Origin of the sequence: Clostridium beijerinckii (assembly GCF_036699995.1) — a bacterium.
In the GTDB taxonomy this organism is placed as follows: domain Bacteria; phylum Bacillota; class Clostridia; order Clostridiales; family Clostridiaceae; genus Clostridium; species Clostridium helianthi.
The window spans coordinates 1103015-1160685 of record NZ_CP144906.1 but is presented as its reverse complement, the minus strand read 5'-3'; the positions used below and the strand labels follow the sequence as shown (position 1 = coordinate 1160685).

General features: G+C 28.9%; 46 protein-coding genes (2 of these 46 running past the window's edge). 8 read left to right on the top strand and 38 right to left on the bottom strand.

Annotated features, from left to right (window positions below; translation table 11 throughout):
- Positions 1-1403: the 5' portion of a formate C-acetyltransferase gene (pflB, locus tag PZA12_RS05400; protein WP_173711171.1), read on the bottom strand. 829 nt of this gene lie to the left of the window's left edge; only the first 1403 of its 2232 coding nucleotides appear in the window; it begins with the start codon at positions 1401-1403; its stop codon lies beyond the left edge, outside the window.
- Between the two features lie 651 nt (positions 1404-2054).
- On the opposite strand from pflB, the gene PZA12_RS05395 reads away from it, so the two are divergent.
- Positions 2055-3437, top strand: a complete 1383-nt coding sequence (locus tag PZA12_RS05395) for a DUF2334 domain-containing protein (RefSeq protein ID WP_103698180.1) — start codon at positions 2055-2057, stop codon at positions 3435-3437.
- A gap of 32 nt (positions 3438-3469) precedes the next feature.
- On the opposite strand, the gene surE is transcribed toward PZA12_RS05395, so the two are convergent.
- The 14 genes from surE to ychF all read right to left on the bottom strand — a co-directional run bounded on the left by surE (position 3470) and on the right by ychF (position 19690).
- Positions 3470-4231, bottom strand: coding sequence for a 5'/3'-nucleotidase SurE (surE, locus tag PZA12_RS05390; RefSeq protein WP_103698179.1), 762 nt, complete (start codon positions 4229-4231; stop codon positions 3470-3472).
- Between the two features lie 581 nt (positions 4232-4812).
- Positions 4813-5487, bottom strand: coding sequence for an orotate phosphoribosyltransferase (gene pyrE / locus PZA12_RS05385; protein WP_103698178.1), 675 nt, complete (start codon positions 5485-5487; stop codon positions 4813-4815).
- 92 nt (positions 5488-5579) lie between these two features.
- Complete coding sequence (locus tag PZA12_RS05380; RefSeq protein WP_103698177.1) at positions 5580-6476, bottom strand: dihydroorotate dehydrogenase; 897 nt, start codon at positions 6474-6476, stop codon at positions 5580-5582.
- A 21-nt stretch (positions 6477-6497) separates the two neighbouring features.
- Positions 6498-7241, bottom strand: coding sequence for a dihydroorotate dehydrogenase electron transfer subunit (locus PZA12_RS05375; protein WP_103698176.1), 744 nt, complete (start codon positions 7239-7241; stop codon positions 6498-6500).
- A 35-nt stretch (positions 7242-7276) separates the two neighbouring features.
- The gene (gene pyrF, locus PZA12_RS05370) at positions 7277-8149 is read right to left on the bottom strand and encodes an orotidine-5'-phosphate decarboxylase (RefSeq protein ID WP_078116441.1); all 873 of its coding nucleotides are present in this window, start codon (positions 8147-8149) and stop codon (positions 7277-7279) included.
- A 397-nt stretch (positions 8150-8546) separates the two neighbouring features.
- Positions 8547-9743 (bottom strand): dihydroorotase, encoded by a 1197-nt coding sequence (locus tag PZA12_RS05365; RefSeq protein WP_078116442.1) that lies wholly within the window; start codon positions 9741-9743, stop codon positions 8547-8549.
- A gap of 19 nt (positions 9744-9762) precedes the next feature.
- On the bottom strand, positions 9763-10194 hold the full coding sequence (locus tag PZA12_RS05360) for an aspartate carbamoyltransferase regulatory subunit (protein ID WP_078116443.1): 432 nt from the start codon (positions 10192-10194) through the stop codon (positions 9763-9765).
- A 1-nt stretch (position 10195) separates the two neighbouring features.
- A complete protein-coding gene (pyrB, locus tag PZA12_RS05355) occupies positions 10196-11122 on the bottom strand; it encodes an aspartate carbamoyltransferase (protein WP_078116444.1) in 927 nt (308 codons plus the stop codon).
- A 539-nt stretch (positions 11123-11661) separates the two neighbouring features.
- Complete coding sequence (locus PZA12_RS05350; RefSeq protein WP_077839575.1) at positions 11662-12438, bottom strand: serine hydrolase; 777 nt, start codon at positions 12436-12438, stop codon at positions 11662-11664.
- Positions 12439-12532: 94 nt separating this feature from the next.
- Positions 12533-13630, bottom strand: a complete 1098-nt coding sequence (locus PZA12_RS05345; RefSeq protein WP_078116445.1) for a 6-phosphofructokinase — start codon at positions 13628-13630, stop codon at positions 12533-12535.
- A 599-nt stretch (positions 13631-14229) separates the two neighbouring features.
- Positions 14230-15090, bottom strand: coding sequence for an undecaprenyl-diphosphate phosphatase (locus tag PZA12_RS05340; protein WP_077839577.1), 861 nt, complete (start codon positions 15088-15090; stop codon positions 14230-14232).
- A 334-nt stretch (positions 15091-15424) separates the two neighbouring features.
- On the bottom strand, positions 15425-16402 hold the full coding sequence (locus PZA12_RS05335) for a type I phosphomannose isomerase catalytic subunit (RefSeq protein ID WP_077843662.1): 978 nt from the start codon (positions 16400-16402) through the stop codon (positions 15425-15427).
- Positions 16403-16470: 68 nt separating this feature from the next.
- Positions 16471-18285 (bottom strand): tetratricopeptide repeat protein, encoded by a 1815-nt coding sequence (locus PZA12_RS05330; RefSeq protein ID WP_103698175.1) that lies wholly within the window; start codon positions 18283-18285, stop codon positions 16471-16473.
- A 307-nt stretch (positions 18286-18592) separates the two neighbouring features.
- Positions 18593-19690: a redox-regulated ATPase YchF gene (ychF, locus tag PZA12_RS05325; RefSeq protein ID WP_103698174.1), complete on the bottom strand. Its 1098-nt coding sequence runs from the start codon at positions 19688-19690 to the stop codon at positions 18593-18595.
- 565 nt (positions 19691-20255) lie between these two features.
- On the opposite strand from ychF, the gene pdaA reads away from it, so the two are divergent.
- Positions 20256-21143, top strand: coding sequence for a delta-lactam-biosynthetic de-N-acetylase (gene pdaA, locus PZA12_RS05320; RefSeq protein ID WP_078116447.1), 888 nt, complete (start codon positions 20256-20258; stop codon positions 21141-21143).
- A gap of 246 nt (positions 21144-21389) precedes the next feature.
- Here pdaA and PZA12_RS05315 read toward each other — a convergent pair whose 3' ends face one another.
- Positions 21390-21887, bottom strand: coding sequence for a hypothetical protein (locus PZA12_RS05315; RefSeq protein ID WP_078116448.1), 498 nt, complete (start codon positions 21885-21887; stop codon positions 21390-21392).
- A gap of 316 nt (positions 21888-22203) precedes the next feature.
- Here PZA12_RS05315 and PZA12_RS05310 point away from each other — a divergent pair, with 316 nt between their 5' ends.
- Entirely contained in the window at positions 22204-22356 is a 153-nt protein-coding gene (locus PZA12_RS05310) for a clostri-philic family protein (RefSeq protein ID WP_168980941.1), read from the top strand.
- 75 nt (positions 22357-22431) lie between these two features.
- On the opposite strand, the gene PZA12_RS05305 is transcribed toward PZA12_RS05310, so the two are convergent.
- The 11 genes from PZA12_RS05305 to PZA12_RS05255 all read right to left on the bottom strand — a co-directional run bounded on the left by PZA12_RS05305 (position 22432) and on the right by PZA12_RS05255 (position 39007).
- Positions 22432-23082: a cyclodeaminase/cyclohydrolase family protein gene (locus tag PZA12_RS05305; RefSeq protein ID WP_077843666.1), complete on the bottom strand. Its 651-nt coding sequence runs from the start codon at positions 23080-23082 to the stop codon at positions 22432-22434.
- 55 nt (positions 23083-23137) lie between these two features.
- Positions 23138-24361: an O-antigen ligase family protein gene (locus tag PZA12_RS05300; protein ID WP_078116449.1), complete on the bottom strand. Its 1224-nt coding sequence runs from the start codon at positions 24359-24361 to the stop codon at positions 23138-23140.
- A complete protein-coding gene (locus PZA12_RS05295; protein ID WP_077843668.1) occupies positions 24345-25508 on the bottom strand; it encodes a glycosyltransferase in 1164 nt (387 codons plus the stop codon). Before PZA12_RS05295 ends, PZA12_RS05300 begins: the two co-directional genes overlap by 17 nt.
- Positions 25509-26798 carry a glycosyl transferase group 1 gene (locus PZA12_RS05290; protein ID WP_077843669.1) on the bottom strand — a complete coding sequence of 430 codons (1290 nt, stop codon included), beginning with the start codon at positions 26796-26798 and terminating at the stop codon, positions 25509-25511. It abuts the gene before it with no gap.
- 11 nt (positions 26799-26809) lie between these two features.
- The gene (murJ, locus tag PZA12_RS05285) at positions 26810-28336 is read right to left on the bottom strand and encodes a murein biosynthesis integral membrane protein MurJ (protein ID WP_077843670.1); all 1527 of its coding nucleotides are present in this window, start codon (positions 28334-28336) and stop codon (positions 26810-26812) included.
- A complete protein-coding gene (locus PZA12_RS05280) occupies positions 28336-29088 on the bottom strand; it encodes a WecB/TagA/CpsF family glycosyltransferase (RefSeq protein ID WP_077839588.1) in 753 nt (250 codons plus the stop codon). Before PZA12_RS05280 ends, murJ begins: the two co-directional genes overlap by 1 nt.
- 125 nt (positions 29089-29213) lie before the next feature.
- Positions 29214-30314 carry a tetratricopeptide repeat protein gene (locus tag PZA12_RS05275; RefSeq protein ID WP_077839589.1) on the bottom strand — a complete coding sequence of 367 codons (1101 nt, stop codon included), beginning with the start codon at positions 30312-30314 and terminating at the stop codon, positions 29214-29216.
- Between the two features lie 810 nt (positions 30315-31124).
- The gene (locus tag PZA12_RS05270) at positions 31125-32852 is read right to left on the bottom strand and encodes a phospho-sugar mutase (protein WP_103698173.1); all 1728 of its coding nucleotides are present in this window, start codon (positions 32850-32852) and stop codon (positions 31125-31127) included.
- A 560-nt stretch (positions 32853-33412) separates the two neighbouring features.
- Complete coding sequence (locus PZA12_RS05265) at positions 33413-33982, bottom strand: 50S ribosomal protein L25 (RefSeq protein ID WP_077843674.1); 570 nt, start codon at positions 33980-33982, stop codon at positions 33413-33415.
- A 329-nt stretch (positions 33983-34311) separates the two neighbouring features.
- The gene (locus PZA12_RS05260) at positions 34312-37803 is read right to left on the bottom strand and encodes an AAA family ATPase (protein WP_103698172.1); all 3492 of its coding nucleotides are present in this window, start codon (positions 37801-37803) and stop codon (positions 34312-34314) included.
- Entirely contained in the window at positions 37778-39007 is a 1230-nt protein-coding gene (locus PZA12_RS05255; protein ID WP_103698171.1) for an exonuclease SbcCD subunit D, read from the bottom strand. The genes PZA12_RS05260 and PZA12_RS05255 overlap by 26 nt, the downstream gene beginning before the upstream one ends.
- A gap of 280 nt (positions 39008-39287) precedes the next feature.
- On the opposite strand from PZA12_RS05255, the gene PZA12_RS05250 reads away from it, so the two are divergent.
- Entirely contained in the window at positions 39288-39836 is a 549-nt protein-coding gene (locus PZA12_RS05250; RefSeq protein WP_077838175.1) for an ECF transporter S component, read from the top strand.
- A 337-nt stretch (positions 39837-40173) separates the two neighbouring features.
- Here PZA12_RS05250 and PZA12_RS05245 read toward each other — a convergent pair whose 3' ends face one another.
- Entirely contained in the window at positions 40174-41628 is a 1455-nt protein-coding gene (locus tag PZA12_RS05245; protein WP_078116456.1) for an MDR family MFS transporter, read from the bottom strand.
- A gap of 170 nt (positions 41629-41798) precedes the next feature.
- Here PZA12_RS05245 and PZA12_RS05240 point away from each other — a divergent pair, with 170 nt between their 5' ends.
- The gene (locus tag PZA12_RS05240) at positions 41799-43034 is read left to right on the top strand and encodes an MFS transporter (protein WP_078116457.1); all 1236 of its coding nucleotides are present in this window, start codon (positions 41799-41801) and stop codon (positions 43032-43034) included.
- 418 nt (positions 43035-43452) lie between these two features.
- Here the strand turns inward: PZA12_RS05240 and PZA12_RS05235 are convergent, their stop codons facing one another.
- The 4 genes from PZA12_RS05235 to PZA12_RS05220 all read right to left on the bottom strand — a co-directional run bounded on the left by PZA12_RS05235 (position 43453) and on the right by PZA12_RS05220 (position 45485).
- Complete coding sequence (locus tag PZA12_RS05235) at positions 43453-43965, bottom strand: GNAT family N-acetyltransferase (protein WP_077841905.1); 513 nt, start codon at positions 43963-43965, stop codon at positions 43453-43455.
- Positions 43966-44205: 240 nt separating this feature from the next.
- Positions 44206-44448, bottom strand: a complete 243-nt coding sequence (locus tag PZA12_RS05230) for a hypothetical protein (RefSeq protein ID WP_338481377.1) — start codon at positions 44446-44448, stop codon at positions 44206-44208.
- Complete coding sequence (locus tag PZA12_RS05225; RefSeq protein ID WP_338481376.1) at positions 44420-44617, bottom strand: PHP domain-containing protein; 198 nt, start codon at positions 44615-44617, stop codon at positions 44420-44422. The genes PZA12_RS05230 and PZA12_RS05225 overlap by 29 nt, the downstream gene beginning before the upstream one ends.
- A 40-nt stretch (positions 44618-44657) precedes the next feature.
- Entirely contained in the window at positions 44658-45485 is an 828-nt protein-coding gene (locus tag PZA12_RS05220) for a Cof-type HAD-IIB family hydrolase (RefSeq protein WP_103698170.1), read from the bottom strand.
- A 571-nt stretch (positions 45486-46056) separates the two neighbouring features.
- Between PZA12_RS05220 and PZA12_RS05215 the strand changes: the two genes are divergently transcribed.
- A complete protein-coding gene (locus PZA12_RS05215; RefSeq protein ID WP_242984830.1) occupies positions 46057-46926 on the top strand; it encodes a MurR/RpiR family transcriptional regulator in 870 nt (289 codons plus the stop codon).
- 286 nt (positions 46927-47212) lie between these two features.
- On the opposite strand, the gene PZA12_RS05210 is transcribed toward PZA12_RS05215, so the two are convergent.
- Positions 47213-50152, bottom strand: a complete 2940-nt coding sequence (locus tag PZA12_RS05210; protein WP_103698168.1) for a DEAD/DEAH box helicase — start codon at positions 50150-50152, stop codon at positions 47213-47215.
- 403 nt (positions 50153-50555) lie between these two features.
- Positions 50556-51431: a helix-turn-helix domain-containing protein gene (locus PZA12_RS05205; protein WP_103698167.1), complete on the bottom strand. Its 876-nt coding sequence runs from the start codon at positions 51429-51431 to the stop codon at positions 50556-50558.
- Positions 51432-51612: 181 nt separating this feature from the next.
- Between PZA12_RS05205 and PZA12_RS05200 the strand changes: the two genes are divergently transcribed.
- Positions 51613-53091, top strand: a complete 1479-nt coding sequence (locus PZA12_RS05200) for an oligosaccharide flippase family protein (protein ID WP_103698166.1) — start codon at positions 51613-51615, stop codon at positions 53089-53091.
- A gap of 256 nt (positions 53092-53347) precedes the next feature.
- On the opposite strand, the gene PZA12_RS05195 is transcribed toward PZA12_RS05200, so the two are convergent.
- Complete coding sequence (locus PZA12_RS05195) at positions 53348-53725, bottom strand: hypothetical protein (protein WP_242984829.1); 378 nt, start codon at positions 53723-53725, stop codon at positions 53348-53350.
- Positions 53726-53855: 130 nt separating this feature from the next.
- Entirely contained in the window at positions 53856-54182 is a 327-nt protein-coding gene (locus tag PZA12_RS05190) for an SIS domain-containing protein (protein ID WP_242984828.1), read from the bottom strand.
- Positions 54183-54530: 348 nt separating this feature from the next.
- On the opposite strand from PZA12_RS05190, the gene PZA12_RS05185 reads away from it, so the two are divergent.
- The gene (locus PZA12_RS05185) at positions 54531-55400 is read left to right on the top strand and encodes a PHP domain-containing protein (RefSeq protein ID WP_103698165.1); all 870 of its coding nucleotides are present in this window, start codon (positions 54531-54533) and stop codon (positions 55398-55400) included.
- Between the two features lie 516 nt (positions 55401-55916).
- Here PZA12_RS05185 and PZA12_RS05180 read toward each other — a convergent pair.
- A complete protein-coding gene (locus PZA12_RS05180) occupies positions 55917-56645 on the bottom strand; it encodes a DUF523 domain-containing protein (RefSeq protein WP_077843782.1) in 729 nt (242 codons plus the stop codon).
- A gap of 174 nt (positions 56646-56819) precedes the next feature.
- On the bottom strand, positions 56820-57671 hold the 3' end of the coding sequence (locus PZA12_RS05175; protein ID WP_103698164.1) for an endonuclease MutS2. It continues 1509 nt past the right edge of the window; only the last 852 of its 2361 coding nucleotides appear in the window; its start codon lies off the right edge, out of view; it ends in the stop codon at positions 56820-56822.

Below are 57671 nucleotides of genomic sequence, written 5' to 3'. Positions count from 1 at the left end.
AAGTAATTTGCTTTTACTTTATTAAAATCAAGAATCTCTTCGTCTGTAAGTTTTTCAATTCCTGGTACTACCTTAATACCTTTTAATTCATCTACTCCACCATTTATAGCATATAAAAGTGATTTAGCTATATTTGCTCTAGCTCCAAAGAACTGCATTTGTTTACCAACCTTCATAGCTGATACGCAACAAGCTATAGCATAATCATCTCCATAAACTGGTCTCATAACTTCATCATTTTCATATTGAATCGAATCTGTCTTTATTGAGATTTCTGCACAATATTTCTTAAAGTTTTCTGGAAGTTTATCTGACCATAAAACTGTTAAGTTTGGCTCTGCTGATGTTCCTAAATTTATTAATGTATGAAGATATCTAAATGAATTCTTAGTAACAAGAGGCTTCCCGTTTATACCTATACCGCCAATTGACTCAGTTACCCAAGTTGGGTCCCCTCCAAATAATTCATTATATTCTGGAGTTCTTAAGTGTCTAACCAATCTTAACTTTATGATTAATTGATCAACTATTTCTTGAGCTTCTTTTTCTGTAATTAATCCGGCTTCTAAATCCCTTTCAATATAAATATCTAAGAAAGTTGAAGTTCTTCCAAATGATGTTGCAGCTCCATTGTTTTCCTTAATTCCTGCTAAGTAACCAAAGTATAAATGTTGTGCTGCTTCTCTTGCATTTGATGCTGGCTTAGATATATCAATTCCATATTTTGCTGCCATTGATTTTACTTCGCCTAAAGCTCTGATCTGCATTGAAACTTCTTCTCTTTTTCTTACCAATTCATCAAGCATATCACCATTTAGATTATCAAGATCCTTTTTCTTTTCTTCTATTAAGTAATCTATACCATAAAGAGCTACTCTTCTATAATCACCTATTATTCTTCCTCTACCGTACGCATCTGGTAGGCCGGTTAATAGTCCAGCACTTCTTGCTGCCCTTATTTCTTTTGTATACGCATCAAATACACCTTCGTTGTGAGTCTTTCTATACTTAGGAAAATACTCTTCGATATTTTTATCTAACTCATATCCATATTCTTTTAAAGAGCTTTGAACCATTCTCATTCCACCAAATGGATTTACTATTCTCTTAAGTGGTGCATCTGTTTGAAGCCCAACTATAACTTCGTTATCTTTATCTATATATCCAGGTTCATAGTTATCTATTCCTGATACTCTATCAGTTGCTACATCTATAATTCCTTTTTTAACTTCTTCTACTATTAATTCATAAGCTCTCGCCCATACTTTACTTGTTTTTTCAGTTTTATCTTCTAGGAAAGTTGAATCTCCTTCATATAACTTATAATTTTTTTGTATAAAGTTTCTTACGTCAATACTCTCTTGCCATGTTCCGTTTTTAAATCCATCCCATTGTTTAAACATTAGTTTTCCTCCTTTATACTTTTGATTAAAAACTTTGTTAATTTTTAATCAATTAATTCATACCATTATTGTATACTTTAATCAAAGGCATGTCAATGATATCTTTTATCAATTAGTAATTAATTTCACTTTTTGTCAATAAAACTATTGGCAGTGAAGAAAAGCCATAGGCTTTTCATAAAATAATACTTCTAAAATCCTCCCTTTTAACTTTTCACTTATCACTAATTAAGATAGTATCTTTAATTTATGAAAAATATTATTGATAAATAACTCAAGTTATTGATTCATTTATCTCTAGATTACTATACTGTTAATTTCATAACCTTTACCATTTCTTAAATCTGTTATATTTTTTCTTTAGGTGTATAAATCAATTTCTATTAACATATTAGTATTATTAGAAAACGTTTTAAACATGCTATTATTTGCGTTTATAAATTTCAAATATTCTTTAACCTTTTAAAATCCATTTCTGAATTTCACAGTTTAAACTTATGAGGCTATAAAACTATACTAAAAAGTTTTCTTTGTCAACTTTTTTTAGAATTTCTAACATAAATTTAACATTTGTACAAAATAATTGACACAAAATAATGATATAATTTTGTTACAATATTGTTTATACATAATTCAAAGGGGAGAAAACATATGCAAAGGAATGCTAAACTATCTTTATTTTCTTTTTTATCAATAGCTCTATCTGTCTTTATATTATATCAAGTTCTTTCTTATTTTAATTTTTTTAGAAAGAATCTAACTATTATTAATAAAACATTATACTCAAGTATGTTACCAGAGGAAAAATTTAAAAGTACATATACACCCAAAATTAAATTTTCAGACAAGCCTGTAACAAAGGTAAATGATGTAACCCTAAATATTTTGAATACAGGAAATCTAACTAATGTTCCAATGCTGCTAAAAGCCCAAAGATATTATTTACCACTAACTTTTATTTGCAGTAAACTTAATTATACTTTAGATACTTCTAATAATTCCATATCAATATACAATGATAGTAATAAAATTTTATTAAATGAAACCACTTATGAAAAGAATTCTAGAAAGGGTACTCTTCGTGGTAACTTACTTAACAATAATGGAAGCTATTATATTTCAATTTCAGATATAGAAGAGATTTTTGATTTATTTGCCGTATTTGACTTTCAGAACAAAAATATAAGTTTAATACCTAACGATGTAAAGGAACCAGAAGATTCAGCTATACTATATAGCGATAAAATTGGTTTAATACGTTTTGAAGATTTTGGTTGCGGTTATACAAATGTTGTAGATAAGAATCAAACAAAAATAAAGATAATGGCTAATTTGCTATTTTCCCAAGGACTAAAATTTCATATTTCATGGATACCTAGATTTGTAGTTCCTTCAGCAAATTTTGATAATGATTTGTTGACGAATGATAACATTGTAAATGTAGGATTTATAAATGTATTAGATTATGCTCTTAATAAAGGCGGAGAAATAGGTTTACACGGATATACCCATCAATCTGGCAATGATGCGAGTGGAACTGGTGAAGAAATGTCTAAAGACGTAAATAGTACAGAGGCTGAGACTAGAGCAGTAATCGAAAAAGGTATAGATACTGCAAGTGCTCTAAACATTCCTATCTCGTATTACGAAAGCCCTCATTACAGAGATACTGAGCAACAAAAGAAAATAATTAGTGAATATTTTCAGTTCATATACGAGCCATATGATTATACAAAAAAGAACATATATAAGCCAGATGATTCTCACTTATTTGTCCCAACTCCATTAGGTCGTATAGCTGATCCATCAACAGATACAACTCGTATGGTAAATACTATTAATGAAGGAGATGCTGATACGCTTAATAGCTTTTATTATCATCCATCTATAGAAATAGATTATATAAACTTTAACCTAAATGGAAACACACTTAACGTGAATTATGATGCACGTTCACCTTTGCAACAAATAGTAAAAGCACTTAAAGATAATGATTATACTACCGTTCATATTGATAAACTTATAAATAAGTAATACAGAAGGCTTGCCATTCATATGACAAGCCTTTATTTTTCAAATATTTTCGTAACATCACTTAATATTGCAAAATTAGTAAAATCAAAATGAAGCGGTGTTAATGTAACATATCCTTGAGATAGATAATATAAATCACTTTCTTCTTCCTTGATAGCATTTCTTGTTCCTTTCGTTGTATACAAGTCACCTTCTTCATTACTTTCTAAAAGTATATATTCTGTTTTATATGTGGACCTTCCAATCTTACAGACTTTGATGCCCTTTATATCTCTTTCATTAAAATTTGGAATATTAAGATTTAATACTACATCACTTTTTAAGTATTCTTTCTTTGCAATATTTAAAACTTTTATCGCCCATTTTACAGCCTTAGAATAATCCTCATCATCTTTCCCATATTCAACATCCATTGAAACCGCAATTGATGGAATTCCATATATGGTTCCTTCTATTGCTGCCGATACCGTACCTGAATATAAAATATCAGTCCCTACATTTGGTCCCTTATTTATTCCAGATATTACAAGATCTATATTCTCTTTCAAAAAAGATAACCCAACTTGAGTACAATCAGCAGGCGTTCCCACCACACTATAAGCCTTGCAATCTAAGCCTTCAATAAATTCTTCTTTGATTTTAATCGGACTATGAATAGATATTGAATGGCTAGAAGCGCTTTTTTGATCCTTTGGTGCAACAATTATAACCTTATTCTCCTTAGAAATTTCCTTAGCTAAAGCAATTATTCCTGGTGCATTTATTCCATCGTCGTTAGTAATTAAAATATTCATCTTTCCCTCCTTGTAAATGTATTTGATCACAACTTAATGTGAAGCAATGAACACCCGAAATAGAATACATATATGTTCCTCAGGACTGTGAAAAATTTCTCTGGGAATATCTAAATAGAAAGTTGCACCACTTCTGCATGCTCCTGTGACAAGCACAGGACAAGCGAAAGTGGAACAACTTACCATTAAGATATTCCAGCAGCTTATTTTTCAATGCCTGCTCCACATATATGTATTCTATTTCTTTGTTCTGCTGTTACAATATATACTTAACAAATAGTATCTTAAAGAAATTACAATACCTCCTATATTAAATAGGAATTAAAAATGTCAATTAATTTATACTCTAAAGTTTATATGCGTTATACCAAATGTATTGCTAGCCAAAGAAATATAAAAATACTTGCTTAAATATGCATTACTTTGAATTTACGCTAAATATCAGAAATGGAATATATGTTTTTGCGAAATCTTCAAGGAACCGGAGCAAACGCATATATTCCGTTTCAGTTGCTTAGCAGTAAACTTAAAAATTCATGAAATTGCAAGTATTTTTATATTTCGAGTGCTTCGCAATAATTTTACTTTGCACCATATTGTCCGTAATATTCTTCAATTCTACCTTTAACTTCGTCTGTTATAAGTATAGTTCCGTTAATCTCTTTATTGTATAAGTATTCTATAACTTCCGCCATTGTAACTATAGCACAAGTTTTAAATCCAAATTTTTCTCTAATTTCTGCTAGAGCTGATTGCTCTCCTTGCCCTCTTTCCATTCTATCTACTGATATTATAAGACCTTTAACATTAACATCTGCTTGGCTTTTTAAGATAGGCATAGTTTCGTAAATTGATGTTCCTGCTGTTGTAACATCTTCAACTATTAATACTTTATCTCCATCATTTAATTTACTTCCCAAAAGAATTCCTGTATCTCCATGATCTTTTACTTCTTTTCTATTTGAGCAATATCTTACATCAATATCAAATGAGCTAGACAAAGCAATAGATGTTGTAACGCTTAGAGGAATTCCTTTGTATGCAGGCCCAAATAATACATCATAATCATCTCCAAAGTTTTCTTTTATTGCCTCTGCATAAAATTCTCCAAGTCTTTTTAATTGGCTTCCTGTTTGATAATTTCCTGTATTAACAAAGAACGGAGTCCTTCTTCCACTCTTAGTAACAAAATCTCCAAATGTAAGTACTCCACATTCTATCATAAAATCTATAAATTCTTTCTTGTACGCCTTCATTTAAAATTCCTCCAATATCTACTTTGTAATTATTAATATTCACTTATCAGTTGCTTATTTTTCATTATTAGTAATTAGGATCTATAATCTATTTATATTATTCCTATAATCTCGTTAATATCCTTAATTCCTTGTTCCTTCAAGAAACTTTCCATTTCCTCAACTATTTCTTTCCCTGCCATAGGATTTACAAAATTAATCGTTCCTATCTGTACTGCTCTAGCTCCTGCCATCATAAATTCTATGGCATCTTTACCACTTGATATTCCTCCAAGTCCTATTACTGGAATATCTATAGCCTTAGCCACTTCATAAACCATTCTAAGAGCAATTGGTTTTACAGCTGGCCCTGAAAGACCTGCAGTTATATTATTAAATACCGGCTTTCTTTTATATACATCTATAGCCATCCCTTTTAAGGTATTTATTAATGATATAGAGTCCGCTCCTGCTTCCTGGCACTTTACAGCCATATCTACTATATCTTCTGCATTAGGAGATAATTTAACCATCAACGGCTTCTTAGTCATGGCTTTAATTTCTCTAACCACATCATATGCTACTTTTGACTTAATCCCAAAAGCCATACCACCATGCTTTACATTTGGGCAGGAAATATTAAGTTCAATCATGTCAACATCACTGCTATCAATTTTCCTTACAGCAGCTTCATAGTCTTCCAAGCATCCTCCCCCAATATTTGCTATAACATTAGTTCCGTACTTTCTCATTTTCGGAAGCTCATTTTCTATAAATGCATCCATTCCTGGATTTTGTAATCCTACTGAATTCATCATTCCTGATGGTGTTTCATATACTCTTATCCCTTCATTTCCTTGCTTGGGGTTTATTGTAAGCCCTTTTGAAGATATTCCACCAAGAATTCCAACATCATAAAAATTATTAAATTCCTCACCAAAACCAAAGGTTCCCGATGCTGCTATTACAGGATTTTTAAATTCTACGTTATTAATAGTTACTTTCATCATATTCTTCTTCTCCTTTGGTTATTATAGTTCAACATAGTATCCATCAAATATTGGACCATCTTTACACGTTCTCTTATGTCCATCTTTTGTTTTACAAGTACATACTAAACATGCACCCACTCCACATGCCATATGCTTTTCCATAGATACATAAACCGCCACATTCTTTTCTTTGCACATATCTATAACTTTTTTCATCATAATCTCTGGTCCGCAGCATAAAACTGTATCGTAATCTTCTGGTTTTAGAATTTCAGTAACAAATCCTTTATGACCATGTTTTCCAGTGTTTGTAGATATATAAACTTCATTTACGTATTCCTTTAACTCATCTATTAAGTAAACATCATCTCTGAATCCTGCATAAAGATCTATCTTTTGATCTGGATTTTTCTTTCTTAATTTCTTTGCTAGTTCAAGCATTGGTGCTGTTCCAATTCCCCCTGAAACTAGTGCTACCTTGTTATATTCTTTCTCTAAATCAAACCCATTTCCAAGAGGCCCTGTTAAGCTTATTTGATCATCTTCTTTTAGCTTTGTAAATTCTTTAGTTCCGTTTCCTACAACAGCATATAAAAATGTTAGTTTATTCTCAAATTTTTCACATATACTTATTGGTCTTGGCAGAAATGTTGCACCATTTAGTTTTAACATATAAAATTGACCTGCCTTTATTTCTGCATCATCTTCTACTACTAATTTATATATATCTTTCGAGATTTCCTTATTTGAAACTACTTTTGCATTTCTGTAAGTTATAGCCATAACCCTGCCTCCTTAAGTTATCTTTAATATAAAATTTATACGTTCTTCACTGCTTCTCTTATTGCATCTCTCATCTTTATTGCTTCTTCTCTAGCGCATAAAGCAAACTCTTTTTCTCTATTTTCTTTTTTGTAAGCAAGGAGTATTCCTCTTGAAGAATTTACAACCCCACCATTTCCATTGTTTAAATATAGTGCAACATCTTCAGCTTTCCCGCCTTGTGCACCATATCCAGGTATTAGGAAAAACATATTGCTATAATTTGATCTTATTTTCTTTCCTTCTTCAACATAAGTACAACCTATAACTCCTCCTATCGCAGTATATCCACAATTTCCAGTATAGTTTTTCCCCATTTCAGTTATTTTATCTGCTACAACTTCGTAAACTTTCTTATCTCCAGTAGTATCTAGATACTCAATATCTTCTGCACCTGGATTTGAAGTTCTTACTAAGCTAAACACACCTTTACTTCCCTTTTCTAAATAAGGCAAGTATGGTTCAATACTATCCATTCCCATATATGGACTTAGCGTTATAAAATCTGCCTCAAAGTCCCCTTCAAAATGAGCCTTTGCGTACATAGTTGCTGTCGCTGCTATATCGCCTCTTTTAATATCAGCTATTATAATTTCATCTTTCTCTCTTAAATAATCTAAAGTCTTTTTATAGGCAATTAATCCTTCTAATCCTAATGCTTCATAGTAAGCAATCTGCACCTTAAAGCATGCTGATACATCACATGTCGCATCTATTATTTGTTTATTGAATTCAAAGATAGCTTCACTGTCAGTTCTGCCTTCTTTTATATGATCTGGAATATAGCTTAATGCAGTATCCAACCCTACACAAACTACTCCTCTTTCTTCAACTCTATTGTATAATTTATCAATTATGTAATTTGTCATTTCAAATCTCCCTCCAACCCTATTTAGTCCGCAGTCAGAATTCACAATTAATTCCTTTAGGGACTCATATCTTATAATTTTCCTAATTATGTTCTCTATTTTTTACTTATGATATTATTTAAGCCACTCTTATTTTACACGTGTCCGCTTCCTAATTTATAATCATAGTTGCGCTTAAAAGTTCTTTATCGAGCTGTACGCTTTTTTTGATATGAAATGTTCTTAATTCACCAAAAAGTTCTTTATTGCGATTCTCTCATATTTCATATGTGTGTGCTTTTTTAATACAAAATGTCCTCTTTTGTGCTGCGCACTTTTTTTAATATCAAATGTTATCTGTTACGCTTCGCGCCTTTTTCTAATGTGGACTGTTCTTTATTGCGCTTCGCGCCTTTTTCTAATGTGTATACTTAATTTCTCCACCCTTTATTGTCATAAGAATTTCACCGTAGAATTCCATACCTGTAAATGGCGTATTCCGACCCTTTGATGCAAATTCTTCTGGATTCACTTTTAGGCATTTATCAATATCAACTAAAACTAAATCCCCTTCTACTCCAATGCTAATTTTTCCTTTATTCATTCCTAGAAGCTTTGCAGGATTATATGACATAAGCTCACTTAATTTATTTAGTGAAATATTGTTCTCTTTCACTAATTTCGTATAACATATTGAAAATGCAGTCTCTATTCCAACCATTCCAGGTGAACCTTTCATCTTCTCCTCTGCTGTATGTGGAGCATGGTCCGTTCCTATTGTATCAACCATACCTAATTTTATAGCATTTATTATTGCCTCTACATCCTCTTTTTCTCTAATTGGAGGATTTACTCTATAATCATTTATATCTCTTGTTAGACCAATATGGTGGGGAGTAACCTCAAGTGTTATATTTGCGCCACTCACTTTCCCATCAATTATACATTTTATGGCTTCCTTTGTACTGACATGACACATGTGTAATCTAGCTTTACTCAGTTTAGCTAATTCTACATCTCTTATTGTCATCATATTCTCAGCTATCCTCATATCTACTTTTGAGAACTCAGGACTTTCAGCATGAGACATTATAACCCAGTTATTCTTCTTCGCAATTTCCATCGCTTCAAGCATTGTATTGGAGTTTGATATGCCAACTCCATCATCTGAAATTGCTTTAATTTCCTTATCACCTGAAAGCTCTTCTAAATGAGTTAATGTCACTCCATCAAAATCCTTTGTTACTGATAAACATTGATGAATATCTATTAAATTAATATCTTTAGATTTATTTCTTACATACTCTAGAACCTTTTTTGATGAACATATAGGATTTGTATTTGCCATAAGGCAAACTCCTGTATAACCACCTTTTAGTGCTGCTCTAGATCCTGTTTCAATATCTTCCTTCCATGTAAGACCTGGATCTCTAAAATGTGCATGTGTATCTATAAATGATGGCATTAAGATCTTTCCTTCACACTCAATAATTTCTACATCTTTCTTAAAGATCTTTTGCCCTATTTCTTCAATTATCCCGTCCTTAATATAGATGTCGCCTATAAAATCTTGGGTTACATCTACTATCCTCGCGTTTTTAATTAACAGTTTCATATAACACCTCTTAATTCTTCTAAATTTCTGAAAGCTTTGTTATCTCATCGCAATATTCACATCTATATCTTCCATTCTCTTTATCTACTAAAATAAAAGAATGAGGTACATATTCTTCCTGACTAGTTATGCAGCTTGGATTTTTACACTTAATTATATTCTCAACTTTATCAGGTAGCGTTGGCGTAACTTTATTTATTATTATTTCATCTTTTACTTCACAAATTGTTATTGTAGGTGAGAGCAGGCCTAAAACAGTATAGTCAAGTTCAAAGCAATTTTCTATCTTAATTATATCTTTCTTTCCAAGCTTCTTACTATCTGCATTAATTATCAGAGCAACACTACAATCATTAGTGTCTAGTTTTAAGTACTTAAATATTTTAACTCCAACTCCAGCTTGGATATGGTCAATTACTATTCCATTCTTAATACTTGTTATTTCAAGCATCTTACATCACCCCCAAAAGCTTAATCATTAACGCCATTCTCACATACATTCCGTATTCAGCTTGCTTAAAGTATGAAGCTCTTCTATCCTCATCTACCTCATAAGCAATTTCATTTACTCTTGGCAGCGGGTGCATTACTATCATATCGTCTTTAGCCAAACCCATCTTCGCTCTGTCTAATATATAACTATCTCTTAGTCTTAAATACTCTTCTTCATTAAAGAATCTTTCCTTTTGAACTCTTGTCATGTATAAGATATCAAGACTTTCAATTACATCTTCTAATTTTTCTACCTCTATATATTCAATATGATTTTTCGCTAAAACTTCTTCTCTTATATATTGTGGTATAGCAAGTTCTTTTGGTGATATTAATACAAACTTGTTATTTTTATATCTAGACATTGCTTTTATTAACGAATGTACGGTTCTTCCAAATTTTAAATCCCCGCAAATTCCGATTTTATGATTGTTTAAACCATTTTTTAAGCTTGTAATGGTAAGTAAATCTGCTAGAGTTTGAGTTGGATGTTGATGCCCACCATCTCCGGCATTAATTATTGGAACATTAGAATAGATACTTGCAACTTTTGCTGCACCTTCTTTTGGATGTCTCATTGTTATTATATCTGAATATATTGATACCATTTTAATTGTATCAGCTAAAGTTTCTCCTTTAGAAATTGATGTTGAATTCGGCTCTGAAAATCCGAGAATTTTACCACCAAGTCTCATCATTGCAGCTTCAAAGCTCAATCTTGTTCTCGTACTTGGTTCATAAAATAATGTAGCTAAAATTTTCCCGTCACAAATATGAGAAAATTCTTTTGGATGTGCGATTATTTGATGTGCTAAATTGAATATTTCATCTAATTCCTCTACTGTAAAATCCATAGGCTCTATTAGATGTTTAATATCTTTTATCATTTTATTATCACTCCTTCTTAACCTCTCTGTGTTAATTTAAAGGGAAAAATTATATAATACTAATCCTTTATAATAAAAAAAATCGCAGGCGACTGTGGAGCCGTAGATTTTTTTTACGCATCTGCCTTTTCGAACGCATGTGAGAAAAATCTGCACATCAGAATTGGCAGCTATGCTGCATTTAAGAACATTTTATGCAGGCGAATATATTTTCTTTTTTATTCTCCTTACAAACCGTAGCTTTCTAAATCTGTCTTTTTCATAACTTATCCACAGATTTAACTTAAATATAAATTTCTAGAGAATAAAAAAGCTTCCTTAATATAAAGGAAGGCATAATAATCCTAGATCATTGGTATTATATAACTTCCTTATTGATTTCTCTGAATCAAATTAAAGGTTATTCTTTGTGTAAGAATACCATTTCTTTGAGGTTGTGTCAATAAAAATTATTTATATAAATTTCAGCTAAATTAGTTTAAATTTTAATTAGGTTATAAAAATAACTCCTAGTTTTCTAGGAGTTATTAATTATGTCTCTAAAAGTTGTTCATTATGTTATCCCACATCATTTTTCCACATTTAGCAAGAGTAACTGTTCCATAAACGCTATTAGGAATTCCCATTGAAAGAACAGTAAATGTAAAAGATCCTTTTGGTGAGTGGATCAAAGCTGTATCGTTTTCAACGCTAGCCTTATCACCTGTCTTACTTGATATTTCATATTTTAAATCATCAGGTATATAAAGTGCTAATTTGTTTTTCATTTGTTGTCTTTGTAATATATCCATAAGCATTTTGCTATTTTTCTCATCTAAAAAGCTTGAATTATATAAGTGTTTCCATATCTTTGATAGATCTAAAGCACTTGTTATATTTTCAATTCCATTACTTACAGCTCTTTCATCTGAAGTTTTTCTATTTAATTTAGTATTTTTCAATCCTTGTGCTTCTATATCGTCATTTATCTTATCCATACCAACTATATCTATGAGCTTATTTGCTGCAGTATTATCACTTTGTATAAGCATTGCAACTAACAATTCAAATATAGTATATTCTCTATTATCAAATTCATGGAGTATTCCTGTTCCATAAACTTTATCTTCTTCTTCAATTTTTATTTTATCTAAAAATGTACTGTTCCCTTCTTGAACATGTTTTATTATAGATACTGCTATCGGCAATTTCATGCACCCTGCACTTGTCATTTGAACATTTTCATTGTATCCATAACTAAAACCACTTTCTAAATCCTCAAAGAAAAATGAATATGTTCCTATTCTGGACTCTAAATATCTTTTTATTTCTTTCATAATACCCACCGCTTTCTAAAAATACTACTAAATGTCATTAGGTATCTCATGAGTACTAAATTACTAGTATAATTTAGCACTCATATTAAGTTAACTAATCGGCAAATGATATCCCTATTCTCTTAGCTACAGCTACTAACTCTCCATCTGGATCTACTTTTTTGTTATTACCAATGACATTTTCTAGACTATCATAAGTAATTTCATTACCTTTTAAACATACCATGCTTCCGAACTTACCTTTATTAATAAGCTCTACTGCTTCAACACCATATCTTGTTGATAATATTCTATCATATGTTGATGTAGTTCCACCTCTTTGTATATGACCAAGAACTGTACATCTAACTTCTCTATCCTTAACTAACTTTTCCAAATCTTCAGCTATCTTATTTCCAATACCACCAAGTCTAATTGGATCTGGACTATCTTCAACTATCTTAGATACTATAACATCGCCGTTCTTAGGTTTTGCACCCTCTGCTACAACAATTATAGTGAATAACTTTCCATGTTTTTTTCTATCCTCAATTTTTTCTACAACTTTATTTATATCATATGGAATTTCAGGTAGTAGTATAACATCTGCTGAACCAGCTATTCCTGATTCCAATGCTATAAAACCTGCATTTCTTCCCATAACTTCTAAAATCATAATTCTATGATGAGATTCTGCAGTTGTATGCAGTCTATCTAATGCTTCTGTTGCTATACCTATAGCTGTATTAAAGCCGAACGTTACATCAGTTGACCCTAAATCATTATCTATGGTCTTTGGAACACCAATAACATTTACTCCCTTTCTCGAAAAATCTCTAGCTGATGTTAATGTTCCATCTCCACCAATTACAACTAAAACGTCTACACCCTCTTTTTTCAAATTCTCAACTGCTACATCTGATACATCTTTTTTTACTATTTGACCATTTTCTTCTACTGAGTAATCAAACAAATTATCTTTATTTGAACTATAAAGAATTGTTCCTCCTCTTGATATAAGGCCTGATACAGCTCCTAAATCTAATGAAATAAAATCATTGTTATATAATCCTCTGTAACCGAATTTATATCCAATAACTTCACATCCATAATTTAAAATTGCTGATTTCGTTACTGCACTTATTACTGCATTTAAGCCTGGGCAATCTCCTCCTCCAGTTAATAGAGCTATCTTTTTAATATCTTTGGACATCTTCTAATCCCCCTATACCATAATCTTCATTGGAAATTATTGTTCCGATTAAATTATCATTATTTTCTGACTATTTACTTAATAATATCACAAACTTTAATTTATGAAAAGTATTAATTTACAATATATTCATTCTTTAAATAAGAATTGAAATTTTTAATTTTAATATTTAGTCGTTTCTCTTAAATCTTCATTATTATTCCTAGGAATTTTGACCCAAACTTATTCTAAAGAAAGACTATTTTGAATTTTACCTACATTAATTACTATACCCAAACTTACATTAAGTATTATATTTTATAAATTAATATTTAGAAGTGTTATTTCTATTTTTATTAATAAATTCCGTAGATTATTAACTATTAGCTTATAATTAACTTCTTATAATAATTAATCTTAAGTGTTATCGTTATTTACGTTTCTTTCTAACATATATGCTTAATTGCGTTTCTACATTTTAATCCTAATTAAACTCTTAACGTATTTAAATGATAAATATAAATTTACTATTTAAATACACCTATTTGTTTTATCAGTTAAATTTAATTCTTTTTATAAAAAAAGTTGAATTAGCGTGCAGCTAATCCAACTCTTTCTTTTTATAATGTGAAATTTAAAAAACCAAAGAACATAAGTATTCCAAATACTATACCTGCACCTATTCTATACACTGCAAATACACGCATTGGTCTTTTCTTCAAATAAGAAACAAATTTATCCATAACAATGACTGACACTACAAATGCCACAATAAAACCTACTACTAATGAAATCCATGAAGTCATATTCATTCCTGAATAATCAAATTCCATAAGATCTTTTGCAGATGCTCCTATCATAGCTGGAATAGCTAAAAAGAATGAAAATTCAGCAGCTATTGGTGTTGAAAGGCCTGCAATCCATCCTCCCATAATAGTCGATGCACTCCTTGACATTCCTGGCCATACTGAAAGTACTTGTAATACTCCTACCTTTAGAGCTTGCATTGGAGTTATACTATCTAAACTCTTTGTTGCATGCTTATTACTTTTTCTAAACATGTTTTCAATTATTATTAATAGAATACCTCCAACTATAAAGCCTATAACAACAGCTTCAGGATTAAATAAACTTTTTATCTTTTTATAAAATAATAATCCTATTATCAACATTGGTATGCATCCTATTATTACATTTATACCAAAGTTAAAGCCTGTTTTACCTTCTTTTCCTTTTGTAAATATATATCTGAAAAATTCAATTACGCTGTCTTTTATCTTCTTCCAATATAAAACAACAACAGCTAATATTGCCCCTAACTGAATTACAACCTCATACATTTTAACAAAGTCACCTTTAAAATTAATTATGCTTGAAGCCAGTATCATATGTCCAGTTGATGACACTGGAATAAATTCTGTTAATCCTTCAACTATTGCTATTATTATAGCTTTGATTATAAATAAAATATCCAATCCCACTTAATTTTCACTCTCTTTCTTTTTTGTTTAGTTATTTACTTTTTTAACCATATTAATATATTTTAAACCTATTAGGCTTTATTTCATATTAAAAATTTATTAATTTTTTTTATAAATCCACTATAGTTCTCTTCATTCTCACCTAAATTTACTTTGCTCTCTATCTCTAAGATAAATAACGCCTTGTCCAATTTTAATGCTTATAAAATCCTAAACACAATTTATTATTTCAATATATAAATATAATGACTATTTTTTAATCAAATTCTTATTTTACAAGTTACTCAAACAATTAAGGAGCAACTTAATAGTTCCCCCTTAATCTTTATTATAATTATTTCTCTATTACACTCATTATGCTTTTTTCTTCATTTTTTATGTTTGGTACGTAGCTCTTTAGTACTGTAAAATTACCAACTAATTCGTAATCTCCAAGAGCTGCTGGAATGAAGATACTATCTCCCATAAGTATTTTTTCTTCTCCACCACTATATTTAATTACACCGTTTCCTTCAACACATGTAAATAAATAAAATCTTTCCTCATCGCTCTTTTCTTTTACAGATGTAGTAATTTTATATTTTTGTATTGTAAAATATTCGTCTAAACAAAGATATGATTTATCATACCCATCTCTTTCAATTAGAATTCCTTTTGAATTTTCCCCTTTAAGAGAAAAATCTATTACATCTAATGCCTTTTCTACATGAATTTCACGGCCTCTATTATAGTCGTAAACTCTATATGTAGTGTCACTATTTTGTTGAATTTCAGCAATTAATACCCCTTCACATATAGCATGAACCAATCCGCTTTGCACAAAGAAAAAGTCGCCTTTTTTAACCGGAATCTTATTTAAGTACTTATCTAATTCCCCTTCTTCTATTGCTTTCTTAAATTTTTCCTTATCGCAATCTTTTGTTCCCACTATTAATGAAGCATTTTCTTCTGCATCAACTACATACCAAGCTTCTGTCTTTCCAGAATCTTTTTCAACCTTATTTGCATACTCATCATCAGGATGGACTTGGACTGAAAGTTTATCTTCTGCTGTTATTAGTTTAATTAAAAGTGGAAATTCTTTAGTACTTATTTCAGTACCTAAAAGTTTTTCTCCATATAAATTTATTATTTCATCAAATGTTCTACCTTTTAATTCTCCATTTTCTACTTTACCAGTCCCATTTTTATGACAAGCTATATCCCAACTTTCTCCTATTACACCTTCTGGAACATTATTTCTAAATTTCTCTAGGTGCTTTCCACCCCATATTCTCTCGTAATATAGGTTTTCAAACTTAATTGGATACATACTACTCTCCCCCTATCAAATGACTATTTTATACTTGTTTCCAAGTTTGTATTATATAAATAATTATCTTAATAAAATAATTTTAAATCTGGTATTTTTAATGTTGCCCCGTTTCTTTTATTATATGCATCAGATAAATTCCTTACTCTATTATAATTTTCGCTTATTGTATCTTTATCCTCTTCACTTGTTTTATCATTTATGCCATCATATGCTGCCTTAAAATTAACTAGACCTCTACTTAAATCTCCTTCTATAGCTACATAATAACATCCAGCATTATTTAGCGTTAGTATATCATTTTTATCAATAGCATATGCCGCTCTTATTTCCTTAAGAGCATCCTCACCTTTTTCTTTATTTAAATACACAGTTCCTAGAGCCCTATGATATTTAATTTCTTTTGAGTTTATTGCTATACTCTTTTTCAATAAATCTATAGCTTCGTCTTGTCTTTGATTTGCTACTTTAATTAATGCCATATTATAATATACTTCTGCATCATTAGGATTCATTTTAGATGCTAAGGTATAATAGTATAATGCCCTAGAACTATCCTTAACTGTATTTCCATAATACTCTGCTAATTTAATTAATATATTATAATTAAAAGGTTCCTTATATAAAGCAGTTCTAAAATACGGCTCTGCATTTTCACTCTTATCTTGTTTCTCCATTATCTCTGGCATCAAGAATCCATAGTTATCTGCATAGTCTTTGTTTAGAGATATACTCTTTTCGCAATTCTTAAGTGCATCATCATAATTTTCATCATCATAATCTTCCAATGACATTGCGTGATATCCTATAAATGAGTTTGGATCACTCTTTATCATTTCATTTATAACATCTCTAGCTTTTTCTGATTCACCTAAATTCTGATATGTATTAGATTTAATAAGTGCTAAATTTATACTTCCAACATCCTTATCTTCTAATTCACTAATTAAATTATTAGCTTTTTCAGCAGAATCCTTATCTTTAGAATAAATCTCTGCTTGCCACATCTTATATGCAAGTTCACCTGAATCTTTTTTCTCAAGTGCTGAAATCTTATTTAAAATGTCATTCTTATTATATTCCGCAATTTGTGTTATTACATCAAAAACCTTAACTTCATTTTTATCTTTATGCCATGCATCTTTTAATAATAAAAGTCCTTGATCTAAATTATTCATCATCATATTCATTCTAGCTAAATCTGCCAAATCAGATGCATTTTCATCATCTCTTGGGTAGTTATCAATTATTTCTTTCATTTTATCTTTCTTATCATTTGCCATATAAATACTAAACATTGTCTTTAACAAATTCTTATCTGTTGGGTAATCCATCAAAAACAATTCGCCATATTGTAATGCCTTATCATAATCTCCGTTCATAAAAGACGTAAACACTATGTAATTGGTAAGTTCTCTATCTTTAGACTCAAAATTTTCTATATTTTTTTGCTTCTTACCATCAACTATCTTATTTCTAGCTAAATAAACTTTTGTAAGAAGCTCATTCGAATCTGCAAAATCTCCTTTTACTGAATAAATTTCTGCAATCTTTAAATTCCATATTGGCCATTCATCTTTTTCTTGATACTTATTATATTCTTCAATCGCAGCATCATACTTATCATTATAAAAATTCTCTTCAGCACTGTTAGCTGCAATAGTAAGCTTATCTTTTGATGGCTCAATTCTAGATTTAGAGATTACATTGGTTATCATAACTGCACTTAGACAAATTACTATAATTACAGGTGGAGTAAAATATCTGTCTTTCTTGAGGTCGCTTATGTATCTAAAATACTTACTTTTTTTCAAATCATTTATGTACGTAAAATATTTGCTATTTTTAAAATCGTTTATATACTCTATAACTGATTTCTTCACGAATAAATCACACCTTACTTTTATAATCAATTCATACTTGTCCTCTATTTTAACAAACTTTGATATAAAAATCTACTTTTTGACTAACATTCATTAAATTGTAACTATATATTCATAAATATATTAAAACTTTTACATTTTAAATCAATAAACTACTAGATTAAAATTTTTAATACAATATCGAATTAAATTTTCTGCCTTTAAATATTCCTATATCATTAATATTTTGTATTCTCCTTATTGCTAAAAAAGAGCAAGATTTTAATCCTGCTCTTTTTTAGTGCTTTAAATGCTATTTTTTAGATAATTATACATTAAATCTAAAGTTAACAACATCTCCGTCTTGCATTATATAGTCTTTTCCTTCTAGTCTAAACTTACCTTTTTCCTTAGCTGCAGCTTCTGAACCACATTCAACTAAATCATTATAAGAAACCACTTCTGCTCTTATAAATCCTCTTTCGATATCAGAGTGAATCTTACCTGCCGCTGCTGGTGCTTTAGTTCCTCTTTTGATTGTCCAAGCTCTTACTTCTTGTACTCCGGCTGTTAAGAAACTCATAAGCCCAAGTAATTTGTAGCTAGCTTCAATTAATTTATCTAATCCTGATTCATCTAAACCATATTCACCTAACATTTCAGCTTTTTCTTCATCATCAAGACCTGATAATTCTTCTTCAATTTTAGCACTTACAACCATAACTTCTGAATTTTCACTAGCTGCATATTCCTTAACTCTTTTAACATAATCATTATCAAAATTACCTTCCATAACATCATCCTCAGAGATGTTACAAGCATATAGAACTGGCTTTGAAGTAATTAAAAATAAACTCTTTATAAATGCCTCTTCTTCATCAGTAACTTCTAAAGTTCTAACTGGTTTGTTTGCTTCTAAATGTTCTTTAATTCTTTCCATTACTCCATATTCAAATTTAGCAGTCTTATCACCAGATCTTGCAAGCTTTATAGATTTTTCCATTCTTCTCTCTAAAACTTCTAAGTCTGAAAAAATTAATTCTAAATTTATAGTTTCTATATCTCTTATAGGATCAACAGAACCTTCAACATGAACAACATTTCCATCATCAAAACATCTTACAACATGAACAATTGCTGCAACTTCTCTGATATGAGATAAAAACTTATTTCCTAAACCTTCACCCTTTGAAGCCCCTTTAACTAATCCTGCTATATCATAAAATTCTATTGCTGTATATACCTTTTTCTTTGTATTATACATTTTTTCTAAAACGTCTAATCTTTTATCTGGAACACTTACTACACCAACATTTGGCTCAATTGTACAGAATGGATAATTAGCTGATTCAGCCCCAGCCTTTGTTATTGCATTAAACAACGTACTTTTACCTACATTTGGTAAACCTACCATACCTAATTTCATCTATGTACATTCCTTTCTCACTTTTAACTTCTAACTTTTAATATACCTTTAAAAATTATACTCTAGAACCTTTTTTATTTCAACTTTATATTATTACAAAAGGCATATTCAGGCATCTGTAATAATCAATTACCATAGAAAAATTATATGCAAAGATACTGCACTTAATAGTAATGTAAAAAAACTAATTATATCTATATTATAAATATTTAATTTTCCATAAACTTACGTTTAAATAATTATATGATTTACCTGATAAGCGACATATATGCAAGTATTCCTTTTGAACTAAAATTATATATAATTTACCACGGTTATTCCTACCCAATGTTCAAATACTATACTTGGTTAATCATTTATTCAATATCTTCAATTGAATTTTATCTTATGTCTAGCTACTGTAATATAACACTTCTTTAAGTGGGAGATAACAATGGCACGATTCTAGATAAATTCAACTAAGATTCAGTTGTGGATCAAACTCCACCTGAATCAGTTTCACTTTATATTTTTCTTGAATAAATCTGAATTAAATATATAAATTTTTAAGATTGAAGGTGAGAAAATGAATAAGTCTATAAAATCTTTAATTGCTCTTTCTTTAGCAATGAATTTAATTACTCTTGTTCCTACAAAGCCTGCAATTGCTGCAAGTGATAATGAGATCGATTCAAATGAATGTTTTCAAGAAGATGGCGTGTTTGGAGATATTTTAGATGTTGATAACATAAGAGATATTTTTTCTTCTTTTAGTGATGAAGATGAACTTAACTGGTATTACGTTGGTAAAGGAAAAGATCAAATTGCGGAAGGCCCAAAGGAATCCGTTAGCTTCTTAAAAGAAAATTCTGCTTATTACCTAGGTGATACTTCAAAAAAAGTTCTATATCTTACTTTTGATGAAGGATATGAAAATGGTAACACTGGAAAGATTTTAGATATATTAAAAGAATACAAAGTCCCTGCTGCCTTTTTTGTTGTCAAACCATACATAGACACTCAACCAGAACTAATTAAACGTATGGTTGATGAAGGACATGTAGTTGGAAATCACACAGTTCATCATCCTTCTATGGCTCAAATACGTGATAAAGAAAAATTTGAGGCAGAATTTACTGGAGTAGAAAATGCTTTTAAAGAACTTACTGGTCAGGATATGCCTAAGTTTTTTAGACCACCAATGGGTAAGTATTCAAAAAAATCATTAGCAATGACAAAGGATTTAGGCTATAAGACTATATTCTGGAGTTTTGCCTATAAAGATTGGTTAGTAAATAATCAACCTTCAGAAAGTTATGCTGTGGAGAAAATATGCAAAGGTGCCCATCCAGGTTCCATAATGCTTCTACATGCTGTTTCAAACACAAATACAAAAGTATTGTCATCAGTTATTAAAACACTTCAGCAGGAAGGTTATGAATTTAAATCACTTAATGATCTACCTACAGAATAGTAAATTCAGCTATAGAATATATTAAAAATTCCATACAATGGTTGAATTCACTTAAACACTTTTAAAACAAGAATAACTATAGATATTCTATAAAAGTTATATCATTTTAGTATGTTTTGAATAAATCTTAGTTACATGCTAAAATGTTTTAACTTTTATTTTTTAATCTATAGTCATTTATTCATTGTTATTGCAAGTCAAGAAACTTCTCTGAACAATCTCCTAACCAGCTATTTTATATAATTATTATTTCATAAATTTACTTACATCTTCGCTTACTTTAACAGAAGAATTTTTTGATACAATAATATTCTTTATTACGCTAAAATCCTCTGCGCTATACGACATAGGATTAATTAAGTATGTGTCCTCCGCAGAATTTTTATTCTTCTTCTTATCATTTTTATAAAAGCTAATTATAAAAAAATCTTTCCTTTTATTTTTAGGCTCATTTCCTTTTCCTATAAAAATAGATTTTACATTACTATACTTAATCGATTTTATCAAATCATTATTCCTATAAAACTCTATTGCATCCTCTTTAATTAATATGTCCTGACTATATTCCACAAAAACAGAAAGTGCAGTAACTATTCCTGCAAAAAAAAGCACCCACATAGGAGCACTTTTTAATCCTCCTTGTAACGCTCCAAATATTATTCCTATAATTATCTCTATTATTGCAACCCCTATCATTACACCATTTTTTTTCTTTAAAACAATAGGAAATTTTTCTTTTTCCAATGCTAATTCCTCCTTAAAATTACTATAATATATAGACACACTAAGTGAGATCTGAACTTATTCATATAGATTATAATTGGTTTATGTATCTGTATTTGAAAATAAATAACAATATATACTCACTTAAAAATTATGCATATTTTTTATGTTAAAAGTACATATCTTATGTTAATAAATATTATACAGTATATATGCAATCTTTTTCAATACTTGTTAATATTATTCCTTAGTCCTTTATTAATCCCTAAATCACCAAAAAATTAAACGTATCAAAACCTCATATGAGCACAAAATATAAAAAAAGGAGGTGTATTATATGCCACGTAAAGATGGACCACACAAACCAGGATCAAGCAATCCAATGCAAAAAGGTGTAAGAAGGAGAAGACTTCATGCTAACCAAGATAATGTTGGCGATCCAAAAAATAGACCTGAATACGAAAATTTTGATGGAGAACCAATAGAATAAAAGAACATAAGAGATACTTACTTTAATTGAACCCTTGGTAAGTATCTCTTTTTATAATTAATGATTTTTGCATTGCTACATTTTTGGATAAATTATTTTATTTACTGTTTCTGTAATCAATTCTTTTTCTTTAGCTGATTTTTCTATAATACTATCCAATTCACTATCAAGTCTCTCAAAAAATTCTTCATTTCTGAGCCCATTCAAATTTACTTTAACATTTATTATGGAACTTTCTATAGAGCAATGTAGTAAAATTGCTGAAATTGCCAAATCTGATAATAACATCTTATTTCCATACTGTGCCATGATGTTAAGATTCTTATAAAATTCTAAGCTTTCTCTAGCTAAAATTAAAGGTGCTTCCATAGACTTTATAGTATTCTCTTTTATAGCTAATTTTCTCTCTTCTTTTTCTTCTTCAGTATCTTTAGGCAACTTATAAGAATCCATTAACTTCAAAAAGTTTTCTCTATCTTCTTCCATAAGTTCTAAGCTTCTTACAGTGAACTCTTTAGATTCCTTTTGAAATTTTGTTATACTTTCTTTTTCATCATCCTGAAGACTCATAAATGCCTTTTTGTCTACTGTCAGAGAATAAACCATAGAATTCAATGCACCAGATAATGCTGCAATAAGACCCGCTACACTTCCACCACCTGGAGCTGGCAAATCTGATTCTAATTCACCTAAAAATTGTTTTATAGTTTCGTCACAAAATTTCATATAATACTATTCCCCTATCTATAATCGTATTTTTTATATTCCTTATTGCTTATACCTAATCTATATTTTTATTGTCTAGAATCGATACTAGATAACCTAAGTATATCCAAAATATCATTGAAATAAAACTTATTGTATATACTAATACACTTTCAAATAAGTTTACTGCAAGAATACCTGCTATAATCGAAGTTATTATTGTCATCTGGTTTTTCTCTCTTCTGATTAACTTATCTAGATGTTGTATTATAAACATCAAAATCATTCCTATGAACAGAAGAAATAAAAGTAATGAAATAATTCCATTTACTGCGGCTATTTGCACGTAGATATTGTGCATCCCTCCAAGTTCAATTCCAGGTAAATAACTTCCTATTCTTGCGTTTCTCACCGCTTCTATAAGATTATTATTTCCCACACCAGTCAAAGGATTTTTTTCTATTACTACAGATGCCGAATTCCAAATAATATTCCTCTCTGTTGTAAAAGCCTCCAAATGACTTTTAACCATTTCAAAAAATGCTCCACAAAAAAGTATTGGTATTAAAACAAGTGCTGATCTAATATATTTATTTTTACTGTATATAAATATTGATAGATATATTACAGCTATTATTACCAAATATGCACTTCTTCCATGTGAACCAATCATAGTTACCGCTTGTAATATTATATTTCCTATCCACAACATCTTAAGCTTGTGACCTCTCGATATATAATTAAGGTATACACACATAACTATAGCTAGTGAAGATGCTATCGAAAGAGCATTTTCATTCTCAAAGACTCCCTTTGTACCTCCAAATACCACTTGTCCGATTTCTATATTTATTCCCGAATATCTCATTGCTAGCGATATAATAGAAGCAACTAGCATAAATATTACATAAAAATAAGTAATTATGTTCATCTCTTTAATAAGTTTCTTTTTGGATTTAAATACATCAACTGTGAATATTACTACAAATATAATTAAATTAACTATCCAAACTTTAATATTATCAACACTTCTATAAATAAAAATGTTAAATATTAAAGTTAGTATCATAAATAATGCCAATGGAATATCAAATTTATAAATTTTTCTTCTTTTATATCCTTCGATAACCATGAATAGAATTAAAAGTATCCCCCAAGCTAGTGTTATATTACTTAGAATTTTTCTTCCTGGCACATCTTTGAGCATAGTTACAAATGTTAAGCTTACAAATAAGTACAATAACTTAAAATAAAATTTATTATCTAAAAAATCATATATATTTTTAATTGCTTCTCTCATATACTTTTTTATACACTCCTTTTAGCTTTTCAACTAATACTTTTTCTGAATAGCTAAAAATTGTTTGTTCCCTAATTTTATATTTATCATACATTTTATGATTTTCTTTTATTTTTCTTAATGCTTCGGCTAAATCCTCCACATCATTCTTTTTAGCTATTATTCCATTATCTTCTTTTATAATATCTTCTGCGCCACCGTTATCAGCTCCAATTACTGGCTTTCCACATGCAAGCGCTTCAATGTATACAACTCCAAATGTCTCATGTTCAGATGGTAATGCAAATGCATCACATTTCTTCATTTCCTTTGAAACTTCTTCCCTCGATAAAGCTCCTAGAAGTATTACCTGCTTTTCAATATTCAATTCTTTAATAAGTGATTCCAATGATGGTTTAATGGTCCCGTCTCCACCAATTCTTAAGCTTACATTTTCATTTTTGAAAGCTCTAGAAAAAGCTTTAATTAAACATTCAATTCCCTTTCCTTCTTCAAGAAAAGCACATGAAAAAAATTTAAAATCTTCATCTATATCGGCACTCTTTTTAATATTTTCATCCACAGAAAATAGATTCAAATCTACCATGTTGTGAATAACTTCAACAGGCTTATTTACATATTCTTGAATTTCTCTTTTTAATCCAGACCCAACTGCAATCAAATAATCCGAATTCTCATAAGCATTGTAAATATATTTTTTATAACTTTCTCTAGCATACTTTGCATACTTAAGAGATGAATGTTCTGTTAATACTAATGGAACATTATATTTCTTACTTATATATGAAGCTGCTATTCCCCCCCAAAAGGCTGAATGAGCATGGATAATATCAACCTTTCCTTCATTTTTAACAATTTCTTGGTACATCTTATCCATTCTTTTATTGAAACTCTTAAACATTAATGGACTTTTAGGTAAATAATTATAATCTTTATACCTATAAGTTCTAAGGTTATCTTCTATATTAAAACTTATGCCTCTCTTTTCATGAATTTTTCCAAACATAGTAATAGGCCAAATTTCATTGTATGCAACAGTAATCTTCTCTCCACTATTTGAAAGAGCTTTAAATTGTTCCTTAAAAAAACTTCCATGAACTTTGTTTCTTGGAGATGAATACCAAGATGGAATAACCATTATGTGCATTTATTCACTTCCTTCTAATATATTGTTTAGCCTTTCCACAATTGAATTCCATTCATAATTAACATCTGGTTCACAATATATCTCATTATTTTTATGAATTTCTATTAATTTATAGATATGATTTTTTATTTCTTTACTATTATTCTCAGTTACAACACATTTTCTATGATTTTCTACCACTCTTTTAATCGGATCATCTTTATCCCCATAAATAACAAATATCCTACCCTTTGCCCCAAAATAGTCATAAATCTTGGCTGGTATTTGCTTTGAATTCTTATTACCAAATAAAAGCAAAACCTCTCCATTTAACATATATTTAAGCGCCTCATCAAATGGTATCCTAGGCGATACATTGGCTATTTCTAAATTTTGAAGTTTCTTCCTAGCCTCTATATCATCTATATTTCCAAAAAATAATACATTTAACTGGTTATATATCTCTAAGTTCTCTGCTTTTATTTCTTCAAGTGCTTTTACAAAAGGTCTTATATCTCTAAGTTTAGAAAATATTTCTCCTGTATAGATTATATTAAGTTTGTCTTTCTTTATAAGCTTAGGTTTTTCTTCATGTAATAATTTATCGTATAATTTCGCATCAAAACCTCTATTTAATATAAATGTCTTACTATTATCTAAAATATTATAATCTTTTAAATATTCATCTCTATTTGCATCAGTCACAAATATAAATTTATCTGCCAGATTAACAATATCTCTTTCCATATTTTTTTCTAGCACCTTTTTTACAATAAAAGATTTTTCTCTTGTTGAATCTTTAAGCCAAGGATCACTCCAATAAGTAATCCATGGTACATTTGGATAATGTTTTTTTATATAATAAGCACATAAATGCGAAGATGGCGGCTCATGCATAGAAAATATAACATCAAATTTTTCTTTCCCCATTAGCTCTATTCCATATCTTCCCGCTTTCCTTGCCCATGAATAATACATATCTGGTATCGCTAATGCATTTTTTATTTTCCGCAACACTTTTCTTCTATTGGTATTTCCTATTTTTGAAGGCGAATTATTGTAGCTTTCACTATTTTTGGGCATAAACTTTTTAAAGATAAGTCCACCATCAATAATATGCGTTTTGATTTTATCATTCATCATAGAGCGTAATACTTCATCATAATATATTGAATCTTTAGGAAAATTAACAGTCAGAAGATGTACTTCATTATTATTAATCTCACTTAACTTATTTAGATATTGTAAAGTTTCAATAGCTGCTGAATTATTTATCAATGGTGAATAGCAGGCAATAAATAATATCTTCATATACCATCCTCCTATCTCTTTATCTTTTTTAAGATTAATTCTTTTATTTCTATTAGCTCTTCAACCTTGAATAAATAACATAAACTAAGATATATAGCTGCTCCAATACTCGCTCCAAGTAATAGGATTGTAATTGAATTAAATTTATTTTTGAAGTAAATTAATAACGTTAAAAGTACCGCTCCCATGATTATTGAATTCATTATTATTATACTTACTTTTTTTAATATCTCTGTTATGTTAAAGCTTTTTTCTAATTTAATTATATTTATAAATAAGAGTACCGATGTTACTATCATAGCTATAACTGAAGCTAATGCTATTCCCATAATACCTATATACTTAGATAAAGTTATGCTAAATATTATGTTAATCACAACACCAATTATACCATTTATTGCTGTTACTTTTGTCTTTCCACTTGAGAATAAAGTTGAATTTAATATATCTCTTACTCCTGTAAAAAATATTCCTGCTCCATATCCTAGTAATGCAAGTGTTGTAATATTTATTGCATAACCAGTAAACGCTCCTCTAGCATAAACAATTGTTATTATGTCTCTACTAAATATCATAACGCCGACAGTAATTGGAATTAATAATATAGACAAATATATGATTGATTTCTTTAAAATTTCTAAAAATCCAAGTACATCTCCTCTATTTCTCATATTAGCCATAAGAGGATATGCTACGCTAGTGACCGATGTTGTTATAATTGCATTTATAAAAACAATTAACTTCTGAGCATAATTTAAAGCTGAAACCGAACCTTCTGGAAGTTTCAAAGCAATATACTGATCAACGGCCATATTTAGTGAGTTGGCTCCAGCTCCAATAATTACTGGAAGAATTAATACCATAATTGTTTTCAGTCTCTCATCTTTAAGATTTATAAAAAGTTTATATTTATATTGGTGTGTAACTAACGATGGTACCTGAACTGCTACTCTGAAAAAATTACCTATTACATTTGAAATAGTCAATCCTAAAATATCATAATTCTTAAACAACAATAAATATAATATCATAGGCAAATTAAAAAACAATCCTAAAATGGACGGAATTACAAAATCTTCATTTACTTGTAATAATGCTGTGAAACATGCATTAACAGATAAAAATAAAATATTTACAAGGGTTATTCTCAATAACTTTACTGCAATTAGTCCTGTTTCCTCAGCCGGTCCTAATATATGAACTATTTCCTTTGAAAAAAGACTTGTTATTGCAAAAAGAAATAATGATATAATAAAAAGTATATTTATTATGTTGTTTGCAAAATCATTCATCTCTTTTTGTCCCTTTTCAGCTCGAACCTTGCTAAGCATTGGCAAAAATGCGGTTGAAATTGCAAGTCCAACTAAAGTGAATATTGTCTCTGGTATAGATACTGCAATATTATAAGCATCAGTATATATTCCAGCACCAAAATTTTTAGCAATAAGCATATCTCTGGCAAAACCTAAAAATCTACTAATCAATGATACTATCATTATAATAAATGTAGATTTAATTAAGCTACTTCTTTGTTTCATTATTTTTCCTCTTCCTTAAACAGTATCATCCTTACTCTTTTAGCTAAGTTTTCTGAAATAACTAACAATAAGAATCTAGGAATAACAAGTAATCTTCTTATTCTAAATGGCTCTTTAATAACTCTGTATAACCATTCTAATCCCAAAGATATCATCCATTTTGGTGCTCTTTTAAGTTCACCTGCAAATATATCAAAAACACCACCTACACCCATAAAAATATGAATATTTGAATCGCCAATAATCTTTTCAATAAATATCTCTTGCCTTGGTGATCCCATTGCAACAAAAACGGCCCATGGATTCCCACTTTTTACATCTTCAATTATATCATTACAATTATTTAAATCAAAAAAACCATTATGAAAACCAGAAATCTTTAGTTTAGGAAACTCATTCTTTATATTTTCAACACATTTCTTAATAGTTTCTTCTTTTGAACCTAATAAATATATAGATCTTTCTTCTAAATTTGCTTTAATTAATATCTCTCTAAAGACATCTATTCCTGCTATCTTTTCTTTAACGGGCTCTCTTAATATCTTTGAAGCAATAACAGTTCCAACGCCATCAGGTATAATAATTGAACTCCCGCTTTCAAAATTCTTTTTAAGTACAGGATTATTTAATCCATTAAAGAGAACTTCTGGATTTCCCGATATTATATTTACCTTTTCAAAATTTTCAATATAGTTCATTAAAGCAGTTTTATCCCTATTAAAAATATTAAAATCAAGTATTTTCGTAAACATATTCTCTCCTAAAACTTAGGCAATGCACAATTCTCAATGCACAATTCTCAATTCCAGAATTAAACTCTTATTTTATTCTTAATTGTGCACTGTTAGTTGTGCATTGTGCACTGTACATTGACATTTTATTTTATTGTTCTATTTAACATTTGATCTATCTCTATTACTATATCATCTTCTGGAGCTATTTTCTTTGCAAGTTCTAAATGAATTTTTGCTTGCTCTTTATCTCCTAAGTTTATATAACACATTACTATATTAGTACAAATTTCAACTTCCTTCGAAGCTTCAAATGCTTTTCTAAAATATTTTATTGCTTCCTCATATTCACCAATGCAAGCATAATTCATTCCAAGCTCATTAACCGTTTCAAGGCTTCCTGATTCTATAGTAAGACTTTTATTCAAGTAATGAATAGCTTTATTATAGTTTTCAATTCTTCTATAACCGACACCTAGATAATAGTAAACTAAAGGATTTTCTTTGAATTCTTCGCTTAGTGGTAGTAACAATTCTATTGCCTTCTTAGGTTCATCTTTTAAATATTCAACAGCTTTCTCAAAATGACTTATATTAGTAATATCACCTATCATCTTATCAATTTCATCTGTTTTTTTGCCGCCCTTATTTATATACTCATTTATTTCCACTTCTGCACCTTTATAATCACCATCATCTTTAAGTATTAACGCATTATAAAGATGTGGTTCTGGAGATTTTTCAAACTTTTCCTTAAATTCTTCAATATCTTCTAATAAAATTTCCGAAAATCCAGAATCTTTTTCTCTTATTGTTTCTCCTACCGCTAGAAGCTTAGTTAAAATTTCTTCTTCTCTTGTATACCTATAAAGTCCCTTTAGCAAAATATACGCGTCTTCTAATCTATCTTTTTTTATTCTATCTGCAATAAGACTCTTCACACATTCTTCTGCATCTGGTATATAAGATAGAATTGTTCCATAATCATCATTATATTTGACATTTTCATCTGCTCCAAAAGTAATAAACATACCCTCTACAAAATAATATATAGGTAGATTACTTAATTTAATTTCGTCATTAACATTTGATACAACATAATCCGAGCTTATAGGCAAATACAGATCATCATTCTTAAAGTTAACGTCTTCTGGTATATTAAGGCTTCTTTTGAACCCTTCTTTATTCATTTCTAAAAATAATAATTTACTTAATTTATCTTTATACATTGTCTTGTAATTACTCATTTTACACCTCTTGTTTAAATCTCGCTTTATAGATATCCAACTCTAGAACTAAATTTATATGGTAACTTACCAAAATCATAAATATTTTGATTCCGAAAAGCTATGAAAATATATTTATGATTTCTAGTGAAGATACAAACTTAAAGTTTTAGCAACTTAGTAAGTATGTTCATCTAATAAGTCAAGTTATATGTTAAAGATCTAGTAAATATGTTTATCTAATAAGTCAAATATTTAATTATCATTATCAATACTTAATCAATCTATAATTTCAAAATTGAGAATGCGCAATTATTGAGCAGATTTCCCAGGAAATTTGTAATAATACAATTCTATAAATTTCTCAAAGGCATTTATTTCTTAATTGTGCAGTATACATTAATTTTATCAATTGTTTAAGTATTCATTAATAATAATTTGGAGACATTCACTTTTTGATTTCATAATTAAAGAAATTGCTATCACCAAAAGATGATAGCAATTTATAAGGAAACTCGACTCACATTCGTTCGCTGAGTAAGTGATTCACACAAAATCTAAGATTTTGGTTCTCTACTTAAGGAAACTCGACTCACATTCGTTCGCTGAGTACTCGCAGAGTAAGCGACCATCATCAAATCACAGATTTGGATGTCTGCTTAACTGATTCACACAAAATCTCAGATTTTGGTTCTCTACTTAAGGAAACTCGACTCACATTCGTTCGCTGAGTTCTCACAGAGTAAGCGATCATCATCAAATCACAGATTTGGATGTCTGCTTAACTGATTCACACAAAATCATAGATTTTGGCTCTCTACTTATGGAAACTTAGCTTAATTGTGAATTAATTATTTCCATTACTTTTTCTTTAAATGTAGCAATATCTTTCTCAGCATTGTCTAGGCTGCTGCTCTTAACTGCTAAATAAACTTTCATCTTTGGCTCTGTTCCTGATGGTCTTACTACAAAATATGAACCATCTTCTAAGATGTACTTTAATACATTTGACTTAGGTAAGTCAATAGGGGCCTTAGTGTTATTTACAGTGTTTTCCTCAACACTTAATTTGTAATCTAATCTTGTAATGATTTTCACACCATTAACTTCACTTACTGGATTATTTCTTAATGCTTCAATGCAGTTTGCTATCTTTTCTTGACCTTCTTTTCCTTTTAATTCTAATGATACAAGAGTTTCTTTAAAATATCCATACTTTTCATATAAATCTATTAATGCATCGTAAAGACTCTTTCCTTGTTCTTTATAATATAGGCACATTTCACATACTAACATTGCTGCAATAACAGCATCTTTATCACGTACAAAGTTTCCAGCAAGATATCCATAGCTTTCTTCAAATCCGAAGATATAGTCTCTATCTCCTGCATCTTCAAATTCTCTTATTTTTTCTCCAATGTACTTAAATCCTGTTAATACATCCATAATTTCAATATCAAAATCTTCAGCAATACTTCTAGCACCTTCTGTTGTTACTATTGTTTTAATTACAACACCATTCTGTGGCAATTTATTAGTTTCTTTCATTGAACTTAATATATAATTAGTTAATAGTAATCCTGTTTGGTTACCAGTTAATACCTTGTATTCTCCAGTGCTATCTTTAACTACAAGACCTATTCTATCGCAATCAGGATCAGTTCCAAAAATTATATCTGGATTTTCTGCTTTAGCCATCTTTAATGCTAATTCAAATACATCAGGATTTTCTGGATTAGGATATGATGCTGTTGGGAAATTTCCATCTGGTGCTTCTTGTTCCTTAACAACTTTAACATTGCTATAGCCTAATTCTTTTAATACAGTTCTTACTGGAACATTACCAGAACCATGAATAGGAGTATATATTACATTTAAATTGCTGGCTTTTTCTTTAACTAAATCTGTTCTTATAGTCAAGCCTTTAACTTTTTCATAGTAAACCTTATCTACATCTTCTCCAATATATTTTAATAGCCCTTTCTCTAAGGCAACATTTTCATCCATACTCTTAATTTTTGAGAAATCATCTACCGCTTTAACAGAGTTAATTATCATTTTTGCTTTTTCGTCTGTTACTTGGCCGCCGAATTCATCATAAACTTTATACCCATTGTAAATCTTTGGATTGTGAGATGCAGTAATTACTATACCACCACAACATTTTAATTCTCTAACTGTAAAAGACAATACAGGAGTTGGTCTTAAACTTTCATATAAATATACTTTTATATTATTTGCACATAAGTTAAGTGCAGCTGCTTTTGCAAATTCCTTAGACATATTTCTTGAATCATATGCAATTGCAACTGAAGGATCTTTAAAATTATCATTCAAGTAATTAGCAAATCCTTGAGTAGCTTGAGCAACAGTATATATATTCATTCTATTGCTTCCTGCACCTATTACCCCTCTTAATCCACCAGTCCCAAAATCTAAATCTTGGTAAAATCTATCTTCAATCTCCTTTTCGTCAGATATGCTCTTTAATTCATTCTTAGTTTCCTCATTAATAAAGTCAGAGTTAATCCACACGTTATACTTTTCCTTATAATTCATTTTCTGATCCCCTCTCTGTGTTTTTTCTCCTATACATTATACAATATTTATCCATAATATAAAAACACTTTTATATATTTTGCATCATATATAAAAACTTGGATGTATTGCCAAGCATTTTACCCTTCTAATCTATAATATTAACTGCAATAATTAAAATTATCCTAAAATATATCTTTGAAACAAGGTCACTTTTCATAATAATCATAAATTTACTATATAGATAAATAATTTAAAAATCCGATTCGCATCTTACAATAAACACCAAAATAAAAAGCAGGAACATTTTTATGCAGCAAGCATTTGAAAACGAGTTGTTAAAAGTGCTTAATTGTAGGTTGTTCGACTAATGCTTGTCACAACGAAATTGGGAACAAGCATTAGTAATGCAACCTGCAATTTAGTACTTTCAACGAAATTTTCATAGTCTTGCGAAATAATAACGTTTCTGCTTTTTTTATAATATTGCACTAATCTATATTACAAATTATTTATCTATATATACTATATTAAAATGGTTGATTATAATATTTAAAATTCAACTCTGTTTATCTGTAATTCTATTCTGCTTCTTCTTCCTTAGCTTTTTCTTCTTCACTTATTGATCCTATAACAGTTGATAAATCATCTAAAACTTCAATGCCTTCAGCAAATTTTAGGTTCTTAAAAGTATAAACTGTTCCTGCTTGTCCGCCAGAAACATCTAATTCAACATCCTTTGGTAAATCTTTTGCTTTACAAGATACCTTTACTAAATCTCTTTGAGTTTGTAATATTAATCCTTTGCTTTCTAAAATACCTTTACCAATAATCTTAATTAAGACTTCAGTATGCATTGTATCATTTGCTGCTACTTCTTCAAAATCAACATGAATTGCTTTATTTCCCAAGGCATTTCTTTGAATTTCCTTAATTACAGCGTTTCCTTTCCTTCCATCAAGATTAAATTTTACTATTCCATGCTCTCCACTAGCTGAGATTTCTTTTAATAATGATGATTCATCTACAGTAAATATTTCATTTCCTATTTCTTTTCCATAAATCACGCCTGGAATCTTGCCTTCTCTTCTTACCTTTCTAGCACCATGGCTAGCTGTTTTTATTCTTTTAGTTAAATTTAATTCCTCCATTATAAGTACCTCCTAAAAATTTATTTTTCATTTTCTTACAATGTATTTAATTCACATTTTAAGAATGTACATTCACGTTGGAATAAAATAAATAGGCCTATTGCATTTACAAGGTCTAATAGTTTTTCTAATATTAATTTTATCTGAAGAATTATGAAAAGATAAAATCAAGTTAGACTTACAATTAAACATTTAAAATCGCCTCTAATATTTATTGAATTTTTTATTTTCGTAATCTAATTACAATGTATATTATAGCACTTAATTACCAATTTACACAAAAAACAACAAGCTATATATTAATATAATAACTTGTTATTTTTATAAATTTAGTTTCTCTCAATTCTAACTTTACTTCCGCCCATACCTGATTCTGCAGGAGTAATCATAAGTTTCACTGGTACTCTATTCTTTATTGCTTCAACGTGACTTATTATGCCGACCTTTAATTTTTCATTATGAATCCTTTCTAATGAATTCATGACAACTTCAAGCAGATCGTCATCTAAGGTACCAAATCCTTCATCAAGGAAAAATAATTCTAATGGTGCTGTCCCCTTAAGCTGAATCTGTGCTGATAATGCCAAAGCTAATGATAAAGATGCTAAAAATGTTTCCCCTCCTGATAAAGTAGTAGAATCTCTCTTGGCTCCACCATTTTTATAATCTCTAATTATAAATCTGCTATTATCATCAACCTCTAGTCCATAATTTCCATGAGTTATCTCTTTTAATCTCTTAGATGCTTCAACTGAAACATACTTAAGCTTACTTGCTGCTACAAACTCAACAAATTTCTTTCCCTTAAATAACTTTTCTAAATCACCAAGAAGAGCCAATTTATGTTCTAGTTTCATCTTTTTATCTAAGAGGTCTTTCTGTTCTTCCAGCTTATTTTTTATGTTTTTTAATTCTTCATCTAACTTAATTTTCTCTTCATTAATTTCATTGAACTCTTTTTCTTTAATATCTTTTAAGAGTTTTATTTCTGTATATTCTTCTTCACTTAACTCTTTACCATCTATTTTATTAAGTAAACTTTCAATTGCTCCATTTACTTTTGATACTTCACTTTTATAACTTTCTACTTTTAATTTATAATCATTAATTTCTTCTTTTCCAATTATATTTTTTTTAACATCGTCAAGTGACTTAAAACCTTCACTGTCTATTGCAACTTCTAACTGAGCTTCTTCATCTTTTTTTCGTTTACTTAATTCTTTATATTTACTGATTACAGAAATTAATCTCTCATTGTTTTCATTAAATTCTTTCTCTATTTTATTTTTATTGTTTTCGCTTTCCTTAAACTCACTATTAATATTTTCAATATTCTCCTGAATTTTATGTAATAGTGAAACCAGATCATCTGCATTATCAACCTTATTCTTTATCGCTTGTATTTTTTCTTCTTTACTTTTTTCGTAACTACTTAATTCTGTATTATGCTTAGTTAAGTTTTCTTTTACTAATAGTACTTCATTACTTAAATTTTCTTTATTCTTTTCTAACTTTTCTATTAGCTCTCTATTAGCTTTAATAACCTTTGATAATCTTTCCCGCTCTTTTTCAACGGCTTTAATTTCTTCGCTTTTTTTATTAAAATCACTTACTAATGTCTTTGCTCTCAGCGAATCCAATCTATTTCTTAGAATATTCAATTCTTCTGTATTTTCTGTAATACTCTTTTCCAAATCTTCAAGCTGTCTTTGGTTAGTTCTAACTACTGCCCGTAATTCATTTATTTCTCCAGTTTTTATATTAATTTCATTCCTTAGCTTATTAACACTTTTTTCAAGTTCTTCTTTATCTTTAAAATAACTTTCTAAAGCTTTTTCTAAATCTATAAATCCCTGCTTTAACTCTTCCAAAGGTTTTTCCTTAAACGCAGTTCCAAGCTTTTCAATTTCTTCAAGATTAACTTTAATTTTTTCGTTAAAACTATTTATCTTAGTTTCACCTTGAGTTATTTTACTACTAATAATCTTTATTGAATTTTCTTTTAGTTTTATTTTTTCCTCTATATTCTCCACATCTTGAACTTCAAAGATCCTAATATTTTCTTTCATATGATGAGTTGAACCACATACAGGACATGTATCTCCATCTTTAAGTTCCTGTCTAAGAGTATGTGCTAAATTTTCTCTCATAATCTCCTTTTGAGTATTCTTTATTTCCTCTAGTTCTTTTTCAAGTTGCTTTTCTTCTTCTCTTCTACTTAATATATCTATTTGTAAGTTTTTTATCTCTTCTCTAGAGAAATCTATTTCTTTGTTCAGCTTTACATAACTACTCCATTTTTGCTCATTTTCCACTATCAACTGTTTTAAATTAACCAAATCTTTTTGTTCACCTGGCGAATTTTTAAGTAAAAACTCATATTGTTTCTCTTTATCTTCTAAACTCTTTTTTTCTTTATCTAAAACTTCTCTTAAAGCTTTTCCTTTAAGTATAGTTTCACTATTTTCTTTTTCAATAGCTGCTTTCTTTTGCTTATCCTTAACTAGAATTCCATTTATTTTTTCTAACTTTTCTTCTACAATTATTCCTTCTTGAACTGCCTCTTTTAAGCTTTCTTCAATTTTCAAGTTATCATATGTTTTTTCGTCTTCTTTTATTAATTTATTTTTATTACTTATTTCTTCTTCTATTTTAATGAGCTCACTCTGTATACTATTATTTTTAGCATCACATTCTTTAATTTGTGCCTTTAATAAATCTATTTTATTTTCTATCTCACGTATCAAATTCTTTTCTTCAATAGCATCTTTAACTTTTTGTTCCTGCATCATTAATTGAGGAAGTTTATTCTCTTTTTTATCTTTTGCCATACACCAAAGTTGCTCGATTTTTTCTTTTTCTTCTTTTATATTATCTATCTTTAATTTTAATTCTTCTAACTCAATCTCATTTTTATCAAAGGCTTTTCTAGTGCTTTCAAATGCATTTAAATAAGGTAGCACCTTTGCGCCTGCTTCACCTAGCTTTATCTTTTCTAGATATGAATTTATCTTTTCCTCTTTTTCCTTTAATTTTTGTTCTTTATTTTTATACTCTAATAAATCAAGCTGTAGCTTCCATATTTCTTCATTTTCTTTATGCTTCTTTTCTATTATATCTAATTCCTTTTTCAAAGCTTCCAGCTTATTTTTTAATTCATTAAAAGAATCTTCCTTTTCTTTTAATTTTTCTGGACTTACATCGTTGTATCCACTTAATTGTCCAGCCAAAATATTGCTATCAGTTCGCTCTTTGCTTATCTTTGCACTAAGTTTTCTGGATAAATTGTCTCCAAATTGTTGAAGGTTAAACAACCTTTCAAGCATATCACGCCTATCTTTGCCTTCAAGCTTTAAGAATTCACTAAACTTACCCTGAGGTAAAACAACAGTTCTTGAGAAATCTTCTAAATTAAGACCTACTATCTCCTCAACTTTCTTATTTATAGTTTTAACTCCATCTGCTAAAATTTCTTCTTCTGAACTTGTTACTTCAACGATTTTACACTTTCCAGAGCTTATTCCTCCATCTTTTTTTCTTTTAAACTCCCTATCAATGATATATTTTCTTATTTCACTACCTGATATTTGAAACTCAAAATTTACATTTAATCTGTCACAATTAGTATTTATAAAATTGGAGCTTTTTCTTGATACATTTCCATATAATGCTAAAGTTATTCCATCTAATATAGTTGATTTCCCACTTCCAGTAGGTCCAAAGATTCCAAAAAATCCTCTGTCTGTTAATTTATCAAAATCTATAATTTGTTCATCCATGAAGCTATTTAAGCCCTTAATCCTCAATTTGATTGGTCTCATCTGTTTCACCCTCTTCATTTATAATTGATAAAAGCAATTCCATAACTTCACCTTCTGGAGGAGTCCCCCTTTCTTTAAGATAAAACTCCTTAAATATTTCCTCAAACGATTTTTCACTTAAGTTTAATTCACTCTCTTCTTCTAGTCCCTTAACCTTAGGCATTATTTCTAATATATCTGCTTTTAATTCTTTCATTTGCTTTATTTCATCTTCTCTTATGTATCTATCTGTACTTATTTCTAAATACACCCAGCAATCTTTATCTTTATTTTCAGCACATCGTAATATTGCATCTTCAATACTTGAGCATTTCCAAATTTCTATTGGTTTATATACCCTTAAGCTTATTTCTTGTATGTCACATTCTTCATTAGCTTTTGCATCAACTATATAACATCTCTTTTCAAAGCTAATCTCTTTTTTGTTATAGTGAATTGGTGACCCACAATACCTTGCTCTTTTATCCGTTCCTGGAACTATTTGTGGTTTATGCACATGCCCTAATGCTATATACTGTGCTTCCTTAGGAAAACAACTTCCATCTACTATATAAGCACCTCCTAATTGGATGCTTCTTTCAGAACCACCTTCCTCACTTCCCATTGCAAATAGATGCGATATTATAAGATTAATTGTATCTTCTCTAAAATGACTTTTTAACGAATTGAATAAAGAAAATATCTTATCACTATAGGATTTAGCTTTTTCCTCTTCATCTTCCATATAGTTATAAATAACTTCATTCAATCTTTTCTCACTTGGATAAGGCACAGTTAAAATAACTGCTTTTTCATTATTAATTTCAACTTCCACATACCCTTCTCCTGATGACAAAACTTTATGTTTCCCATACTCACCACAAGTAACTATAGTTTTTGGTGTCCCAACCATAATAATTCCATGATCACGAGCAAGTGGACCTGCCGCAACCAATCTCTCTGGATTATCATGATTTCCTGATATAACCAAAGTAAGTCTCTCTCCATTTTTCGATAATCTCTTTAAAGTATCATAAAACATTTTTTCTGCCCTTGCCGGAGGGTTTGGATTATCATAAACGTCTCCCGCAATCATTATTAAATCTATATTATTCTCTTCTACAATCTTAACAAAATCATTTAAAAACTCTTCTTGCTCATCCATTCGGCTTTGTCCTTCTAAATTCTTGCCCAAATGCCAATCAGCTGTATGCAATATTCTCAAATCATATCTCCTCCCCGTTAGGACCAATTTATATTTACATTATAGCCTACTTAAATAGATTTTTTCCAATACTATTTTGTGGATATATATGTCCAGATTGAATTATTCTAATCATTTCCATGTGTACCCATACATTTGATAAATTTTAGATATATTAATATAATAATTTTATTATTTGTATTGAGTTTTATTGTATAAAGCATGCTAGATATAAAAACAAAGACTATAAAAACCTGTATTTATATACAGTAATTAATTTATAAAAAGGTAGGTAATATTTATGGAAAGAAGTAAATCTTTAAATACTAGCGAACTAGTATTAATGGGGCTAATGATTGCTTTAACCTATATCGCAGGAAGCATAATTAAAATTCCATCAGTTGGAGGCTTCGTCCAAATAGGCGACTGCATGGTATTCTTATCTGTAATAGTTCTAGGTAAGAAAAAAGGAGCAATTTCAAGTGCTCTTGGCATGTTTCTTGTTGACGCATTAGGTGGATATTATTTTTGGGCACCATTTACACTAGTTATTAAATGGGGAATGGCTTATATTGCAGGATTCATATTGGAAAAAATGTCAGAAAACAAAGTTACTGTAAGGTATACAATTGCATTTGTATCCAGTGGTATATTTATGGTGATTGCATATTTTTTTGCTGGAATAATAATATCAGGTTTTTTAACAGAAAAAATTGGGCTAATACAAGGAATAGCATATTCAGCTAAGGATATATTAGGGAACATAATCCAAGTATCTACTGGCATAGTAATTGCATTGCCATTAAGTGCAGTTGTATCAAAAGCGAAACAAACTGTATTCGCTCATTAGACTTCGCTTCTATAAATCATTTAAATTTTTATAACAGAAAATTTTAAAATTTTCTATCACTAAAAGTCTCAGGAGATTCCGTATCCTGAGATTTTTTTATCTGCATTTTCAAATTCAACTAAGAGATATCTAGGCGATGAATATATTTTCCTTTTTGTTCTCTTTTAAAATGTCCCCCTCTGAATTAACTTTATTAATAATTTATGCTTCATGGTGGGCTAGATTCCTCCTATTTCACTCCAATGCAATCTTATATAATAAAAAGTGACTATATCATAATAATTAAAAAACTTAATATGATACAGTCACGGTAATTCATAAATTTTCAACCTCTATTTTATGCTCTGTTCTCCTCTGTCTTAGAACTTTCCATTATTTTAGGCATTATCATTGATGAAAATAACGATATAACAGCTATTCCTATAAGTATTATAAATAAAAAATGTAACGAACTGTTTAATGAAAGTTTTATCTGTTGATCAGTTACCGCTGAATTATACAAATTACTTGGATCAACTCCATTTATTCCTAATTGAGTAAAATACTTAATTATATATATATTAAATATACTACCAAATATGCTTACTCCTATAGTTTGACCTATTGTTTTAAGCAATGAATTAGCTGCAGTCGCAGCACCTCTCTTGTTATATTCTACTGACTCTTGAATTATTATTGTTAAAGTTGTAAATGCTCCACCAAATCCAAATCCCATTATGAAAGCATATATTATTACTAATAATATAGAAGATTCTGCATTCAATGTAGGCAATAACGCTGTACTAATTAGTAAGATAACATTAGATATAAGTATTACTATTTTCCCACCAAACTTTACTATGCACTTTCCTAAAATTACTGCAGCTATAAGCCAAGCAAATGACATGGGAGCTAGTGACAAGCCTGATATCTTAGCACTATATCCAAGTACATTTTGTATGTATATTGGGAGATAAACATCCGAACCCATTAATATAGCTGAAGCCAAGAAGCTTATTAAATTCACAATTGAACTTGTCTTTGTAAATATATCAAAAGGAATAATTGGCTCTTTTGCTTTTCTTTCAATTATACAGAATGCAACCAGTAATATAACCGTTGCAATGACGGATAATAAAATAAATAGGTTATTGCTGGAACTCATATCTTCATTTGATAAGAAAATATTTAAAAATATAACCATCGCCAGTGATAAAGTTATAATTCCTGCAAAATCTATGCTATGTTTTTTCTTTTCGAATACCTCATCTAAATTTCTTTGAATAAGTACAACTGATATTATTCCAAAGGGAAGGTTTATAAAAAATATCCAATGCCAAGATAATAAATCTATTAAAATTCCTCCCAAAAATGGCCCTACTAAACTTGCAATTCCCCAAACAGAACTTATTATTCCTTGGATCTTTGGTCTTTCCTCTAATGTAAATACATCTCCAATAATTGTATATGTAACTGTAAATATTGCTCCAGCACCTATTCCTTGTATAGCTCTAGCTCCTATCAGCATGTACATAGTTTGCGATAATCCACATAAAAAGCTTCCAATTAAAAATATTATTATTCCAATTGAAAGCATATTTTTCCTTCCATATAGATCTGATAGTTTCCCATATATAGGAGTAGTAATAGCAGAAGTTAGTAAATATACTGAAAAAACTGAACTAATAATTTCAAATCCTTGTAAATCCTTCACTATTGTTGGTATAGCTGTCGTTACAACAGTTCCTTCGACCGCTCCTAAAAACATTGCCACCATTAATGCTGCTGCAATGCTTCTTTTTCTTGAATTCATCTTTAAATCACTTCCTTATAAATTTCCTTTGTTTATTTTAAGGTCAACTTTATAATTATATATATACTTAGCTACTTATACAACATTATAATAATATTTTAACTTGATGTGCTACTGATTTATGATATAGTATATAATAAAATATTCAATAATTTAAGAGGGGTAATTATATGACAAAATCGACAATGTCAATGTCTTCATTTTTTCGCAATAGATTTGTTCGAGTAATTATAGCTTCTTCTATTTTTCTACAAATAGGAATATGGGTTCGTAATTTCGCCATATTGTTATTTGTAATGGAGAAGACTAATAACAATCCCATTGCAGTTTCTTTAATTTCAGTTGCAGAATTTGCTCCAATATTTATATTCTCATTTATTGGGGGAACCTTTGCAGATAGATGGCGACCGAAGCGTACCATGGTTTGGTGTGATTTACTAAGTGCTATTTCTGTTTTTGCCGTTCTGCTTACAATAATCTTTGCAACTTGGGAAGCTGTATTTTTTGTAACATTTATTTCATCTATTTTGTCGCAGTTTTCTCAGCCTTCTGCAATGAAATTATTTAAAGTCCATGTTCCTGAAGAGTTTATGCAAACTGGAATGGCTATTTTCCAAACTCTTATGTCTATTTTTATGATTATAGGACCAGCATTAGGTACTATTGTTTTTCAAAAGTTTGGAATAGATATATCTATATCAATAATGGGTGTAGCTTTCTTGCTATCAGCTTCAGTATTAACCTTATTGCCCGCTGATGAAATAATTGAGAAGAAAGAAACTACAAATCATTTCTTAGAAGAATTAAAAGAAGGTTTCGTCTATGTTTGGCAGCAAAGAGAGCTAACTATACTTGGATCTGTTTTTGCGGTATCAGGCCTTGCTGTTGGTATCATACAACCACTTGGGGTTTTCTTAATTGTTGAAAGACTCGGTCTTCCTAAAGAAAATCTTCAATTATTACTTATGGTAAATGGAGCAGCAATGTTTATTGGTGGCGGATTAGTTATGACAATATCAAAGAAAGTTATGCCTCAAAAGCTTCTTGCAATAGGACTTATAGTTAACACCATTTCAATGGTTGGCATGGGATTATCTTCAAGCTGGATTATAATTCTATTGTTCCAATTCCTTAATGGATTTTTTATGCCTTGTATCCAAATTGGTATTAACACACTAATTCTTCAATTAACGAAATCTGAGTTTGTTGGAAGGGTAAACGGAGTATTAAATCCAATGTTTATGGGATTCATGGTTATTACAATGTCAATTACAGGCTGGCTTAAAAGCCAATTTTCCCTTACTATCCTCTACATCTCAGCAGGCATACTTTTTCTAATAGGTGCAATGCTTACTTCATTGATATTTAATACTTCAATGCGTAGTGAAATGGATTCAGCAGAATAGAAAAGTGAAAAAGCACCACCAGATGTTATAAATTATGACATCTGGTGGTGCTTTATTATTATTAAAAATACTTGTATTTATTTCAAGAATATAATACTTAATATAGATATCCAAACTGTAAATTAGACTTATTACATAGAAATATTCCCATACTTACTATATATAAATGATTATCTTAACTAGAAATCATAAATATATTTGTGTAGAAAACATTTGAAAATGAGCTGCTAAGATTCTTAGTTGTAGGTTGTTCCACTTTAGCTTGTCACACTGAAAGTTGGAGCATGCTAAAGTGGTGAAACCTGCAACTTAGAATTTCCAGCGATATTTTCATAGCTTTTCGGAACAAAATATTTGCGATTTCGGTAAGTTGCCACATAAATTTAGTTTTAAAGTTGATCTATACATATAGAAATCATTATATTTCTATTGGATGCTTAGGACCTGTTAGATCTAGTTGATAAAAAACTAAGTCCAACCATTTACCAAATTTATAGCCTGCTTTAGTTACTGTGCCAGAGTATTTAAACCCGAATTTCTCATGAATTTTGATACTACCCTCATTTAAACTATCAATACAAGCAACCATAGTTGCGTACTCATCTCTATTAGCAGCATCAATTAATTCCTTTAACAATATCTTTCCAATTCCTAAATTTCTACAGTCTTTATGAACATATACAGAATGTTCTATTGTGTACTTAAAGGCTGGATAAGTTCTAAACGATCCGTATGTAGCAAATCCTACAACTTTGTCATCTTTTTCAAACACCAATAGTGGGCATCCATCTTTTTTCTTTTCATCAAACCACTGTTTTCTTTCCTCAAGATTATGAGCAGTATAATCATAAATCGCTGTTGTATTTAATATAGCATCATTATAAATCTCTAAAATATCTGCTAAATCCTTTTCCGTTGCTTCTCTTATCATTTTTCATATCCCTTTCAAAATAAACTAATCTTCCTATATTTTAACACCTATGTGCAATATGTAAAATTATTTTTTTAATAACTCCATTTTATTAATTTTCATAGCGATAAAACAGTTTTCAATTACTGGTAATTAAATAATAATAAATTGAACTAAGTAAAAATACAGCATACATGAACTTATTTACCTATAGTCCGTGTACGCTGAACTTTACTAATATCTTTAATTGTTCATTTATTATCATAAGCAATGAAAGATTGGTTCCATTTTCTTATATGTACAAAATTCTTTATATCCGAGTTCCTTAAGTTCATTTTTTACATAAGAAATCTTGCATCCTACATCATCTTCCTTATGCGAATCAGACCCTATTGTAATAATAGTTCCTCCTAATTCTCTGTATAACTTTAATATTTCTCTAGAAGGTGTCAAATCATCTAACCCATATCTAAAACTATTTCTCTCTGCATCTATTAAATTCATTTATATAAGCTATATAATCGCAATTTATATCTACTTTCACTCCATAATCAACATGCTCTGTAAAGCATATTTCATCAATTCCTAAAGATATCGCTTTTTTGATCTCATCTTCCATAGGATAAGTGGAATCATCACTAAAACTTGTATGCATATGATAATCAGCTAACATAATTAAATTTCCTCCTAAAATATTATTACAACTATTATTACTATTTCTTCAATATAAACTTCTCAATTAATTCAGCGACAACACCTTCATTATTATCGGCTTCTGTTGTATAATCACAAGCTCTTTTTACATCTTCAACTGCATTTCCCGCCGCTACTGATAGGCCTGCTACTTTTAACATAGACATATCGTTGTAGTTATCTCCTACAGCAATTGTGTCTTTAATATCTATATCCAAAATTTTTGCTAGGTTAATTAGGCCACTTCCTTTATCTACCCCTAATGAATTAAATTCCATATATCGATTTGACGAATAACTTACAGCACAATACCCCTCTGTAATACTTCTCATATCTGGCTCAATACCCATAAGATATTGAACATCTATATTTTGATATATAATCTTTGCAATTGGTTCCTTTTCAAGAAAATTCACTGTGTTTTCTTTCATAATAGTACACTCTAATTTTTGATTTTTAATTCTTTCTTCTTCACTTTGTGATAAATTATAAATATACAATTTATCTTTTGTATAAACATGTATACAAACATCCTTATTTAATCCATACTCAAAAATTTCTTTCATCTTATCGAACCTTAATCCTTTAAATTGCAGTAGCCTGTTATCCTTATTTTCTGTTAAGGCGCCGCCATTAAAGGAAATAATATATTCCCCAGCCTGATCATATAAGTCTAAAATCTTCAAGTCCTTCTGAATAGAAGAATAACCTCTTCCTGTAGCTGGTACAAATTTTACTCCATACTCTTTCTTGGCTCTTTTTATTAAATCAATATTTCTTTGACAAATTATATGATTATCATTTAATAATGTCTCATCCATATCACAAGCTATTAGTTTATATGCCATAATTTTGCCTCCTCCTATATTGCTCATTTTTATATATACTTTTCTAAAATATTTAAAACGCAATCTGTTTCTAAGACTGTGTATATATACTACTTTCTATAGTCACTTGCAGATTTGATTTTATTATAACTCTCCAAATAATGAAACAATGTATCAATCTTCTGTGTGAATATATACTCTACTTAATAATTTTCTTTATAAAAAATAAACTGCTTGTACTCTTTAAAAGTCATCTTTATAATACATGCTCAAATCCAGTTATAATTTCTACAATATAATTTATATGCTAACGCCATTGATATTTTAAGTTTATAATTCTTCAGTTCAATTTGATGATAATAATTTTTATTAATGCTAAAATAAATATATATATGTTGTAATTCATAATGCATATTTCATAATTACGGCTAAAATTTTTTACATATTTTTAGAATTATGATGAAGAATTATTTTAGCAACATATATAGTACTTTTCCTTAAAAAGTATTAATGACAAATTTAATTATTTATTGACGACATTCATTAATAAAATAATTCATCTAAAAATGTAAACTTCACTAAGGAGATAATTATGATGACAATTTATAATTTACTTTTATATGCGAATAATTTAACTGAAACAGAAAAATTACTTGCAAATTACATATTGGAAAATCAAGAGCAAGTTGCTGGTATGTCACTAGATGAATTAGCCAAAGTATCTTTTTCATCAATCTCAACTCTACACAGACTATGTAAAAAAATTGGATTAACTGGTTTCAAAGAATTTAAAATTAAGTTTGTTGAAGAACTATACTCCAAGATGAATAAACCAGGAAATATCGATATAAATTTTCCTTTCAAGAAAGACGATACACAATTTCAAATTGCAAGTAACATTAAGCAACTTTATATTGATACCTTAACCAACACTTTTTCCTTCTTTAATTCCGAACAGCTAGAAGATGCTGTTGATTTAATTTATAATGCCGAGATAGTCGATGTTTATGCCGTTACAAATAATATACAAACGGCATTGAACTTTCAAGATAAAATGCAAAGCATCGGTAGATACGTTAATGTTTCACTAATTCCAATGAACCAAGTATACCGTGCTGCCGCTTCCAATAATAAAAATAAGCAAGTTGCAATTATCCTTTCTTATTCTGGTAAGACACCTGAAATTAAAGAAATTGCTTTAGTTCTAAAACGTAAGGAAATAGAAACCTTAGTTATCTGTTCAGCTCAAGAAAACTATTTAACTAAGTTATTTAAATATCATATATTTGTTTCTAGTAAAGAAAATTTAAAAAAGAAAATTTCTCACTATTCTTCTCATATTGCTACACAATATGTTTTAGATGTCATATTCTCTTGTATCTTTAACAAAGATTATGAAAAAAATATGGAGTATCGCTTAAACGAATTTAACAAGTTAGATCATCGACAAGTAGAAGAATGACCTAATCTTTAAACGCTTATGCTTCGTACTTGGTATTTACATTTTGTTCATTTACATTATAGTAGATAACTATTGATAATTATATACATGCACTCAAAACAGGTACTTATTTTCAAATATTCCTTTAAATAATAAAATTATCTGAAAATATTTTTCAGATAATTTTATACTCATAGAAATATATAATTTTTATAGATTTCAATTAACATTAAAAATCTAGCCAGATTTTCTTCATTCAACATAATTATTTCTTACTAATATCTTTTTATATTTATACAACAATTATTTAATCTCTCTCAAACAATTGTTGTAAATCTTCCTTTGATAAACTGCCTAATAAACCGCTATTTTTAAGTTCTCCCGTTAAAATACTGTCAATAAGTTGTTTTTTATCTTCTTGAAGCAAAATGATTTTCTCCTCTATAGTTCCTTTAGATACTAACTTAATCACCTCTACTACATCTCTTTGACCAATTCTATGAGCTCTATCCGTCGCCTGAGCCTCAACTGCTGGATTCCACCATGGATCAAAATGAATAACCAAATTAGCTGATGTTAAGTTAAGTCCAGTCCCTCCAGCCTTTAAGGAAATCAAAAAGACATTCACAAACTCATTAGTATTAAAATCTTTAACCATTTTTATTCTATTTTTAGGACTTGTTTTTCCGCTCAAATGGAAAAATTCTACTTTCTCCTTACTTAAGCGATCACCAATCCTATCTAATGCAGAAGTAAATTGTGAAAATAGAAGTATCTTCCCACCAGAATCAATATGATTCTTAATGATTTCTACTACTTTTTCTATTTTCCCACTTCCTCCATTATAGTCTTCAAGTATAAGTGAAGGATCTAAACATATCTCCCTTAGCTTAGTTAAGTATGAGAATATCTCGATTCTACCATCTTTGTTATTCTTCATTGCAGCTTTTACTCTTTTTACATAATTACTATACACAGCTTTTTGAGCAGATGTCATTTCAACTAATAAAGTTTTTTCTATTTTATCTGGTAATTCATTCATTACTTCTTTCTTAGTTCTCCTTAAAATAAAAGGCTTTATCATAGTCTTAAGATTCTCTAAATTATCTTCGCTTCTTGAAATAAATTTTTCCTCAAACTTTTCTTTAGTGTAGAGGTACCCTGGCATTATAAAGTCAAATATAGACCAAAGCTCTGTTAAATTATTTTCAATAGGTGTTCCAGTTAAAGCAAATCTAATTTTTGCCTGAATTTCTTTTACAGTTATTGAATTCTGAGCTTCCGAATTCTTAATACTCTGCCCCTCATCAATTATGCAATAATCAAAAACAATATCTCTATAATTATCTATATCTAATCTCAATGTTCCATAGGTAGTTAGCACTACATCATATTCACATATATCTTCAATCAATTTATCTCTCTGAGTTCCATGAATCATCACAACCCTTAAACTTGGCGCAAATCTTAAAATTTCATCTTTCCAGTTATAAAGCAATGATGTCGGACAAACTATGCAAGTCTTTTTGTTCTTCTCTGATAATAAGAATGCTATAACTTGTATTGTCTTACCTAATCCCATCTCATCTGCTAATATTCCTCCAAATCCTACTTCACTTAAGGTCTTGAGCCACTTAAATCCATTAATTTGATATTCTCTGAGAATTCCCTTAAAATCACTGGGTATAGATATATTTTTATTCTTTATACTGGCTAACTTATTCCCTACCTCTTCTAATTCGCTGGAATTCTCTATAATTCCTAAACCTATCTTCTTTATATTTTCATATAGACATAAGGCTTTATTCTTTTCCATTTTAAATTTTTCATTATTTGAATATACATTTATATTCAATACTTCCATAAGATTAAAAAAACTTCTCACACCATTATCTTCAAAATCTAAAAAATCATTGTTTCTTGTTTTGTAAAATTTATTTTTACCTTTATATGCTTCCAATGCACTATTTAATTCTTTTATTCCTAACTCCCCTATACTATAAGAGAAATTATAACTTCCATCCACTTCATCTAAATCAACTCTAATTGAATCCGAATTATATATTTTTTTATTGCTAAGTCCATTTCCTAACATAACATTTCCCAACGAGTGAATTGTCTCTCCTTTTTCGCTCAATATATTAAACAACTCCTCATCTTTACCTATAAATAAAAGTCTGTTATCCATTTTTACAAAACTTAGCTTTTCAACTTCCATAAGAAGCTTTTCTTCTTTTTTATAATCTCTTATGAATGTATGCGAAACATTTTTCTCATCTAGTATATTGATCTTTGTATTGCCATAACTAAGAAATATATCACAATAAATCTTTCCGTCCCCTTCATATAGAAAAAATTCAGGTCTTGATAAATTAGATGCATAATTTCTTAAGTTTTCCGCAATATTTATGTTACTCGAAATTCTACTTAAAATGGACATTAGTTTAGTATAAGTATCTATATCTTTTCTATAGGTGATTCTACCATGAGCCAATAATTTTTCATGCAGGCTAATATAATTATCAATTTGATTTTTTGAAGGTAAATAAAGTTCATTCCTAAAATAATAAACATCATTGTTTGAATTTAGTGAAATGGGAAGCTGCTTATGAGTAGTCAAGACTATCATTCCATTATCTTCTTTAACATTAAAGGTTATAGGTAGATCTTTATGTAATATTGGTGCTGTAATTTCAATATAATCAAACTTAAATTTTATTTTTCTAGCCTCTATATCTTTTAAAAATTTTCTAAGTTCCTCTGGCTTTATTATAAGCTTTCCGCTTCTCGAAGGTGTTTGTACCTCATAATATAGAGAATCCTTTTCTATTTTACGAATAAGCCTTGTGCTATGATTATTTCCCCATATTTTATATTTTTCTGTAGTTTTCTTTTCAGAATTTTCATCTTTATTGTTGTCATTTTCAAGTAGGCTAATAAATTTATATTCAGTAGCAGTTATATGACTACACATTAATGTATATCCACTTGAAGTAAACTCTTTAAACTCATCACAAGAACAGTTAGCACTCTCTAGTTTTTTCTTTTGAAGGTTGATCTTAATATGTGTACTAAATTCGTTAATTTTATTTTTATCCGTAACTCTTCCATAAATATGATATATATTATCTATCTTTTTACCTTTAAAATAAGCGACTAAACCATTATTAAATTTAACCTCTCCCTCTCTTTTCATAGTAGATGAAGCTGATTTAAATAATATTGACTTTAATTCTTCTAGTTTCAAGTAATCACCTCTTTCATGACAAGCACAAAAAAAATTTTAGCCATTTATTTAATCTATAAATTATAAATTAAATATCACTTTTACATTTAATCGTTGAATTTCAATAATGCTATTTTTACATAAAATATATTATAACATAGTAGTTTAAATTTTTTATCTTTGATCAAAAAGTCCAATTAGAAACTATGCTACAACCATCGCTTAAAACTCTTCCTTCAGTAACTTCTACCATTTCCAGCTGTATAAATACATCCAATGCTAATTTAAGGTTAAATGAGATTTTAAAATTTTATATCAAATACTAAGTTATAATTTTTTATACTTGTTTAAAATACTACAAATAATCTTTTATTGAAATAATTGAAATAAATGTAGATAATAAAAAAAGCATAGTGATGGAACACTAAGCTCTCCTAGAACTCTTTAGTTTTAATATAAAATTATACGCCGCCTCATCTTCCCACTGAGATAGCTTAACATGACCTAAATTAACTCCATCAATTTTAAAATTTAAAATCTCCTTTAGGTTCCTGTAATATAATTCTCTATCTAATTTGATTTTGCTAAATAAAATCTTTTGAACACATGGTTTACTATTCGCATCTGATGGAAGCATCATCATAGCAACTCCACCGGTGTACTTATTTTTATTCAGGTTTGGTTTGATCATATTTATATATGTAACTCCATCATTTGAACTGCTTAAATTAAAAAATATCATTTTATCGTATACAATATACTTCCCCGTAAAATATTTAATCACCTTTTCATCTGAACAAATCTTAAAATTTACATTTTCATTCTTAATTTCTACAATCCCTTCATGCAAAGATCCTTCTTTAGCTATATTAGTAACAAAAAAATAAACGTAGTATTTCTCTTCAAAAATATCGGATCCAATTTCATTATTATTTTCTAAGTTCTCAATATCTTCTGCTGTTAGTGGTATAGAAATAAGCTTTTTAATTGTTATATTATATACTTCAGAAATATATAGTAATGTTTCTATAGATGGGAAAGCATCTCCTGATTTATATTTAGATAATAAATCCTCAGATATACCAATTTTACCAGCCAACTTTTTTTGTGTTGATTCCAATTGAATTAATTTTCTTAGATTGTACGTAAAAACCTTAGATGTTTTTTCATATATATCATTTTTTAATGCTTTTACTTCATTAATATTGTTATACATAATATCTGAATCAGCTTTAATATAATTTAATTTGTTCTTTATCTTTTCATCTATTTCTTTAAATTCATATAAATCTTTATTCAAATTCCTCACTCCATATTGTTATCATATAATGATAATCAAATAAGTTGAATTATATTCAACTCAATATTTTATATTTTTCAATTATCTTAGACATTTATATATAGTAATTGAAACAATTCAATTACTATATTACCATAATATTGCAAACTTCAAAATACAATATATTTTAAGGAGGATACTTATGTCTAGATCAATATCTAAAAATGCTTTTTTTAAAGCGGTATTAAATGTTTCAAATATAATTTTACCTATAATAGTTATGCCAATAGTTCTTAGCGCAATTCAAGATAAATTAAACGGATATATGACAATGGGGGAAGCCTGGACTGCAGTTTTTATGATTTTTGCAAGCTTTGGAGTCTATCAATATGGTATAAGAGAAGTAAGCAAAGTAAGAGATGATAAAGATAAACTAACCAAAACAATTACTAGCCTATTTGTAATTACCACCACAACAACAGCTGTAACTTCTATTTTTTATGCTATCTTTTTAACTATATTCCATAGAAATGATGCATATTTTTATACTTGTATGGTTATGGGATTAAACATAGTCTTTAATATGTTCAATGTTGAATGGATTAATGAAGCTCTTGAAAATTATGATTTTATAGCATTGAAAACTATGATAATTAAAATAATATATAATTTATTAACAATATGTTTTGTAAAAACCCAAGCTGATTTTTTATTTTACATATATCTTACTTGTGGTATAAATTTTATTAATAACATATCCAGTTTTATATATATAAAAAAGACTATGCACTTTAACTTCTCAGATTTACAAATAAAAAAACATATAAAGCCTATGTTTTCAGTTGTAATACTTGCCAATACATATATTTTATATACTTTGCTTGATAAAAACATGCTAAACAGTAATTTAGGATCAACAGAAGCAGGATATTATGGAGTTGCTCAAAAAATAATGTCAATGATAGATATCTTAATGTTTACAATAGTTCAAGTCTCTATGGCTAGACTTTCTAACTATTTAGAAAATCATTCAAAAGAAGTCTATTTGACTTTATTAAATAAGGTAATTAAAATATATTTCTTATTCTTATTTCCAGCCTCAATAGGATTACTTGGAGTTTCTAAGCAGGTTATTATAATTATGGGCAAAGGTACTGATATCTATCTTCCAGCTGTGCAAATACTAATGGTGTTTTCAATATATATGCTGACTATTGGAATTGATAGAATTATTTCAGATCAGATAATTTATATTTTCGGGAGAGAAAAAACAGATGCTAAGTTAGTTTTCATTGGAGGGATATTAAATTTGATCTTGAATACTCTTTTAATATTTACCAATATGTTCACACCAACAAAAGTAATCGCAACAACTTTGGTTTCAAATTTAGTAGTTATGGCTTTAGAATATAGATTAGTAAAAAATGAACTTAACATAAATATAAGATTATTTGCTTTTGAGAATTTTAAGTATTTGTATTACTCTTTAATATTTATCCCAATAACCTTTGTTATAAATAATTTTATATCTGGAACTATATTATCCTGTATCCTTGATGTACTTGCTTGCTGCAGTATTTACTTTATAATTCTTATAGCAACAAGAGATAGTGTATTCTTTGGATTATTAAGCATAGTCTTTAAAAAATTAAAAGTGTTATATAACCAAAGAATAATATAGAGATTTGTAGTTAATTAAAATGTCTACAAAAAAGTAGTTAATTGTACTTTTTTTCAAATAAAAGAAACAGTAAATAGTTTATTTTTATTAAAAACTATTTACTGTTCTAAATTTTACAAAAAACTTAATATATTCAATTTAAATTAAAACTCAAAATAAATTATTAGCCTAATAATATTTTTTTCATCAATACGTTTAAATAATTATTATAGAATTTTTACGCAACTAACTTATTAACAATTATTTTTACTATAGATTATTTATTAAATCTCTTGCTTCCAAGTTTCATATGAAATTGAGGATCTTTTGGTATACTCGGATTAACTCCTCTTAAATTAGGTATCTCTCCACATATCAATTGCATTGGTACTATGAAATTAAATGTTTGATGATGCTCATCTTCACTCACATTTATTTGTAGATTCCTATCATCCGAAGCAACATTTCTTCCTATTACGTAAATATTGCTTGTCCACTCAGATAGGACTTCAATCATTTTTGCTACTCTTGGTTCTTTTCCTGTATCTAATATAAATATTGTTGAATCACTATTTATTGCATTATATATACCATGTATAAATTCTTCAAATTCATATCCTGTAACAGGCACTCTCATAGTTTCTAATAACTTCAATGCACTTTCTAAAGTATCGCCATATAATTCTGCTGGACCTATTATTCTTATTTCTTTAGCTTCTACTAATCTGCTTTTATTTTTCTCAATCCATTGTTCTGACTTTTTATATACCTCTTCAAATCTATCGCTAGCATCTAATTTTTGCCAATTTCATTGCATTATAAGTTGAATAACTACTTCCGCCTTGTGATATACCTATTATCAATGTTTTTTCGTTTTTACCTTTGAATGTATCTTTAGTTATCATAAATGGATACATTGCTGTAACTTCAGCATCTAATATTCCTTGCAAATAAGTTTGCACCTGTACCCCTGAGTGATAACTTGTTCCTGATCCTGTAATTATAATTTTGTTTATGTCTTGCTTTATTATTTCTTTAAATAATTCATCAGACTTTGAAATTATTTCTTTCATCTTAACTGGAGTTTCTAACATATAATCTTGTATTCTCATTTTTATTACCTCTTTCTCTTATTTTTTATTATAATACCCCCTTTATTTTTATACATTTAATATATTTGTTGCAATTCACATTTCACAATTACGACTAAAATTCTTGCAATGTTTTTAGAATTATCATGAAGAATTACTTTTGCAATATATCTATCATATTGAGTTTTATAAATAAAACAACTATCTATACTATAATTAATTCAAAGAATAACGATGCTCATTAACTATTTGTCTAAAAAAATATTTAATGATATGATAACTTTAAAATTACTTAATAGTTTCCTTAAAATAAATAAATCTAAAATTGTTTACAATTCCTTATGATTTAAAATGGAGGAGAAATGCCTAATGATAGATTTACACATTCATACAAATAATTCTGATGGAGATTTTGATGTAATAGACATCTTAAAAATGTCGGAAGAAAAGAATTTAGAATTTATTTCATTTACAGACCATCAATCTGTTGATGCATATAAAAAAATTAGCAACTTAAATATAAAGGATTTATACGGTGGTAACATAATTAATGGAATTGAAATCGCTTTTTCATTTGGCGGAATAAGCATGGATATGCTAGGATATAATATTGATATTGATTCTATAGAAAAATCAAGAATATTACAAGTTAATAAAAACATTAATGTTATTGAAAAAGAAAATTCTAAATTAAATTATTTAATAAAGGTTTGTAATAAACTAAAAATTCTACATTCCTCTAATTTATATATAAAGGGCAGAAATACTCCTGCTAACGATGTTATTTGTGATGATATTTTAAGCTATGATGAAAATTCGTATATTCTAAAAAAATTAGAAATTACTGATAGAACAACTTTTTATAGAAAACACTATTTAAACCCTAATAGTCCATTTTATATACAGCCAGCAGAAGATCTTCCAACTATCTATGAAGCTGCAGAAACAATTCATAGTTCAGGCGGTAAATGTTTTTTAGCTCATCCTTATGTATATGACGTAGATAACATATATAATTATATCGACAGCATTGTCAAATTAAACTTAATAGATGGTATTGAATGCATACATCGTAAGCATTCTCACTCACAAATTAATGCAATAATTGATTATTGTGACAGCCATAACCTGTTAAAAAGCGGGGGCAGTGATTTTCATACTTCAGCTCATACATTAGGATTTGGAAATGATGGTAAAATACCAATTAGTTATCCTATAGCCAAAAACTGGCTACAATAATTCATTCATATTCTCACATGAAAATAAGGCTAAATCTATATATGTTATTAATCAATTTCCATCTAGAATTCACTCTACTCTCTAATGTCCAAACCTCTGATGTTTCCTATAAATATTTATATATTTATATATTTATATATTTTCATATTTATATATTTTCATATTTTTATATAAACCTATAAATATATAAATCTAGGAATATATAAAAATATGAAAATTTCTATTACTTAAAATGAATCACTGAATATCTGCATCATCTCTAAAAAAGATCTAAAAAAGGCTGTTACATCACAAAGGAATTCTTTATGTAACAGCTCAACTTTTCTTTTAACTGACATTACAGTACTTTTTAAACACGATCTTAATTATTAATTATAATCCTTATTAATCCTACAAAAACTTCCACACGCTAAAAATCCCCATGATAATTTAATCTATCATGGGGATTAAACAAATACTAGTAGTATCTTAATTAACAAAATTAACAAATATCAATTAATATATATTTGATTCTTATTATTCTTCCTCTAAGATTTCTTCTACTTCCTCTACACTCAGCCCTGTGGCTTCTGCAATTTCATCAATTTCTTCAAAGCCCATTAAATCACGAGCTAATGAAATCATAAGCTTTTTCACATTTTCTTCAACACTTGGAGGAAGTTCAGACATATCAGTTAAATTTTCTGTTAAATCAAAATATTCTTCTCCATAAGACTCTTCTTCTTCTCCTTGTTCAAAAAGTCTTCTTTTCTTAGCTTTTTCTCTATCAAACTCGTTAAGATATACTAACTTACTATTGTTTACTTCTAAGTCTTCATCTGAAAATACAGTTATACCTTCATTCTCTAGTAAAAGAGCTGTAATTCCTTTGCCTTTTATCTTATTACCTGTAAAAGTTCCATCATAGACAAAGTTAGATCCACATGAAGGACTTCCTTCTTTCAATATAGCTTTTGTGGCTCCAAGTTCTTTTGCAATTTTTAATGTTTCATATGCACCATCTATAAATTGCTTAGTAACATCCTCACCTTTATTACTTAATGCTTTTCCATTCCCATCTAACACTTCACTTGCTGCACTATTTAGCTCAACAGGATTTCTTGGAGTTGGTAATCCGCCTAATTGTTCTGGACAAACTAGAACCGCTCTTCCTTCTCTAAATAATTTTAAACATCTATCATTTAGATTATTTTTACCACTATATTTACAATTAACTCCACACAAGCATGCACTTATTATGTACATATTATCACCTCTTATCTAACGTACACTTAACACTATAAAACAAAAACTTAAGAGAAATTTAATTATAGCTTTACTTAATTATACATTAATATTTGTATAATATTCTTACTAACAATAATTTTAATGATATTTTTAACTTAAATAAGTAAAAATATTAGGTATATGAAAAAATAACTACCCCTTAAGTTCTACCATAGTAACTCCGTCTCCACCTTCACCATATGCACCTAGTCTATATGATTTTACATGAGGATGTCTCTTAAGCATATCATTTATTGCTTTACGAAGTACTCCAGTTCCTTTACCATGAACTATTGTTACTTCTCCTAAGTTAGCCATATATGCATCATCTAAATATTTATCTGCTTTATAGCATGCTTCTTCTGCATCCAATCCTCTTAAGTCAACTCTGGATTCTACATTACTTAGATTAAGCTTTACTTCTCTTTTTCTTCTTACTTTTTCTTCTTTAGTAACTTGAGTTTTTCTTAAATCTTTAAGCTTAACATTTATTTTCATTATTCCAGCTTCAACTTGAACTTCGCCTCTGTTATCTGGCATAGAAACAATAATTACTTTTTGGTTTAATGAAGGAAGGTAAGCTTCCATACCAAGAGTCACATTAGTTATAGACTCCCCTTCATTTTCCTTCATCTTGTGAATTCCTTTTTCTCTTTCTTCTAAGCTATCTTTAAGTTTCTTTCTTTCTTCTTCAAGCCTTTGCCTTCCACCGCCTGCTATTCCAAGCTTTTCAAGCTCTCTCATGGCTTTTAAAATATCATCTGCTTCATCTTTAGCATTTGCAATTATCTCTTTAGCCTCACGCCTAGCATCCATATAAGCTTTTTCTCTAGTATTTTCTAATTTTTCAAGCTTTTCCTCGTACTTCTTTTTAAGATCTTCTGCTTGATCTCTAAGCATCTTAGCTTCTCTTGCTTCTTTTTTAGCTATTATACTTTTTTCTTGAAGTTCTCTGATTAGATTTTCAAATTGAAGATTTTCTTCAGACATGTATTCTTTTGCGCG

What these genes read in the sequence shown, in the direction of transcription:
- PZA12_RS05225 (WP_338481376.1), bottom strand. Translation starts at nt 44,617, where the DNA reads ATGTTAGCTGATTATCATATGCATACAAGTTTTAGTGATGATTCCACT.
- PZA12_RS05290 (WP_077843669.1), bottom strand. Translation starts at nt 26,798, where the DNA reads ATGAAGATATTATTTATTGCCTGCTATTCACCATTGATAAATAATTCA.
- PZA12_RS05360 (WP_078116443.1), bottom strand. Translation starts at nt 10,194, where the DNA reads ATGCTTGAAATAACAAGTATTAAGAATGGAATAGTAATTGACCATATC.
- PZA12_RS05250 (WP_077838175.1), top strand. Translation starts at nt 39,288, where the DNA reads ATGGAAAGAAGTAAATCTTTAAATACTAGCGAACTAGTATTAATGGGG.
- PZA12_RS05245 (WP_078116456.1), bottom strand. Translation starts at nt 41,628, where the DNA reads ATGAATTCAAGAAAAAGAAGCATTGCAGCAGCATTAATGGTGGCAATG.
- pyrF (WP_078116441.1), bottom strand. Translation starts at nt 8,149, where the DNA reads ATGACAAATTACATAATTGATAAATTATACAATAGAGTTGAAGAAAGA.
- PZA12_RS05200 (WP_103698166.1), top strand. Translation starts at nt 51,613, where the DNA reads ATGTCTAGATCAATATCTAAAAATGCTTTTTTTAAAGCGGTATTAAAT.
- PZA12_RS05220 (WP_103698170.1), bottom strand. Translation starts at nt 45,485, where the DNA reads ATGGCATATAAACTAATAGCTTGTGATATGGATGAGACATTATTAAAT.
- PZA12_RS05335 (WP_077843662.1), bottom strand. Translation starts at nt 16,402, where the DNA reads ATGTATCCAATTAAGTTTGAAAACCTATATTACGAGAGAATATGGGGT.
- PZA12_RS05240 (WP_078116457.1), top strand. Translation starts at nt 41,799, where the DNA reads ATGACAAAATCGACAATGTCAATGTCTTCATTTTTTCGCAATAGATTT.
- PZA12_RS05230 (WP_338481377.1), bottom strand. Translation starts at nt 44,448, where the DNA reads ATGAATTTAATAGATGCAGAGAGAAATAGTTTTAGATATGGGTTAGAT.
- PZA12_RS05180 (WP_077843782.1), bottom strand. Translation starts at nt 56,645, where the DNA reads ATGTACATAATAAGTGCATGCTTGTGTGGAGTTAATTGTAAATATAGT.
- PZA12_RS05190 (WP_242984828.1), bottom strand. Translation starts at nt 54,182, where the DNA reads ATGAGAATACAAGATTATATGTTAGAAACTCCAGTTAAGATGAAAGAA.
- PZA12_RS05310 (WP_168980941.1), top strand. Translation starts at nt 22,204, where the DNA reads ATGCCACGTAAAGATGGACCACACAAACCAGGATCAAGCAATCCAATG.
- PZA12_RS05280 (WP_077839588.1), bottom strand. Translation starts at nt 29,088, where the DNA reads ATGTTTACGAAAATACTTGATTTTAATATTTTTAATAGGGATAAAACT.
- PZA12_RS05395 (WP_103698180.1), top strand. Translation starts at nt 2,055, where the DNA reads ATGCAAAGGAATGCTAAACTATCTTTATTTTCTTTTTTATCAATAGCT.
- PZA12_RS05295 (WP_077843668.1), bottom strand. Translation starts at nt 25,508, where the DNA reads ATGCACATAATGGTTATTCCATCTTGGTATTCATCTCCAAGAAACAAA.
- PZA12_RS05265 (WP_077843674.1), bottom strand. Translation starts at nt 33,982, where the DNA reads ATGGAGGAATTAAATTTAACTAAAAGAATAAAAACAGCTAGCCATGGT.
- PZA12_RS05215 (WP_242984830.1), top strand. Translation starts at nt 46,057, where the DNA reads ATGATGACAATTTATAATTTACTTTTATATGCGAATAATTTAACTGAA.
- pyrE (WP_103698178.1), bottom strand. Translation starts at nt 5,487, where the DNA reads ATGAAGGCGTACAAGAAAGAATTTATAGATTTTATGATAGAATGTGGA.
- PZA12_RS05345 (WP_078116445.1), bottom strand. Translation starts at nt 13,630, where the DNA reads ATGTCCAAAGATATTAAAAAGATAGCTCTATTAACTGGAGGAGGAGAT.
- PZA12_RS05350 (WP_077839575.1), bottom strand. Translation starts at nt 12,438, where the DNA reads ATGAAAGAAATAAAAAGATATTTAGAGTCCAGAATAGGAACATATTCA.
- pdaA (WP_078116447.1), top strand. Translation starts at nt 20,256, where the DNA reads ATGAATAAGTCTATAAAATCTTTAATTGCTCTTTCTTTAGCAATGAAT.
- PZA12_RS05375 (WP_103698176.1), bottom strand. Translation starts at nt 7,241, where the DNA reads ATGGCTATAACTTACAGAAATGCAAAAGTAGTTTCAAATAAGGAAATC.
- PZA12_RS05185 (WP_103698165.1), top strand. Translation starts at nt 54,531, where the DNA reads ATGATAGATTTACACATTCATACAAATAATTCTGATGGAGATTTTGAT.
- PZA12_RS05275 (WP_077839589.1), bottom strand. Translation starts at nt 30,314, where the DNA reads ATGAGTAATTACAAGACAATGTATAAAGATAAATTAAGTAAATTATTA.
- PZA12_RS05270 (WP_103698173.1), bottom strand. Translation starts at nt 32,852, where the DNA reads ATGAATTATAAGGAAAAGTATAACGTGTGGATTAACTCTGACTTTATT.
- PZA12_RS05260 (WP_103698172.1), bottom strand. Translation starts at nt 37,803, where the DNA reads ATGAGACCAATCAAATTGAGGATTAAGGGCTTAAATAGCTTCATGGAT.
- murJ (WP_077843670.1), bottom strand. Translation starts at nt 28,336, where the DNA reads ATGAAACAAAGAAGTAGCTTAATTAAATCTACATTTATTATAATGATA.
- PZA12_RS05365 (WP_078116442.1), bottom strand. Translation starts at nt 9,743, where the DNA reads ATGAAACTGTTAATTAAAAACGCGAGGATAGTAGATGTAACCCAAGAT.
- PZA12_RS05305 (WP_077843666.1), bottom strand. Translation starts at nt 23,082, where the DNA reads ATGAAATTTTGTGACGAAACTATAAAACAATTTTTAGGTGAATTAGAA.
- PZA12_RS05300 (WP_078116449.1), bottom strand. Translation starts at nt 24,361, where the DNA reads ATGAGAGAAGCAATTAAAAATATATATGATTTTTTAGATAATAAATTT.
- surE (WP_103698179.1), bottom strand. Translation starts at nt 4,231, where the DNA reads ATGAATATTTTAATTACTAACGACGATGGAATAAATGCACCAGGAATA.
- pyrB (WP_078116444.1), bottom strand. Translation starts at nt 11,122, where the DNA reads ATGATAAAAGATATTAAACATCTAATAGAGCCTATGGATTTTACAGTA.
- ychF (WP_103698174.1), bottom strand. Translation starts at nt 19,690, where the DNA reads ATGAAATTAGGTATGGTAGGTTTACCAAATGTAGGTAAAAGTACGTTG.
- PZA12_RS05380 (WP_103698177.1), bottom strand. Translation starts at nt 6,476, where the DNA reads ATGATGAAAGTAACTATTAATAACGTAGAATTTAAAAATCCTGTAATA.
- PZA12_RS05235 (WP_077841905.1), bottom strand. Translation starts at nt 43,965, where the DNA reads ATGATAAGAGAAGCAACGGAAAAGGATTTAGCAGATATTTTAGAGATT.